At 62.9% G+C, this 47,933-nt stretch carries 49 protein-coding genes and 8 pseudogenes; 24 read left to right on the top strand and 33 right to left on the bottom strand.

The features are described 5' to 3' along the window. Positions 1-347: pseudogene (locus tag J7I89_RS20330) on the bottom strand (MFS transporter); the annotation flags it as partial. Positions 348-490: 143 nt separating this feature from the next. Next, positions 491-2,792, bottom strand: a pseudogene (locus J7I89_RS20325) (SulP family inorganic anion transporter). A gap of 1,210 nt (positions 2,793-4,002) precedes the next feature. On the opposite strand from J7I89_RS20325, the pseudogene J7I89_RS20320 reads away from it, so the two are divergent. Beyond that, positions 4,003-4,625 (top strand): annotated as a pseudogene (locus tag J7I89_RS20320) (transposase); the annotation flags it as partial. 7 nt (positions 4,626-4,632) lie between these two features. On the opposite strand, the gene J7I89_RS20315 reads toward J7I89_RS20320, so the two are convergent. From J7I89_RS20315 to J7I89_RS20285, 8 genes are all read right to left on the bottom strand, one after another. After that, positions 4,633-5,157, bottom strand: coding sequence for a cyclophilin-like fold protein (locus J7I89_RS20315; RefSeq protein WP_214973988.1), 525 nt, complete (start codon positions 5,155-5,157; stop codon positions 4,633-4,635). A 2-nt stretch (positions 5,158-5,159) separates the two neighbouring features. After that, positions 5,160-6,425, bottom strand: coding sequence for an MFS transporter (locus J7I89_RS20310; RefSeq protein WP_214973985.1), 1,266 nt, complete (start codon positions 6,423-6,425; stop codon positions 5,160-5,162). Between the two features lie 216 nt (positions 6,426-6,641). Beyond that, a complete protein-coding gene (locus J7I89_RS20305) occupies positions 6,642-7,013 on the bottom strand; it encodes a DUF2255 family protein (RefSeq protein ID WP_214973982.1) in 372 nt (123 codons plus the stop codon). Positions 7,014-7,055: 42 nt separating this feature from the next. Beyond that, positions 7,056-7,499: an aldo/keto reductase gene (locus tag J7I89_RS25845; protein WP_308159984.1), complete on the bottom strand. Its 444-nt coding sequence runs from the start codon at positions 7,497-7,499 to the stop codon at positions 7,056-7,058. Next, positions 7,400-8,110 carry an aldo/keto reductase gene (locus tag J7I89_RS20300; protein WP_308159982.1) on the bottom strand — a complete coding sequence of 237 codons (711 nt, stop codon included), beginning with the start codon at positions 8,108-8,110 and terminating at the stop codon, positions 7,400-7,402. Before J7I89_RS20300 ends, J7I89_RS25845 begins: the two co-directional genes overlap by 100 nt. Before the next feature lie 68 nt (positions 8,111-8,178). Further along, entirely contained in the window at positions 8,179-9,159 is a 981-nt protein-coding gene (locus J7I89_RS20295; protein ID WP_214973979.1) for an aldo/keto reductase, read from the bottom strand. 158 nt (positions 9,160-9,317) lie between these two features. After that, entirely contained in the window at positions 9,318-10,400 is a 1,083-nt protein-coding gene (locus J7I89_RS20290) for an NADH:flavin oxidoreductase (RefSeq protein ID WP_214973976.1), read from the bottom strand. Between the two features lie 80 nt (positions 10,401-10,480). Continuing rightward, positions 10,481-11,323, bottom strand: a complete 843-nt coding sequence (locus tag J7I89_RS20285; RefSeq protein ID WP_214973973.1) for an SDR family oxidoreductase — start codon at positions 11,321-11,323, stop codon at positions 10,481-10,483. A 154-nt stretch (positions 11,324-11,477) separates the two neighbouring features. Here J7I89_RS20285 and J7I89_RS20280 point away from each other — a divergent pair, with 154 nt between their 5' ends. Further along, complete coding sequence (locus J7I89_RS20280) at positions 11,478-12,353, top strand: helix-turn-helix domain-containing protein (RefSeq protein ID WP_214973970.1); 876 nt, start codon at positions 11,478-11,480, stop codon at positions 12,351-12,353. Between the two features lie 25 nt (positions 12,354-12,378). Here the strand turns inward: J7I89_RS20280 and J7I89_RS20275 are convergent, their stop codons facing one another. The 7 genes from J7I89_RS20275 to J7I89_RS20245 all read right to left on the bottom strand — a co-directional run bounded on the left by J7I89_RS20275 (position 12,379) and on the right by J7I89_RS20245 (position 19,300). Continuing rightward, on the bottom strand, positions 12,379-12,714 hold the full coding sequence (locus tag J7I89_RS20275; protein WP_214973967.1) for a hypothetical protein: 336 nt from the start codon (positions 12,712-12,714) through the stop codon (positions 12,379-12,381). A 258-nt stretch (positions 12,715-12,972) separates the two neighbouring features. Next, positions 12,973-14,133, bottom strand: a complete 1,161-nt coding sequence (locus tag J7I89_RS20270; RefSeq protein ID WP_214973964.1) for a Gfo/Idh/MocA family protein — start codon at positions 14,131-14,133, stop codon at positions 12,973-12,975. Positions 14,134-14,425: 292 nt separating this feature from the next. After that, positions 14,426-15,373 (bottom strand): hypothetical protein, encoded by a 948-nt coding sequence (locus tag J7I89_RS20265; protein WP_214973960.1) that lies wholly within the window; start codon positions 15,371-15,373, stop codon positions 14,426-14,428. A 2-nt stretch (positions 15,374-15,375) separates the two neighbouring features. Next, positions 15,376-16,401, bottom strand: a complete 1,026-nt coding sequence (locus J7I89_RS20260; protein WP_214973957.1) for an NAD(P)-dependent oxidoreductase — start codon at positions 16,399-16,401, stop codon at positions 15,376-15,378. Positions 16,402-16,410: 9 nt separating this feature from the next. Next, positions 16,411-17,082, bottom strand: a complete 672-nt coding sequence (locus J7I89_RS20255; protein WP_251045634.1) for an ATP-binding cassette domain-containing protein — start codon at positions 17,080-17,082, stop codon at positions 16,411-16,413. 116 nt (positions 17,083-17,198) lie between these two features. Then, positions 17,199-18,206 carry an ABC transporter permease gene (locus tag J7I89_RS20250; protein WP_214973951.1) on the bottom strand — a complete coding sequence of 336 codons (1,008 nt, stop codon included), beginning with the start codon at positions 18,204-18,206 and terminating at the stop codon, positions 17,199-17,201. 59 nt (positions 18,207-18,265) lie between these two features. Continuing rightward, complete coding sequence (locus J7I89_RS20245) at positions 18,266-19,300, bottom strand: substrate-binding domain-containing protein (RefSeq protein WP_214973948.1); 1,035 nt, start codon at positions 19,298-19,300, stop codon at positions 18,266-18,268. Positions 19,301-19,412: 112 nt separating this feature from the next. Between J7I89_RS20245 and J7I89_RS20240 the strand changes: the two genes are divergently transcribed. Further along, positions 19,413-20,639 (top strand): ROK family transcriptional regulator, encoded by a 1,227-nt coding sequence (locus J7I89_RS20240; RefSeq protein WP_251045633.1) that lies wholly within the window; start codon positions 19,413-19,415, stop codon positions 20,637-20,639. 10 nt (positions 20,640-20,649) lie between these two features. Here the strand turns inward: J7I89_RS20240 and J7I89_RS20235 are convergent, their stop codons facing one another. The 7 genes from J7I89_RS20235 to J7I89_RS20205 form a co-directional block, all read right to left on the bottom strand. After that, on the bottom strand, positions 20,650-21,363 hold the full coding sequence (locus J7I89_RS20235; protein WP_214973946.1) for a hypothetical protein: 714 nt from the start codon (positions 21,361-21,363) through the stop codon (positions 20,650-20,652). 213 nt (positions 21,364-21,576) lie between these two features. Then, entirely contained in the window at positions 21,577-21,948 is a 372-nt protein-coding gene (locus J7I89_RS20230; protein WP_214973943.1) for a DUF2255 family protein, read from the bottom strand. A gap of 40 nt (positions 21,949-21,988) precedes the next feature. After that, positions 21,989-22,126, bottom strand: a complete 138-nt coding sequence (locus J7I89_RS20225; protein ID WP_214973940.1) for a hypothetical protein — start codon at positions 22,124-22,126, stop codon at positions 21,989-21,991. A 98-nt stretch (positions 22,127-22,224) separates the two neighbouring features. Further along, positions 22,225-23,205, bottom strand: a complete 981-nt coding sequence (locus J7I89_RS20220; protein WP_214973937.1) for an aldo/keto reductase — start codon at positions 23,203-23,205, stop codon at positions 22,225-22,227. Between the two features lie 24 nt (positions 23,206-23,229). Beyond that, positions 23,230-23,991: an SDR family NAD(P)-dependent oxidoreductase gene (locus J7I89_RS20215; RefSeq protein WP_214973934.1), complete on the bottom strand. Its 762-nt coding sequence runs from the start codon at positions 23,989-23,991 to the stop codon at positions 23,230-23,232. Between the two features lie 145 nt (positions 23,992-24,136). Beyond that, positions 24,137-25,000, bottom strand: a complete 864-nt coding sequence (locus J7I89_RS20210) for an SDR family oxidoreductase (RefSeq protein ID WP_214973932.1) — start codon at positions 24,998-25,000, stop codon at positions 24,137-24,139. Next, positions 24,993-25,967 carry a helix-turn-helix transcriptional regulator gene (locus J7I89_RS20205; RefSeq protein WP_214973929.1) on the bottom strand — a complete coding sequence of 325 codons (975 nt, stop codon included), beginning with the start codon at positions 25,965-25,967 and terminating at the stop codon, positions 24,993-24,995. Before J7I89_RS20205 ends, J7I89_RS20210 begins: the two co-directional genes overlap by 8 nt. Before the next feature lie 242 nt (positions 25,968-26,209). Between J7I89_RS20205 and J7I89_RS20200 the strand changes: the two genes are divergently transcribed. Next, positions 26,210-26,707, top strand: coding sequence for a hypothetical protein (locus tag J7I89_RS20200; protein ID WP_214973926.1), 498 nt, complete (start codon positions 26,210-26,212; stop codon positions 26,705-26,707). A 1,473-nt stretch (positions 26,708-28,180) separates the two neighbouring features. Here the strand turns inward: J7I89_RS20200 and J7I89_RS20190 are convergent. After that, positions 28,181-28,573 (bottom strand): aldehyde dehydrogenase family protein, encoded by a 393-nt coding sequence (locus J7I89_RS20190; protein ID WP_251045631.1) that lies wholly within the window; start codon positions 28,571-28,573, stop codon positions 28,181-28,183. Between the two features lie 29 nt (positions 28,574-28,602). Between J7I89_RS20190 and J7I89_RS20185 the strand changes: the two genes are divergently transcribed. Both J7I89_RS20185 and J7I89_RS20180 read left to right on the top strand, forming a co-directional pair. Then, positions 28,603-28,884, top strand: a complete 282-nt coding sequence (locus J7I89_RS20185) for a hypothetical protein (RefSeq protein ID WP_214973921.1) — start codon at positions 28,603-28,605, stop codon at positions 28,882-28,884. A gap of 242 nt (positions 28,885-29,126) precedes the next feature. Continuing rightward, positions 29,127-29,621, top strand: a complete 495-nt coding sequence (locus J7I89_RS20180) for a hypothetical protein (RefSeq protein ID WP_308159980.1) — start codon at positions 29,127-29,129, stop codon at positions 29,619-29,621. A 169-nt stretch (positions 29,622-29,790) separates the two neighbouring features. Here the strand turns inward: J7I89_RS20180 and J7I89_RS20175 are convergent, their stop codons facing one another. The 3 genes from J7I89_RS20175 to J7I89_RS20165 form a co-directional block, all read right to left on the bottom strand. Then, a complete protein-coding gene (locus J7I89_RS20175) occupies positions 29,791-30,081 on the bottom strand; it encodes a hypothetical protein (RefSeq protein ID WP_214973918.1) in 291 nt (96 codons plus the stop codon). 24 nt (positions 30,082-30,105) lie between these two features. Beyond that, entirely contained in the window at positions 30,106-30,273 is a 168-nt protein-coding gene (locus tag J7I89_RS20170; protein WP_214974014.1) for a hypothetical protein, read from the bottom strand. Positions 30,274-31,129: 856 nt separating this feature from the next. Beyond that, on the bottom strand, positions 31,130-31,306 hold the full coding sequence (locus J7I89_RS20165) for a hypothetical protein (protein ID WP_214973915.1): 177 nt from the start codon (positions 31,304-31,306) through the stop codon (positions 31,130-31,132). Between the two features lie 168 nt (positions 31,307-31,474). On the opposite strand from J7I89_RS20165, the gene J7I89_RS20160 reads away from it, so the two are divergent. From J7I89_RS20160 to J7I89_RS20130, 7 genes are all read left to right on the top strand, one after another. Further along, positions 31,475-32,269, top strand: coding sequence for an alpha/beta fold hydrolase (locus tag J7I89_RS20160; RefSeq protein WP_214973905.1), 795 nt, complete (start codon positions 31,475-31,477; stop codon positions 32,267-32,269). 749 nt (positions 32,270-33,018) lie between these two features. Next, entirely contained in the window at positions 33,019-33,345 is a 327-nt protein-coding gene (locus J7I89_RS20155; protein WP_214973903.1) for a DUF1508 domain-containing protein, read from the top strand. Positions 33,346-33,449: 104 nt separating this feature from the next. Beyond that, positions 33,450-33,722, top strand: a complete 273-nt coding sequence (locus J7I89_RS25665) for a CrcB family protein (RefSeq protein WP_214973901.1) — start codon at positions 33,450-33,452, stop codon at positions 33,720-33,722. Between the two features lie 451 nt (positions 33,723-34,173). Beyond that, positions 34,174-34,569, top strand: coding sequence for a VOC family protein (locus tag J7I89_RS20145; protein WP_308159979.1), 396 nt, complete (start codon positions 34,174-34,176; stop codon positions 34,567-34,569). Between the two features lie 107 nt (positions 34,570-34,676). After that, positions 34,677-35,120 carry a DUF309 domain-containing protein gene (locus tag J7I89_RS20140; protein ID WP_251045629.1) on the top strand — a complete coding sequence of 148 codons (444 nt, stop codon included), beginning with the start codon at positions 34,677-34,679 and terminating at the stop codon, positions 35,118-35,120. A gap of 382 nt (positions 35,121-35,502) precedes the next feature. Next, positions 35,503-35,811, top strand: coding sequence for a hypothetical protein (locus tag J7I89_RS20135; RefSeq protein ID WP_214973896.1), 309 nt, complete (start codon positions 35,503-35,505; stop codon positions 35,809-35,811). An 80-nt stretch (positions 35,812-35,891) separates the two neighbouring features. Beyond that, positions 35,892-36,116 (top strand): hypothetical protein, encoded by a 225-nt coding sequence (locus J7I89_RS20130; RefSeq protein ID WP_214973894.1) that lies wholly within the window; start codon positions 35,892-35,894, stop codon positions 36,114-36,116. Positions 36,117-36,387: 271 nt separating this feature from the next. Here J7I89_RS20130 and J7I89_RS20125 read toward each other — a convergent pair. Next, positions 36,388-37,680: pseudogene (locus J7I89_RS20125) on the bottom strand (IS3 family transposase). 93 nt (positions 37,681-37,773) lie between these two features. Between J7I89_RS20125 and J7I89_RS20120 the strand changes: the two are divergent. From J7I89_RS20120 to J7I89_RS20105, 4 genes are all read left to right on the top strand, one after another. Beyond that, positions 37,774-37,944 carry a matrixin family metalloprotease gene (locus tag J7I89_RS20120; RefSeq protein WP_251045628.1) on the top strand — a complete coding sequence of 57 codons (171 nt, stop codon included), beginning with the start codon at positions 37,774-37,776 and terminating at the stop codon, positions 37,942-37,944. Between the two features lie 139 nt (positions 37,945-38,083). Continuing rightward, a complete protein-coding gene (locus J7I89_RS20115; protein WP_214973892.1) occupies positions 38,084-39,211 on the top strand; it encodes a glycine betaine/L-proline ABC transporter ATP-binding protein in 1,128 nt (375 codons plus the stop codon). Beyond that, complete coding sequence (locus J7I89_RS20110; RefSeq protein WP_214973890.1) at positions 39,208-41,292, top strand: proline/glycine betaine ABC transporter permease; 2,085 nt, start codon at positions 39,208-39,210, stop codon at positions 41,290-41,292. The genes J7I89_RS20115 and J7I89_RS20110 overlap by 4 nt, the downstream gene beginning before the upstream one ends. Positions 41,293-41,354: 62 nt before the next feature. After that, positions 41,355-42,263 carry an ABC transporter substrate-binding protein gene (locus tag J7I89_RS20105; RefSeq protein WP_214973887.1) on the top strand — a complete coding sequence of 303 codons (909 nt, stop codon included), beginning with the start codon at positions 41,355-41,357 and terminating at the stop codon, positions 42,261-42,263. Positions 42,264-42,373: 110 nt separating this feature from the next. On the opposite strand, the gene J7I89_RS25380 is transcribed toward J7I89_RS20105, so the two are convergent. Next, positions 42,374-42,559 (bottom strand): SOS response-associated peptidase, encoded by a 186-nt coding sequence (locus tag J7I89_RS25380; RefSeq protein ID WP_251045627.1) that lies wholly within the window; start codon positions 42,557-42,559, stop codon positions 42,374-42,376. A 36-nt stretch (positions 42,560-42,595) separates the two neighbouring features. Next, positions 42,596-42,797, bottom strand: a pseudogene (locus J7I89_RS25375) (ATP-binding protein); the annotation flags it as partial. Between the two features lie 48 nt (positions 42,798-42,845). Between J7I89_RS25375 and J7I89_RS20090 the strand changes: the two are divergent. From J7I89_RS20090 to J7I89_RS20080, 3 genes and pseudogenes are all read left to right on the top strand, one after another. After that, complete coding sequence (locus J7I89_RS20090) at positions 42,846-43,307, top strand: transposase (RefSeq protein ID WP_214973883.1); 462 nt, start codon at positions 42,846-42,848, stop codon at positions 43,305-43,307. A gap of 458 nt (positions 43,308-43,765) precedes the next feature. Further along, the gene (locus tag J7I89_RS20085; protein WP_214973874.1) at positions 43,766-43,960 is read left to right on the top strand and encodes a hypothetical protein; all 195 of its coding nucleotides are present in this window, start codon (positions 43,766-43,768) and stop codon (positions 43,958-43,960) included. Between the two features lie 245 nt (positions 43,961-44,205). After that, positions 44,206-44,718, top strand: a pseudogene (locus J7I89_RS20080) (STAS domain-containing protein); the annotation flags it as partial. Positions 44,719-44,798: 80 nt separating this feature from the next. On the opposite strand, the pseudogene J7I89_RS20075 reads toward J7I89_RS20080, so the two are convergent. Continuing rightward, a pseudogene (locus J7I89_RS20075) lies at positions 44,799-45,165 on the bottom strand (Na+/H+ antiporter NhaA); the annotation flags it as partial. 134 nt (positions 45,166-45,299) lie between these two features. On the opposite strand from J7I89_RS20075, the gene J7I89_RS20070 reads away from it, so the two are divergent. From J7I89_RS20070 to J7I89_RS20055, 4 genes and pseudogenes are all read left to right on the top strand, one after another. Beyond that, the gene (locus tag J7I89_RS20070; RefSeq protein WP_251045626.1) at positions 45,300-45,755 is read left to right on the top strand and encodes a hypothetical protein; all 456 of its coding nucleotides are present in this window, start codon (positions 45,300-45,302) and stop codon (positions 45,753-45,755) included. Then, positions 45,752-46,537, top strand: a complete 786-nt coding sequence (locus tag J7I89_RS20065; protein ID WP_308159977.1) for a Crp/Fnr family transcriptional regulator — start codon at positions 45,752-45,754, stop codon at positions 46,535-46,537. Before J7I89_RS20070 ends, J7I89_RS20065 begins: the two co-directional genes overlap by 4 nt. Then, positions 46,534-46,860, top strand: a complete 327-nt coding sequence (gene trxA, locus J7I89_RS20060) for a thioredoxin (protein WP_214973867.1) — start codon at positions 46,534-46,536, stop codon at positions 46,858-46,860. Before J7I89_RS20065 ends, trxA begins: the two co-directional genes overlap by 4 nt. Further along, a pseudogene (locus J7I89_RS20055) lies at positions 46,856-47,089 on the top strand (sodium-independent anion transporter); the annotation flags it as partial. The gene trxA and the pseudogene J7I89_RS20055, both read left to right, overlap by 5 nt. Before the next feature lie 77 nt (positions 47,090-47,166). On the opposite strand, the gene J7I89_RS20050 reads toward J7I89_RS20055, so the two are convergent. Beyond that, positions 47,167-47,933 (bottom strand): Na+/H+ antiporter NhaA (locus tag J7I89_RS20050; RefSeq protein ID WP_214973865.1); only part of this gene is annotated, 767 nt, incomplete at its 5' end.

Raw genomic sequence — 47,933 nt, 5'->3', positions numbered from 1 at the left:
CAGGGGGTACTTAAGAGATACAGGCCCTCAAAGAGCTCCGGAAGGAGTGCCCCGGTGGGGCCATAGGCGATAGCGAAGATCACCACGGTGACCGTCAGCCCGAGACCGAAAGCCAAAACGGTGTTGGCACTGAGGATCGGGAACAACATAAGGGACCAGGGCACTGCGAGGATGCAGGAGGTGGCGATGACCCTCTTGCGGCCGAAGCGGTCCGAGAGAACGCCGGACGCCAGGGTGGCGGCGGCGACGAACAGCGAGGCAACGATGCCGGTGCTCAGTACTTCCACGCGGCTCAGCTGCATACCCGTGGGGCTGGTGGCATAGCTGGTGAGGTAGGCGGTGCCAATGTAGAAGAAGGCGAAAAGGAGCGTCAGGGAGCCGCCGACGAGGAGAATTTCGCGCGGAAAATGTTCCGCATGGTCTTGTGGATTCGCTAGCCTAGACCGTCCTGCAGACCGCTGCGTCAGAGTGGGTCGCGGAGCACCGCCGGTTAGTGAACGGCCATGCTCGGGTCCAGCCGCTCGATGCCGTCCGGAGTCACCAGGACAACGCGGGCCGTGCGGATGTCGTAGAACAGCCCGATGGCTTGTACCTGTCCGGAAGCCAAGGCGGGACCGGTGACCGGGTGCTCTTCGAGCTTTCTGAGTTGGACGGCGACGTTGACCATGCTGAGTTGGTCGAGGTGGCTGTACCCTTCCGCTTCAGCGGCCAAAGCCACGGGGTGACCGGCCACGAGTTCGCAGTAGCTCGGCCGGGCGTGTTCCAACCAAGCATCGAGCCCGCTCCCAGTGCGGCATTCGAAGCACCTTCGGCATCAGCCAGCACGGCCTTCATGGCGCCGCAGTTGGAGTGGCCGCAGACCACGATAGAGTCCACGGACAATCCCTTGACCGCGAAAGACAGCGTCGAATCAATCGAGGCATCGTGGCCGTCGCTGCACACGACGTTGCCGATGTTCCGGAGCGTCAGCAGGTCACCGGGGCCGCTGCTGGTGATGAGGTTCGGGTTAACCCGGGAGTCGACGCAGGCGACGAACAGTGTGTCCGGATTCTGTCCCTCGGTGAGATCCTGTACCAGCGGCCGAACCTTGTGCGCGTAGCGCCGGTGGTATTTGTCGATGCCCAGGAGGATTGACCGCAGCGGCAGCCGCCCGCCGTCGTCGTCCTCTGCCTGGTTGGCGCTGTCCAGAGGTGACGGCTGCCAGGATGTGCGGGGCGGCAGCGGGAATTCGCGGGGGTCCTGGCGCTGGGGTGTGTTGTCCGCGGCATCGCGGAAGGCCGTGGTGCCGTGCTCCTCGAGAGTCACGGTCGCGCCTGTGTTCCGGTGCTGCTGCTGCCAGGCGAGCAGAGCCTCGCGGAAAGCGTGATCGAGGTAGTCGGCGTTGAGGTCGACTACGACGTCCTGGCCCTCGGGCACGGAATGGAGGATACGGTTGAGCCGTGGCAGGGCGAAAAAGCTGCAGGAACCGGCGATGGTGACGCGCCAGGGCAGCGAATCAGCAGACGGCGTCTGTGCATGGATCTGCGCCCGCAGCACGCGCCACAAAACGCACATGGCAGCCAGTGCGAGGCCGATGATCACGCCTTCGAGCAGGTTAAGGAACACAAGGCAGGCCAGGGTGACAACGTAGACAAGGAGATCGCCGGTGCGCAGGCTCGTCCTGATGTCGGCGACGTTGATGAGCCTTGCCCCGATAACCAACAGCAGCCCCGCCAGCACGGCCAGCGGAATCAGCTGGATGAGGCCGGCGAACAGGGCGGAGAACACCAAGACCCAGACGCCGTGCAGGATGGCGGACACCCGGCTGACGGCGCCGGCTTCAACGTTGGTGGCGCTGCGCACGATCACGCCAGTCACCGGGAGGCCGCCGAGCATGCCAGAGACCATGTTGGCCGATCCTTGCCCGACGAGCTCGCGGTTGAGGTCGGTGCGGGCACCGGCATGCATCTTGTCCACGGCAACAGCGGACAGCAGGACTCGATACTCGCGATCAGGGCCACCGTGATGACTGCCATTGCCGCGGCACGCCAGTTGCCGTCGGGCAGGCTGGGGAGGGCAACGGCATCGAACAGTGAACCGCTGAAGCTGATGCGCTCTACGCCAGGGGCTACCGCCACGGACAGTGCGGTGACCGCGACGACGGCAGCAAGCGGGCCCGGAATCTTCCGCACCGTACTCGGGACGTACCTCCAGCCAAGAAGAATGGCCACGACAGCCAGGCCTAGCAGGGCGGAATGCAGCTCCACGTTGGTGATGGCCGCTGGAAGGGCAGCTAGATTCTCAACCGCGGACCCGGCTGCGTGGCTGCCCAGCAGAACGTGCAACTGCTGCAGGATGATCGTGATGCCAATGCCGGCCAGCATGGCCTTGACCACCACGGGCGACACGGCCAGCGCGGCGCGCCCTACGCGGCTGACCCCCAGTAGCAGTTGCATGACGCCGGCAGCAGCGGTGATCGCACACGTCACCTGCCAGCCGAACTCGTCCACCAGACCGGCAACGACGACGGTCAGGCCGGCCGCTGGGCCGCTCACCTGCAATGGGGAGCCGCCCAAGCTGCCCGCGACAATGCCTCCGGCGGCCGCCGCGATAAGGCCAGCCATGACTTGTGCTCCCGACGCTGCGGCGATGCCCAGTGAGAGCGGGAGGGCGACGAGGAAGACCACGAGTGATGCGGGAAGGTCGGCGCCGAGGGAGCTGAGGAAACTTGGTTTCTTCATTCTCTGGGGTCTTCGGCCCGGCGGGCTGTGGGCGTCGTTGGGGACGGTGGCGGAACCTGATGAATGAGGCATGGAGTTTTTCCTTGGCTCGGGAACGCTGAACCCCTTAAGCCTAGGAAAGGTGTCATGTACGGTGACAAGCAAATGTGACACGCGTGACAAATGTGTCGAGTATGGACCGTCTCTGGGGACCAAAGGGAACTTTTGCAGGGGCAGTGCGCGTTGGGGAGACTTTCGTACTCCGACTCCACACGCAGGGCAGTTCGTAGCATTGTCCGGTGACCGTTCGTCGGGCCATCGGGCTATGGAACCCCGCAGTATCCGACAGCCGCGCATTTGATTTTGCAGCTTGAGCCATTGGCCGCACTAGGGTTATCTACGTCTTCTCTCCGTGGCGTGGGCGTCGGAGGAACGTCTATAGAAAAGTACGACCGCCTATAAAAGATTTTTTATTAACGGATACTTCTGTGGAGCTCCCAATCCGGCCTCGCCAGCGACTACGGCATCAGCCGGGAAGCGGTGTAGCAGCACTCCGATCAATGCGATGCCACCACCGACGGCCGTGATCGCGTCCGGCTGCTCGCCAGCAACAGCGCAAAGAGATAACCGAGGGCGGGGATTGCGGTTGTCATCACCCCGTGCCCCCTGGGGGGAGCCGTTCGGCGCCAGTTGAAGAATATCGTCCTTGGCGGGTCGGGGTGGTCCGCACGGACGCGTTCCCGAGGCTGCGGGAGGCCACGTTCTCTACGTCCCGGCGCTTATCGAAGGCCGCGAGCACCAATATTTCGGCTGGTTCTTCCTCAACTACGGCCACCGCCGGACAGCATCACCCCCGACGCAGTCGAGGAATACTTGTGGACGAACACAACGCCCGATGCATTGCGGGCAGGCGTCGCCTACTACCGCATGGTTGGCCAGGACGTAAGGGACAACGAGGCACGCATTGCCAAGTTCAGCGTTCCCTCCCTCGCTGTCGGCGGAGCCAACGGTTTACTCTGGGGGCCACTCCCCTGTCCGCCATCTCGTTGACGGAATTCCATTATGTGGTTAAGAACAGGCAGGGGACTGCTCCTAGAAGACGTTTTACTCTTAGCCTGCAGTTGCAGCCGGGTCGTTAGCTCTCTTCTGGTCAGTTCCTTCCCAGCTATTGACCGGTGTAGGTGCCGCGACCGGTATTGGCCTGATTACTCCGTCGGCAACCTGAGCGGGTTCACCGGACCCATGATCATCGGTGCTATCAAGGAAATTGTCGGATCATATACGCCTGCCTTCCTGGGTCATCGCCAAGTATTGGCTGTGGGTGCTGACCGAGATCAAGAACCGCGGCGTGGCCGGCTGCTGCATCGTGGTCTGCGACGGGCTGAAGGGGCTGCCGGACGCGGTCGCGGCGGTGTGGCCGCAGACCGTCGTGCAGACCTGCATCGTGCACCTCCTACGCAACAGCTTCCGCTATGCCTCGAAGAACGACTGGTCGCAGATCTCCAAGGACCTCAAGCCCGTCTACACCGCACCGAGCGAGGCGGGCGCGCTGGACCGGTTCGCGGAGTTCTCCGGCAAGTGGGAGAAGCGTTACCCGGCCATCATCGGGCTTTGGCCCAACGCGTGGGCCGAGTTCGTGCCCTTCTTGCAGTTCGACAACGAGATCCGCACCGTGATCTGCACGACGATCGAGAGCATCACCGCCCGGCTCCGCCGAGCGGTGAACGCCCGCGGTCACTTCCCCACTGAGCAGGCAGCGCTGAAGTGCGTCTACTTGGCGATCATGAGCCTCGATCCCACGGGCAAGGGCCGTAAACGCTGGAGCAACCGCTGGAAGGCCGCACTCACGCCTTCGGTGTCACCTTCGACGGACGCTTACCGCCGGCAGGAGCTAGAAAAGACAACCCCAGCTACACCGAAAATTGACAGACGCTCAGCCGAGCTCGATGCGCATGTCTACATCGTTGGGGAGGTCAGCGAATACGCTCAGGTCCGAGGTGATCTCTCCCATTTTTGTGAGGGTAGGAACTGAACTGGTTTCCTCGTAGATGATGGTGATGCTGTCGAGGGGGTTGTAGTAGACGATGTCTCCGGGCTGTACGTCCGTGTAGAACGGTCCGGTTTCTGTCATGGGGGCGGAGAGTTCGGTGATGTACTCGATGCCGGCGTTGCGGAACCAGGGCAGTGTGACCGGAAGCGTGTCGGCGAAGTCTTGGGCGACTTGGCTGTCGTTGAGGGTCGCGGTCATGACCACATCTCCGGCGGTGACGGTGATCGGCGTGCCGCCCGTTGGCGCTTGGGCTGGGGCCGATGACTCGGCGGCGTTCGACGGGATAGTTGTGGTGGATGGGGATGCGGACTTGGGCGATGCGGTCGGCGTCGATGATGATGCGGGGGAACAAGCGGCTAGGGCGAGAACCGTGGCCGTTGCGATCATCAGTGTTATTGCTTTTTTCATGGTCAGTCCTTTTTCGGGGGTGTCTGAGGTAGTGCGGTTTCTGCGCCAGGGGCTTGTGGGGTCGCGTTGCGGATGGTATTTCGAAGTGTCGTGGCGATGATGATCGATCCGACGACGAAGGCGAGGGCGGCCAGGGGGATGGTGGCGACGCCGAAGGAGTCGAGGGTGACGCCTCCGACGGTCGCGCCGGCGGCGAAGCCGGCCTGGGCGAGGAGCACGCCGATGCTGGTTGCCGTTTCGGGTGCCCGGCGTCCGGTAAGCAGGATGGCTTGTTGGTAGACGACGACTGCGGCCGCGATGCCGACCCCCCAGACAGCGACGGCGATGAGAACGACGAGCAGGTTCCCGCCGCTGAGGAACAGCACGGCGAACCCGGCGGCGACGGTGAGGGGTGCGGCCAGGAGGGCGGCGAACACTGAGCGGGAGGAGAGCCGGCCGATCAGGATCGTGCCGACGAGTCCGCTGGCGCCGATCAGGAACAGGATGACGCTGGTGATGTACGTCGGAGCGCCGAAGTCCTCGAGGTAGGCCTCGATATAGGTGAGGACGACAAAGTGGGCGAGCATGACCAGCGCCCACCCGGTCGCGACACGCAGCACTCCGGGCAGACGGGCTGTCTGTATCAACGACAGGCCTTTGTCCTGGCGTTCCCGCACGGCGGGAACGATGAAGGACATCAGTACGCCGGCGATCAGGGCAAGCGCGGCTGCAGCGGCGAACGTGACACGCCAACCGAATGCGTTTCCTGCCAACGACGCCAGGGGCGCACCGAGTGCAATGCCCAGGCTGGTGGCGGCGAAGACGACGGTGATCGCCTTCCCGGCGTGCCGCGGCCCGGCGATGCGAACGGCGACTGCCGGGAAGAGAGTGCAGATCAACGCGTAGCAGGCGCCGCCCATGAACCGGCCCGCGTCGGCGAGGACCAGGGTCGGTGCCACGGCGACGATCACGTTGCTCGCGACGAAAGCGGCCATGACGGCGTTAAGTGCACTCCGCCGCGAGAAGCGCAGGGCCAGCGCCGTCAGCGGGAGTACCAGGATCGCGTTCCCGAGTGCATAGGCCGTAGTGAGCGTCCCGGCGGCCGCAGTGCTGATGTTCAAGTCGGCCGCGATGCCACCGAGCAGCCCGGCAGGACTGAGTTCGATGGCGACGGCGAGGAACCAGGCGAACCCGAGAACGAGGATCGGCACCCACGGAAAGCCTGTGGGCGCAGCCGGTTCCATCGGCGGAGCGGCCCGTGCGGTGAGGGGCGGGGCAATATTGGTCATGGTCTTCCTGTTTCCTTGGGAGAAGAATGGGCGGCGGGCAGTCCGGAAGGGGACGCAGAAGGGGCGCGGATAGGGCATCCGCGCCCCTTCTATTTGTGCTGGCTATCGTTGTTGGTTAGCTGTCAGCCCGCGTTTGGTGCCTGTGTGGATGGTTGCGCCGGCGTGCTGGAAATTCCCAGGCGATGCGCCCTCCAACGGGTGCGGCCGCAGTGGCTCTCACCGTGGCGAGATACGAACGGAGGCGGTTTTCGGGCCCTCGCCCTGCATAATCGGCACCGCCGTGCTGCCCGGGTATTTGGCTTCATAGGCGGCGTCGATAGCTGCTTCGTCATCCGTTCCGGCCGGTTCGAAAGTCACCTCCCAGTAGGCTCCTCCGACACGGACGCGGCCGGCCCTCTGAGTGACTGCCGCCTGGTACCAGCGGGAGGATTCCCCGCTAGCTGCCCGTACGTAGACTCGGCCGTCAATGACAAGGGCCCAGGTCTGGGTCGGGGTGCCGTAGGTAGTGCCGTCCTCCCGGTACGGGGAGACGAACAGGTCGGCGTTGCCTTCGATGGCCGCGAGCTGCTCAGTGGACCAGTCAGTCATTTCGTTGTGTCCTTTCAGGTATGGCAGGGGCGCCGACGGGGGTTAGAAGAGTTCGCTGATGGCCTGGTCGCTGGAGTGGACATAGCGTCCGCGTTGCTTCTCACCGAAGGGCCCGTAGGGGTAGTCATTCGTTGTGGGGGCGCCGACCTCATCGAGGCGTGTGGTGGCTTCGGCATCCAATACAAGATCCCCTGCCGTGAGGTTCTGCTCGAGCTGGTCCAGGGTCCTCGCTCCCATGATGGGGGCTACAACGCCGGGACGGTTCGCGACCCAGCTCAGTGCTACCTGGGCAGGGGTCGCTCCCGTGGACTCGGCAATGTCCCGGACGACGTCAAGGGTGTCCCAGTTCTGGTCCTTCGCGGCGAGATCCCCGAAGATGTAGTCGTTCATCGGGTTACCGGACCCGGCCCGGGTGTCGCTTCCAGCCTTCTCGTCCTTGATGTACTTACCGCTGAGGAATCCGCCAGCGAGCGGGGACCACGGCAGCAGACCGATGTTGTTGTGAAGGGCCGAGGGACGATCTCGAACTCGATCTCGCGTGAGACGAGGCTGTACTGCGGTTGCAGGGTGACTGGCACCTGCAGGCCCATGGCCTTGGCGGTGTCGAGCGTGAGTTGCATCTGCCAGCCGGTGAAGTTGGACAGACCGATGTAATGGATCTTGCCGGCACTCACGGCTTCGTTGAGGAAGCCCAGAGTTTCCTCGATAGGTGTCAGGGGGTCCCATCCGTGCAGTTGGTACAGGTCGACGTTCTCGCGGCCGAGCCTGCGTAGTGAGGCGTCCAGTGCCCGGCTCAGGTTCCGGCGGGATGAGCCGGCTTCGTTGGTGTCCGGCCCTGTTCCGAAGCGGGCCTTCGTCGCCAGGACAACCCGGTCGGTGACCTCCGCAGGGCGGCTTGCGAACCAGCGCCCCAGGACTTCCTCGGCGGCGCCTACTCCGTAGACGTTGGCGGTGTCGACCAGGTTGCCGCCGGCTTCAATGAACCGGTCCAGAATCACGAACGCGTCGCTTTCGGCTGTCTCGCTGCCGAAGCCCATGGTGCCCAAGGAAAGGTTCGAGACGCTGATGCCGGTGCCGGCAAGGGTGCGGTACTTCATGTCGGAATACTCCAATCGGGAGCGAAAATCAGTGGAGGGTCAGTGGAGGGTCGCCGGTGGGTTGAGGATCAGCGATCGATGGAAACCATGTTGGCGTCGTCGTGCCGTGCCCCTGCCGCGGGCTGGAGCGAGTTGAGGCGTTCGAGCTGGTCGGTGGTGAGTTCGATGGAATCGGCTGCTGTGTTTTCCTCCACCCGTGACACACGGCGTGTGCCGGGAATCGGGGCGATGTCGTTACCGCGGGTCAGCAACCAGGCCAGCGCGGTCTGGGCTGGGGTGGCACCAATCTCCGCGCCGATGCTCTGGACTTCGTCGACGATGTGCAGGTTCCGGACGAAGTTTTCACCCGTGAAGCGCGGGTTGGTTTTCCGCCAGTCATCATCGGCGAAGTCCTCCACCGTGCGGATCTGCCCGGTGAGCAAGCCATGTCCGAGCGGGGAGTAGGGGACGAAGCCGATGCCAAGTTCACGCAGCAGCGGCAGGATCTCGTCTTCGACGTCGCGGGTCCAGAGGGAGTACTCGGTCTGCAGCGCGGTCACGGGCTGCACGGCGTGTGCGCGGCGGATCGTGGCCGGGGAGGCCTCGGACAGGCCGAAGTGCAGCACCTTACCCTCGGCGATCAGGTCCGCAACGGCTCCGGCGGTTTCCTCGATGGGGGTGTTCCGGTCAACCCGGTGCTGGTAGTACAGGTCGATGTGGTCGGTGCCCAGGCGCTGCAGGGATCCCTCCACGGCAGCCTTCACGTTCGCCGCACTGCTGTCGATCACGCCGGGACCGCCGCCCTTGTGGGAGACGAGCCCGAATTTCGTTGCGATCTTGACCTGGTCGCGGCGTCCCCTGATTGCCTGGCCGACGATTTCCTCGCTGAGGAACGGCCCGTAAATCTCAGCAGTGTCGATGTGAGTGACGCCGAGCTCGAGGGCGCGGTGGATGGTGCGGATCGATTCGGTGTTATCCAGGGCACCTTCGCTGGTGTAAGTGCCGGCCATGGTCATGGCACCAAGTCCGATGCGGGAGACTTCCAGGCCTCCAAGGCGTGAGTTCTTCATGTTGTGTTTCCTTTCGGTAAGGTTCTCAGGTTTGGGACGTGGGAATGGCCCACAGCGCGGGCCTTGGAGGATCGGCGAAGGCGGGTCACCGCCAGGGACCGGTTTCTTGGCACAGGGCCGGATCTGACGCTCCCCGCGTCGGCCTGCTCCGGCGCCGGCTAACGCGTCGCGACGAAGCCCAGGGATCCTTCGAGGTATTCGATGAAGGCGGGGCTTCGTCCCTGGTCGCGGAAGAACGAAGCCGGGAGCGGTGGGCGGGGGGTTTCATAGGCCTGGTCCGCCAGGGCCCGCTGTGGGAAGTCGTGGTGTACGACAGCTCCGCTGGCCACAAAGACGAAATCGCTTCCTTGATCGAGGGCGCGTTGGGCGCCCACGGCGCTCATGACGTCGCCAGAGACTCCCACCCGGGTTGTTCCTCTGGGGAGATCTGTGAAGAGATCGACGAGCACTTCGCCGGTGTGGAGGCCGACCTCAACCCGGGTGTCGAGGCTGCGAACGACCAGATCGAGGTAGTCGACCAGGCCGCGTTCCAGGAAGACGGCGACCATGTCCCGAAGTTCGGGCAGGTGAGGGTCCTGGCCGCTGAGTGCGAGCCGCAGTCCGATGTGGAAGTCAGGGCCGCAGGTCGCCCTGATTCCCTGGATGATCTCCTCGAGCAGGCGTGAGCGTCCGCTGGGGTTTCCGCCGTAGTGATCGGTGCGGCGATTAGTCTCCGGGGACAGGAACGCCGACAGGATGAAGCCGAAGGCTCCGTGAAGTTCGATGCCGTCGAAGCCGGCCCGTTGGGCTCGCGCGGCTGCTGCGATGAAATCGTCGTGGAGCTGTTCGACTTCGAGAAGGGTCAGCGCCCGGGCACCAGAGCTCTCGTCATCGGAGGGCCCAACGAGCGGCTCGGATCCGATCAGGTCCTGACGCGCAAACGCGCCCCCGTGGTGCAGCTGGACCGATGCGAGTGCTCCGTGGCGGTGCGCGATTTCTGCCATGGCTGAGAGGCCGGGGATGTGGCGGTCGTCGTGGATACCAAGCTGGCCGGTGAACGACTTGCCGTTGGACTGCACGTTGGCAGCGGCGGTGGTGAGCATCGAGTACCCGCCAGAGGCGAGTTGCTCAAACCAGTGCAGATCGTGCTCGGACGCTGTGCCGTCTTCGTTGCTCTGCTGGTTTGTGAGTGGGGCGAGAGCGAAGCGGTTCTCGAGCACGGAACCGGTGGCGAGAGTCAACGGATCGGTCAGATGTGGCAAGGGATTTTCCTTAATTGGAGAAAGATAGAAATTACTGGTGCATGCGCCCCGTCAATGAGCGCGGAAGGTTATGTGCCCGGTTAGGCGTCGAAGGTCAGTGACGCGGAGAGCTCGCGGTTCGCTTCGATTTGTTGCTGGACTGCGGCTTGCTTCTGCTCGATGGCGTCCATGGCGTCGGCACCCGCGACGAAACGTGCGGGCAGACTGCCGCCGTCGGAGAGAGTGACGAGTGCCGCGGCCAGTTTCGCCGGGTCACCGCCCTGCTGGCCGTTCATGCTCTTCCAGAACGCGATGGTGGAAGCTGTTTCCTCGGCGTAGTCCTCGATCTTCAATTCCGGCCAGATCGTCGACGAGCCCTCGACCAGCAGCTCGGTACGGAAGAAACCGGGCTCGACGGCCATCGCTTCAATGCCGAACGGCGCAACCTCCACGCTCAGCGACTCCATCCAGCCTTCGAGGGCGAACTTCGACGCTGCGTAGGCCGAGGAGAACGAACCGCCGACAAAGCCCGCGGTCGAAGTCACCGTGAGGATCTGGCCTGAGCGCTGGCCGCGCATGACCGGCAGGACGGCGCGGGTCACGTTCAAGGGCCCGAAGAAGTTCGTCTCCATCTGCGCCCGGAACTGTTCGGGGCTGACCGTCTCAAAGAAGCCGGCGTAGAAGTTGCCCGCATTGTTGACGAGAACGTCAATGCGGCCGAAGCGCTCGACCGCGGTCGTGACGGCGGCTTCTGCCGCGGCTGCGTCGGTGACGTCGAGCCCGACACTGAGCAGGTTCTTATGCTCTCCGATTGCTCTCGCGACCCGTGACGCGTCGCGGCCGGTGGCGACGACGGAGTGCCCGGCGGCGAGGGCGGCCTGGGCGATGTCGATGCCCATCCCGCGGCTTGCTCCGGTGATGAACCAAACGTTCTTTTCTGCCATGACTGTGTGTCCTCCTGTTGTGCGGATCGGCTTGTGCCTGTCCGTTGACGTGTCATTTCCAGTAAAGGAGAACCCGCGGGCCGGAGGCAGACCCGCTCTATAGGGTTAATAAGCGGGCCCCCCTCAGGGTTGGTTCCTGACGTAGATTTGAAGCATGACCACCGCCGCCAACATCCGCGAGTTCCTTATTACGCGCCGGTCGCGGCTGACCCCCGCCGACGCCGGACTGCCCGACTTCGGAGGCCGCCGCCGCGTCCCGGGGCTCCGCCGCGAAGAAGTCGCGCTGCTCGCCGGAATGAGTGTCGAGTACTACGTGCGCCTTGAACGGGGCAACGCATCCGGTATCTCGGACGCCATCCTCGATGGCATCAGCCGCGCGCTCAAGCTCGACGATGCCGAGCACGCCCACTTGTACGACCTCGTCCGAGCCGCAAACCAGGGATCGAGGACGCCACAACGAAAGCCCGCTTCCCGCACCCTGCAGATCCGGCCCGGTACCCGGCAGCTCCTGGACGCCATGACGTTTCCCGCGATCGTACAGAACGGGCGGATGGACGTCGTTGCTACCAACACGCTCGGGCGTGCGCTCTTCTCTGAGATGTTTGTGCAGCCTCATGAGCCCGTGAACTTCGCCCGTTTCCTCTTCCTGGACCCCCGCGGCAAGACCGCCTACCGCCACTGGAACGACTCGGCCGAACAAATCGTCGCCCTGCTCCGCGCTGAATCAGGGCGCGTGCCCGCAGATCGCTCCCTCCGCAGCCTCATCGAGGAACTCTCAAACGGCAGCAGCGAGTTCGCAGCGCTCTGGGAGGCCCACGATGTGCGGATTCACCTCGCCGGCAACAAGCTCTTCCACCACCCCGACGTGGGCGACCTCGACCTTGGCTACGAGGCCATGCAGCTCATGACCGACCCGGGCCTCCAATTCGTTGGATTCACAGCCGAACCAGGATCCGCCTCTGACCATGCTCTGCGCCTGCTCGGGAGCCTGGCGGCGGGCGTCCCGGATCAGATCAGGCTCGAAAGGTAGCAAGCGCACAACGAGCCACCGCACTTCAACCAGCCAGCAGCAGGTACAACCAACCCACTGACTGAGTACAGCTAAGAGTTAGGCCGAGGTGGACGTGGAAGGCGAGCCCGGCGCGTGCGAGCGTCTTGCGGGCGTGCCGGAGGACGGGTTCGTCCTCCATTGCTCCTTCAAAGGTGAACACCCCGCGGTCGGACTGTTGGGCTGCGGTGAGCATCCGTTGGGCCCGCTCCACCTCGGCCGGACCGGGGGTGAAGGACTCGCGGATGACCGGCATTTGCGCCGGGTGGATGGAGACTTTCGCGGCGTAACCTGTGGCGACGGCGTCGTCAGACTCGGCACGAACCCGGGGGATCGGTGACAAACCAGGGAAGCATCGAAGCAACAACCGACCGCATTCTGGAACGACTGCTACGGCACGAACACACCCTCAGTCCGCACCACAGAAGCCCTCCAGACGAATTCTTCCGCTCAGTGCAGACCGGGCGTCCGCTACCATGCAAACCCGTGGAGTCCCGGGTCTCAGGGCCAGGCGGTGGGAACTCCAAAGGTCGGGCGGCACTCGGCTAAGAGACGGGCAGGCAGGTTTGGCGCACTGCTGAACATTGCGTGGCTGCTGGATTCATCCGGACTGAACGGTAGTGATGGTGCTCCTGTTTTTTGCGGATTCCTCCACTGCGGCCAGTACGCACTGAATTTGCAGGCCTTCTTCGAAGGATGGTGACGGGGCGGTGCCCGCGCTGATTGCGGTGAGGAAGTCGCGGATCTGGTGGGTGAACGTATGTTCCCAGCCAATAACGTGCCCCTGCGGCCACCAGGCGCTCAGGTAGGGATGTTCGGGCTCAGTGACGAGGATCCTCCGGAATCCCTGCTCACGAACCAGGGACGTGGCATCGAGAAAGCGAAGCTCGTTGATGCATTCCAGATCAAAGGTCAGGGCTCCGAGAGTGCCGTAAATTTCGATTTGGAGGCTGTTCTTCCTGCCCGTCGCGACGCGCGACGCCTCCACCGATGCCCCAACGCCACCGGTAAGGCCCAAAGTCGCCCAGACCGCGTCATCGACCGTGACCTCTTCGGGGCCGTCCGGGCCCGGCCGCTGCGTAACGAACGTCCGAAGTACTCCGGTAGCCTCTGTAACGCTTTGTCCGGTGAGGCTTTGGATCTGGTCGATGGCGTGGGATGCGATGTCCCCCAGCGAGCCGGTGCCCGCCGTTTCGGCGCGCAGACGCCAGCTCATTGGTGCTGCCTCATCAGCAAGCCAGTCCTGCAGATAGCACGCCCTGACATGCCGGAGAGTACCGAGTCTGCCATCCGCGATGAGCTCCCGGGCGAGGGCGAGGGCGGGGACGCGACGGTAGTTGAAGCCGATCATCGACTGCACCCCCTGTTCCCGCGCCGCCTGTGCTGCTTCGGTCATGGCTTCGGCTTCGGCCAGGGTGTTAGCCAGGGGCTTTTCCACGAGGACGTGCTTACCCGCCGCCAGGGCAGCGATGGCGATCTCGGCATGGAGCCAGCCGGGGGCGCAGATGTCGACGATGTCGATGTCGTCCCGGACGATCACCGTGCGCCAGTCCGTCGCGGACTCCCCCCACCCGTATGCGGCCGCGGCAGCTGCGACCTCGCCCGCGTCCCTCCCCACCAGGACTTTCTGCTCAAAGGGCGTGACGTCGAAAAAGCTGGCGACGTTCCGCCACGCATTCGAGTGGGCCTTGCCCATAAACGCGTAGCCGATCATTGCCACACCGAGAGGGCGGGTACCCCCATTAATTTCTTCGGAGTTCATTTTGTCGTTCCTAAGGTGTTGAGCAACCCGGCTCCTCAAAGAGGGGGTTACGGGGATCGTCTGTCGACGTCGATGTCGGTGCCTGGATCAGGCGGATAAGAGTTTAAGGTGAGATAGCCGGGCCCGGAATACGTACGCGGAAGGATCCCGGCTGGCCAAACGGCCATTCTTTCCCGCTCCCGCGGAATCTGACTTCAGCGGAAGGCCGCTTGCCCTTAGCCGGCGCAACTGTAGGCCAGGCGTACGGGCGCGCTTCCAGCTCAACGCGAGCGGGACCTGCGCACACACAGGATCAGTCTGGATCGCGGAGAATTTCAAGGCAGCATTCAAACGCGGCAGACTGGCCGGGGCGGACCGTATTGGTGGTCTCTTGGGCCTTGGATTCTTCCCATGTTCTCGCAGGTGTCGATGTCGGTTCTATGGCCAGCACGTCTCCATTCCATGGGCTTCCTTGCGGTTGGTAGTGCTGCCAAAGGAGTACGTATTCCATCTGAGCGGTATTCCATGAGACCTTCACCCGTGGACCGGATGGGGAGGTAAGGACCACCTGTCCATCAGTCGGGGCAAGAACGGCGTGGTTGTGACGGCCGTCAGGTTCCTCCGGAATTTCTGCCAGGTCCAGCTGTCCACCGCTTTTGGAATGTGCAGCTGGCCAGAGGAACGTCTCCCCCGGGGCGAGCTGTGAGTGTTCCGGGTCACCCTGGGAACCGCTGATCCCCGGGCTGTTCATGGGCGCATCGATCCTTCCGCCGGCAAAAAGACCCCGTCGGAAACAAGGATGCTCTCCAAAGGTGACCGCGATGGGGTGCGCCGACACATTGAGTGCAGTGGTGTGCGCTGTGATCTTGCCGTTGTTGAGGCTCACCGTTCGAGTGACGAGGAATCCTGAAGAAGGCGTCTTCACGTTGCAAACGAGTTCCGTACCGGCAACGGACACTACATTCCACGGGATGCGGGCGATTTCGCCGTGCATCCATCGGCTGGTGTCAGAGCTTACGGGCCCGCTGTTGGGAAACATAGCGAACCAGCCGCCGGCCAGGACGTGTCGGTCAAAGAACTCGTTTGATGCCGGGCCGGCGGGTCCAAGGTTGGTGGTCAGTGGCTCGAAGACCGAACCCGAGGGTGTCCATAGCAACTCGACGTTGTGGCCCTTGTCGGTCACCGAGCCGATAGTAAATCCGTGCTCGGGGTAGCAGACCGCGCGGAGGAAGTCATCCTCGAGCACCAGCTCCCGTGCCATGGTTAGCTGACGGGCTTGTTGCGGTAGCGAGTGACGAGTTCAGGTGCCGCTGACTGCAGGCGTACCGGAGCAAGGCCCGCTGCCATCAATTCCAGATCGTCATTCACCATGTCGCCAATGGAGTGGAAGGCTTCGGGGATTCCTCCCGCACGGTGCGGGGAAAGCAGGACGTTTTCAAGACTCCGGAATGGGCTGTCGGAGGGAAGCGGTTCCACTGGCCACACGTCTATTCCCGCGTAGAACCTGCCCGCCGCGAGCCGTTCAAGGAGAGCGTCGTAGTCCACTACGTTTGCCCGGCTGACCAGGATTATGCGGGCGTCATCGCGGATAAGATCAAGGGCAGCAGCATTGAGCAGATGCTCGCTCGCCGCCGTTGCTGTTGCGAAGACAAAGATGAACTGGCTCTCTCGGAGAGTCCTTTCCAGTGACGCAGGGATGGTTCCTGCATCTTGGAGCACCGCATCAGGAAGCCACGGGTCGTAGACCAGCACTTCGTTGTGAAAAGGTCCGATCAATGAGTGAAAGGTCCTGCCGAGGTTGCCGTAGCCGAGGATTCCGACGGTTGCCCGGCGCAGCAGTATGGCGTCTGTGTTGCTTTCACTCACGTACCGTTCCGCGTTCCGCCTGGCGGCCCGGTCTTCGCGGGATATGCCTCGCGCGAGGTCCAGTGCCATGCCGAGCGAGAACTCCGCAACGGCCTGCGAGTAGGCGGTTCCGCAGCCCAAAACACGGACGCCGTTGGAGAAAGCGGCCGCGTAGTCGACGTTGGGAAAGAAGTTTCCTTCGACGTTCACGATGGCCTTGAGGTTTTTTGCCTGGTCCAGGGTTGCGGCATCCAGGTCCGGCTGACCGACAACGGCGAAGGCCTCCGGGAGGTGTTTGTCGAACAACTGGGCGTCGGGGTTGGCCTCAAGGTCAATGACTTCGAACGCGTCGTTGAGGCGCTTCAATGCAGCGGTCGAGAAGATCCTGTCGCGCAGCTGGGGCGCGGGCTTCAGGATGACGACGGGTTTGGTTACATTTTCCACAAGAGTCCTCTAAGTTGTCTGAGCGCCGGTGACGAGCGCAACGAGTTCTTCGCCCGAGGTTTCGGAAATGCGGCGGTGAGCTACTGCTCGACCCTGTCGCATGACCCACACGGCGTCCGCTACCCGCATGACCTGGTCAAAGCTGTGACTGATCAACATGAATGAGCGTCCTTCATTGCGCAGGCCGATGACCGTGTCCTCGACTTCAGTTCTTTCCCGTACTCCGAGTGCAGCGGTTGGCTCGTCCATGATGACAAGTTCGGATCCCCAGGCGACTGCCCGGGCGATCGCCACTGCCTGGCGCTGTCCGCCGGACATGCTGCGCACTGTTCGTTTGGCATCAGGAACATTGACGGTGAGCCCGCGGACAAGTTCGTCCGACCGGGAGATCATTGCTCGTTTGTCCAAAATGCTGAACGGGCCGATCCCCTTCTTTAGCTCCCGGTTGATGAACATGTTCTGCCACAGGGTCAGGTCATCGAAGAGTGCAAGATCCTGGAAAACGGCCTCGATGCCGAGCTCTTTGGCGTCGTGGGGTGTCTTGACCTCTGCTGGTTTTCCGTTGAAGTAAATCGAGCCTGAGGTTGCCTCGTATACTCCGAGGATGCACTTGGTTAGGCTGGATTTGCCCGCGCCATTGTCACCGATGATCGCAGTAATTTCCCCGGGCAGGGCATGCATTGTGACCCCGCCCAGTGCGGTTACTGGACCGAATCTCAGCTGGAGGTCTTCGATGCGAAGAAGCGCGTTCTCAGGTGCTGGGACGGCTGCGAAGGGGACGCTCTCTGTTTGTTTCATCACTTCTCATATCTGCGCAGGAAGGCAGCCAGGATAACGACGGCTCCCACTGCGACGGGCTGGTAATAGACAGGAACTCCCGTGATGTTCAGGAGGTTCACCACGCCGGTGAGCACCACGGCGCCAACAAGCGGCCCAATAATGTTGCTCTTTCCGCCGAAGAGGCTCACGCCGCCGAGGACTACAGAAGCTATGGAGGTCAGCTGATACGCCGAGCCGGCTGTTGGTTCGGCGGCGCCAAGCCGTGCTGCGAGGAGAATGCCCCCAACAGCCGCCAGAAACCCGCTGACCATGTAGACCCCGATTTTGACCTTGGTGAAACTGATGCCCATGGCGTCGGCTGCCTTTTTGTTGCCTCCCACGGCCAGAACGTGCGTGCCAAAGGCGGTATTGAATAACAGCACCCGGCCTAGGATCGCGACGATGATTGCAATCAGAATCATGAAACTGAGGATGCCGATACCGCCTGTGCTGATGCGTGTCAGGAGCGGAGAATTCACAGTCTGGGGTTTGGCGTTGGAGATGAGAAGCGTGAGTCCGGAAAGGATGCTGAAGCTTCCCAGGGTGACGATGAAGTCCGTGATCCGCCCCTTGGCCACAATGAAACCATTCAGGACGCCAGCAGCTGTACCCGCCGCCAATGCGGCCAGGATGCTGACGCCGATCGGGGCGCCGGCGGCGAAGGTGAGGCCCATTACGATGCCTGAGAATTGCGCGACCGCAGCTATGGACAGGTCAATGCCACCGGTTGAAATGACGAATGTCTGGCCTACAGCGAGAATCATCAAAATCGTGGACGAGAGCAGGAGCGTGCGTACGTTGCCCTGGCTGAGGAAGGTAGGCGAGGCGAGCAGACCTGCAATGACGAGGACGATCAGGGCAAGGACGGGCGCCCATTTGGCTATCGCTCCCATTCCAAGTTGTTCCTTGGTCAGGCCGTGCCGGCTGGCAATGCCGGCCTGTCGCCCTATTGGCTTGGCCTGCGGAGGGGAAATGTCAGAGGACATGATGGATTCCTAAAGCGAAGGGAGGCACGGCTAGGTCACTGCCTCGGGATTGAAGGTGATCAGCGGATAAGCGCGCTGAACGGGTTTGCGTACTCTTTGAAGGGCTCTGGAAACTTGGCCAGGGCATCCTTGACGTTGGCCGCTTCAACGAGTGCGATCGGGGCGTCGACCTTCTTGGGGAGGGCGGCTCCGGTAGCAGCGGCCCGGCAGGCGTCCACTCCCAGCCGCCCTACCGCTGACGGGTACTGGGACACGGTGGCCGTTAGCTTCCCCTGGGAAATTGATGTCAGGGCATCTTCGTTGCCGTCGGTTCCGATGACGAACGCTTTCGTGCCGTTGTTCTGGTTGGCTTGGACGGCACCGAGGGCCATGGTGTCGTTGGCGGTGTAGAAACCGCCGAGGTCAGGATGTGACCGCAGAATGTTGTCGGCAGCGTCAAGGGCCAATTGCCTGTCCCAGTTAGCGGCGACTTCCTGGACGATCGTCAGGCCGCCCGCCTTGGCCGCGTCGGTGAAGCCCCCCGTGCGGGCGGCGCTGTTGGCATCGCCGGCGATGCCCCCTACAACAGCGACGGACCCCTTCCCGCCGAGCAGTTTCGCCATCTTCTCCCCTGCCATGCGGCCGGCATCGTGGTTGTTGGACGCGATAAAGGAGGCGATGTTGACCCCCGCAGCTTCAGCGGCCGCGGTATCGATCGGGGAATCAAGGTTGATGATCGTGTGGCCGGCCTGCTGGATCGCGGACAGCGGCTGGATCAGGTTGGTGCCGCTGATCGGGGCCACGGCGTAGCAGGAATAGTCGCCCCCTGCCAGGTTCTGAAGGAGGGCCGTCTGCTCTTCGATTGCACCTTCCGCGGTTGCGGATTGGGCAGTCAGGGATGTCTTTGACTCCCCTGCGGCAGCTTTGGCGCCCTTTTCCATGGTGGCCCAGAACTGGTTGCTGGTCGTTTTGAGGACCATGGCGACCTTTGCCTGCTGGGCGGGGGCCCCCGAGCCGGGGGCGGAGCCCCCTGTGCTGTTTCCGGACGAACAGGCAGAGAGCGAAAGAGCGAGGAGTCCTACAGCGGACACGACTGCCGGGTGCCGATACTTCATCGTATGTGCCTTTCAATGAATGGTGTGACCTGCCACACAAGTGGCGGTTCAACCACTCTAGGTCGAACTTACGTCGACTGTAAACAAAACTATGACTTTACGAATCAAACTTTTGACGATAGAACTGAAGGTGGCCGTTTCACGAACGAAAGAAGGCACCATGCCGAGGCATACTCGCACCAGTCCTAACAAGGGCTTCTTGGGCGTTTCCGCGGGTGCATTGGCCGTGCTGGAAACTCTGCTGGACGGACGTCCCCGCACGCGGGTGCGCATAGCGGACATGATTGGTGTGGCCCGTTCCACGGTTGCGCTCAGGGTCGATGAGCTGGTGTCAGCCGGCCTCGCGAGGTTTGAAGAAGATCCTGTATATTCCGGCGGAAGGCCGTCAATGCGGATCCAGCTTGTCCCCGACAGCCGCATCGTGCTTGCCGTCGACATCGGAGCAAATCACGCCGTGACAGGGCTCGTTGATCTTAATAGCCGACTGATCGTCCAGCGGCGGCGCGAAGTAGACGTAGCGACGCGGCCCGAAGAGATTCTTTCGTGGGTAATGGACGCGGCGGCATCCTTGCTCGCGGGAAAGGCGTGGGATGTTTCCCGGCTGGCCGCCGTTGGGGTGGGGTTGGCCGCACCCATCGAACACGCGACCCTACGGCCGATCAATCCGCCCATCATGCCTTTGTGGGATGGATTTGATGCGGTTTCTTGGTTCCAAGGTCGTCTTGACGTGCCCGTCCTGGTTGAAAAGGACGTCAACCTCATGGCTCTGGGTGAACGGCGCCTCAAGTGGCCGAAAACGCAGAATCTCCTATTTGCCAAGCTCTCCACCGGTATTGGTGCCGGCCTGATCCTTGATGGCAAGTTGTACCGGGGCGAGCAGGGAACCGCTGGCGACATCGGTCACGTGCGCCTTAGCCGAGACATGGACACACCTTGCCACTGCGGGAACCATGGCTGCTTGGAAGCGCTTGCGAGCGTGCCCTCTCTCATCGCCAAGCTCCAGGGCGAGGGGCAGGGGCTGGAATCAGGATCGGACATCATTGAGCTGCTCAAAGCCGGGAATATCGACGCTGTTCAGGCAGTACGGCAGGCGGGCCGTGATCTCGGAGAAGTCCTGGCTTCCACAGTCAGCCTTATCAACCCGTCTGTGATCGTGATCGGAGGTTCTCTGGCGTCCGTGGGCGAGCATCTCATAACAGGAGTCCGTGAGATAGTTTTCGCCCGTGCCATGCCCCTGTCCACCAAGGGCTTATCGATCGTCCAGGCAGCACCTGGTTCGAACGCCGCGCTTATAGGAGCTGGTGTGCTGGCGGTAAACCATGTGCTCCACGCAACCTGAGAGCAGTAATCTACAAGGCCACCAGTACGTCAGCAGGGAGCGTTGCCCTGCGGTTGTGTGAATGCCGCACGCCGACGGTGAAGGCCCCCAATTCGCGTGCCAATGACAGGAAGGTGTCACTGTCTTCCAGGACGAGGGCCGGAGGCTTACACGTCGAGCGGAACAGTGCCTCCTTGTCTGTCGAGGGATCCCTCCGGCCGACCGTTACATGTGCGGACAAGTTCCACTGTTCAAGCATGGATGCGATCAGTTCGGGATCTCCGTTAGAGACGACCGTCTGGGAACGGGCGACGTTCGCGAACGCAGGGATCAGCGCGGAGGCGAGCCATGAGGGATCCAGGCTTTCGTGCGCAAGGCTGGCAATAACACTGGACCGCTCCGTAGAGAGTGCTTCGATTTCACTGGGGTCCGCGGGAAACCCGTCTTCGATGAGCCGGTCCCAGATCCATTTCTCCGTGTGGCCAACAAGCGGCTCAAAATAGGCGTCAGCAAGTTTGTACGAGCGTCTGTTGGCAAGAATAACGTAGCTACGCTCGTGAATCGGCTCGGAATGGGTGACGACGCCGTCAAAGTCCCAAATGATGTTTGCTGCAGCCGCCCGGGGCGACAACGTTTCAACCAGCTTCGACACGTCTTGGCTCGTGTACATCGACTGCTCCTTCCACGCTGCCGGTTCCGTAGGCGGAGCGGCCCGTGCTGTGAGGGGCGCGGCAGTATTGGTCATGGTCTTCCTGTTTCCTGAGAGAGTGGGCGGGCGGGCAATCGGGAAGGGGAGGCAGAAGGGGCACGGATTGGGCCTCCGCGCCCCTTTGTTTTGGCTGGCTATTGGTGTTGCTTAGCTGTCAGCAGGGGTTTGGTGCCTGCGTGGAATGGTTACGCCGCGGTGCTGGAAATTCCCAGGCGATGCGCCCTCCAACGGGTGCGGCCGCAGCGGCTCTCAGCGTGGAGAGATACGGACGGAGGCCGTTTTCGGGCCGTCGCCCTGCATGATCGGCACGGCCGGGCTGCCTGGGTACTTGGTTTCGTAGGCGGCGTCGATTGCTGCTTCGTCATCTGTTCGGGCCGGTTCGAAAGTCACGTTCCGGTAGGCTCCATCCACGCGGACGCGGCCGGCCTTCTGAGTGACTGCCGCCTGGTACCAGCGGGAGGATGGTCCGTTGGCCGCCCGCACATAGACCTTGCCGTCCACGACAAGGGCCCAGGTCTGGGTCGGCGTGCCGTAGGTGGTGCCGTCCTCCCGGTACGGGGAGACGAACAAGTCGGCGTTCTTTTCGATTGCCGCGAGCAGATCAGTGGACCAGTCAGTCATTTGTGTGTCCTTTCAGGTAAGGCAGAGACGCCGATGGGGGTTAGAAGAGTTCGCTGATGGCCTGGTCACTGGAGTGGACATAGCGTCCGCGTTGCTTCTCACCGAAGGGCCCGTAGGGGTAGTCATTCGGTGTGGGGGCGCTGACCTCATCGAGGCGTGTGGTGGCTTCGGCATCCAATACAAGATCCCCTGCCGTGAGGTTCTGCTCGAGCTGGTCGAGGGTCTTTGTGCCGATAATGGGCGCTACGACCAGTGGAGGCGTCGGTGGGTTGAGGCTCAGCGATCGATGGAAATCATGTTGGCCTCGTCGTGCCGCGCCCCCGCTGCGGGTTGGAGCGAGTTGAGGCGTTCGAGCTGGCCGGCGGTGAGTTCGACGGAATCGGCTGCGGTGTTCTCTTCGATGCGGGAAACGCGGCGGGTGCCGGGGATCGGGGCGATGTCATTGCCGCGGGTCAGCAGCCACGCGAGGGCGGTTTGCGCGGCGGTGGCACCGATCTCGGCGCCGATGCTCTGGATTTCGTCAACGATGCGGAGGTTCCGGACGAAGTTCTCGCCCGTGAAGCGGGGGTTGGTTTTACGCCAGTCGTCGTCGGCGAAGTCATCGACGGTCCGGATCTGCCCGGTGAGCAAGCCATGTCCGAGCGGTGAGTAGGGGACGAAGCCGATGCCGAGTTCGCGCAGCAGCGGCAGGATCTCCGCCTCCACGTCGCGGGTCCACAAGGAGTACTCGGTCTGTAGTGCCGTGACGGGCTGGACGGCGTGTGCCCGGCGGATGGTCTCCGGGGAGGCTTCGGACAGCCCGAAGTGCAGCACCTTGCCCTCAGCGATCAGGTCCGCAACGGCGCCTGCAGTTTCTTCGATCGGCGTTTCCTTGTCGACCCTGTGCTGGTAGTACAGGTCGATGTGGTCGGTGCCCAGGCGCTTCAGGGATCCCTCGACAGCGGTGCGGATGTTCGCTGCGCTGCTGTCGATCACGCCGGGGCCGCCGTCGAAGTGGGAGACCAGGCCGAACTTCGTGGCGATTTTGACCTGGTCCCGGCGTCCCTTGATCGCCTGGCCCACGATCTCTTCGCTCAGGAACGGGCCGTAGATCTCGGCGGTGTCGATGTGGGTGACGCCGAGGTCGAGGGCGCGGTGGATGGTGCGGATGGACTCCGCGTTGTCCAGAGTGCCCTCGCTCGTGTAGGTGCCGGCCATAGTCATGGCACCAAGTCCGATGCGGGAGACTTCCAGGCCTCCAAGGCGTACATTCTTCATCTCTTATTCCTTTCGGTGTTGTTCTCAGGCCTGGGACGTGGGCATGGCCCACAGCTCGGCAATGGAGGACCGGCGCGGGCGGGTCACCATGAGGGCGATGCTGTCGGCGATGTCCCCGGGCTGCAGCGGCTCGGGGATCGCGTCCGAGGCGGCTAGTTCGTTCTTGATGGTGTCGTTGTTGTGCGAGACGAGTTCGGTGTCGACCGCCCCCGGCTCGAGCACACCTACGCGGACGTGCTTCTTCGTGACCTCCTGGCGCAGGGCCTCGGTGAAGCCGTTCACGCCGAACTTGGTCATGTTGTAAACGCCGAAGTTCGCCCATGCCTGCCGCCCGGCGTGGGAGGAGATGTTCACGATGTCGGCCACTTTCCGCGGCCCGTCCTTGGCCGCCGCGAGCAGGTGCGGAAGTGCCGCGTTGGTCATGTAGAGCAGGCCGTTCTGGTTAACGGAGATCATCCGCTCCCATTCCTGAACATCGGCACCAACGATGCGGCCGAGGAGCATGAGCCCGGCGTTGTTGATCAGGATGTCCAGGCGGCCGAAGCGATCGATGACCTCCGCTACGGCCTGATCGGCCTGGCTGCGGTCGGTGATGTCAGCCGGAACGGCATAAGCGGTGCCGCCGGCGGCCTCGATCTCGGCCACGAGTTTGTCGAGGCGGTCCTTGCGCCGGGCGACGACAGCGACGGACGCCCCCTGCTCGGCGAGGCGGCGGGCGGTGGCGTCACCGATGCCGCTGCTCGCCCCGGTAACTAGGGCGACGGTTCCGCTCAGTTTTGCTGTCATTGGTTGTTCTCCTTCAAGTGGTGGGGACGGTTTTTGGGCAGGTGCCAGCCACGTGCGTCCACCGGGATTGTTGTGTGAGTTGCTTAGATTTGTTGGCCGGCCGGCGCGCTGGGCTCAGGGAATCGGCCGGCGGCGACGCGTGGGTTTAGGCGTCGTCGTGAGCCAGGTTGCTGGAGAGCTCGCGGTGGGCGTCGGCCTGTTCCTGGAGTGCCTTGGCCCGGGTCTCGAAGGCGGCCACGGCGTCGGCGCCGGCGGCGAAGCGCAGCGGCGGCGCCTCCAGTTCGGCGAGCTGGATCAGCGCCTCAGCGAGCTTGGCCGGGTCCCCGCCCTGAAGCCCGTTCATGCCCTTCCACGCAGTCACGGTTTGCTCGGTCCGCTCGGTGTAGTCCTCGATGGTGGAGTCCGCGTAGCTCGTGGATTCCGGGGTGAGGAGCTCAGTGCGGAAGAATCCTGGTTCCACGATCATGCTGCGGATGCCGAACGGGGCGACTTCTGGGGCCAGTGACTCCGCCCAGCCCTCCACGCCGAACTTGGACGCGGCGTACGCGGTGAGGAACTCCCCGCCTACGATGCCGGCGGTTGAGGAGATGGTGACCAGCAGGCCGGAGCGCTGGGCGCGCAGCACCGGAAGGGCGGCGCGGGTGACATTCATGGGCCCGAACATGGTGGTTTCGATCTGGGTCCGGAAGTCCTGCGGGGTGATTTCCTCGAAGAACCCGGCATAGAAGTTGCCGGCGTTGTTTACCAGAACGTCGATCCGGCCGAACCGGTCCACGGCTGCCTTGATCGCGGCGGCCGCGTCGGCGGGGTCGGTGACGTCGAGCTTGACGGCCAGGAGATCATCGTTTTCGCCGACGGCCTGGGTGACTTTTTCGGGGTTCCGGCCGGTGGCGACCACGGCGTGGCCGGCCGCGAGAGCGGCCTTGGCGATGTCGGTCCCGAGGCCGCGGCCCGCGCCGGTGATGAACCAGACCTTTTTCTCGGTCCTGGTGCTGTTTCGTTCAGTCATGTTCTGTCTCCCTAGGTGGAGTGTTTTGGGCCGCGTGTGGGAGCGGACGGGACAGCTGCGGATCCGCCGGCGGGTCGCCGGTGATGGCTGTTTCGGACGGTGATGCCGCCCAGCTGGCCAGGAATGCCAGCGCGTTTTGGGACGTGGAGCCTGGCTCCGCGGTGAAGGTGAACAGGGTCTGTCCCTGATCGCCGGGTAGGTTCAACGTCTCGAACTGCAGGGACAGGTCCCCGGCGACAGGGTGATGAAAGCGCTTGGTCCCGGTGGTGTGGATCCGTACGTCGTGTCCGGCCCACAGCGCGGCGAACAGCCCGCTGCGGGTGGTCAGTTCCCCGATCAGCTCGTTCAGTGCCCGGTCGTGTGGGTTCCGGCCAGCTTCGGAGCGGAGCATCGCGACCGTAGTGGCCGCGACCGCAGGCCAATCGGGGTAGAAGTCCCCGGCTCCCGGATCGAGGAAGAGATAGCGTGCCTGGTTCGGCCGCCTGTCTTGAGTGTCTGGACCAGCAGCTGTTAAGGAATCCAATACCGGCCCGTACAGCGCGCGGCCCAAAAGGTTTGCGGTCAGCACGTCCGAGCGGCCGTTCTGCACCACAGCGACCACTCCGGTCATCCCTTCCAGAAGACGCAGCACCCCGGAACGGACCCGCTGCTGAGTCGGACGACGCGCTGCCCGCCGCACTGGGGTGTTAGCCGCCCGCGCAAGGTCCAACAAGTAGCTTCGCTCCGCCTCATCCAACTCAAGGGCCGAGGCAACAGCCTCGAGCACAGCATCCGAAACGCCGCGCAGGCTACCGCGTTCCAGCCGCGTGTAGTAGTCCGTGCTTACCCCGGCGAGCTGGGCCACTTCCTCACGGCGCAGGCCCGGCACACGGCGCAGCTCACCATAGTTGGGGATGCCGGCCTGCTCCGGAGTGATCTTCGCGCGCCGCGAGATCAGGAAGTCACGGATTTCATCTTTTCTTGCCACAACCACCACGCTACGCAGGCTAGGCCGGCGGTGGCAGTGTCTATCAGACACCCCCAATTGGTAGTGAGGACCCGATGGACAGTATCGGTATCATCATCATCTACGAGGAGACAGTTCCGTTCCCCCGCTCACGCTCATGGGCGAGATCACCTCGGACCCGGCCGTCCTCCGAGACCTCCCGGACGACCTCGAACTGGAAGTCGCTCGGGTACAGGAGTGAGCCCGCCGGTCGAGGCCGCTTCGTGAAAGAGGTCGTACATGCGATCCGGGAACGAACCGGCCCGGACTTTCACGTCGGGCTCCGACTGTCCGTCGAACGCTATGGCTTGGTCTTGGCGGACATGGTCCAGCTCGTCGGCGAGCTCCTCGCCAGCGGAGACATCGACATCCTCGACCTGTCGTTGTGGGACGTTGCGAAGCCTCCCGCCAACGCCCCCGAAGGCAGTCGAACCCTCGTCGAGCACTTCCTGGACATGCCACGCCACGGAACAGTCATCGGTGTCGCTGGGCACCTCGCCAGCGCCGCGGCAGTGCAGCGGGTACTCGATCAGGGGGCTGACCTCGCCTACATCGGCAAGGCCGCTATCGCCGACCACGCCTTCTCCCGTCGGGCAATTGCCGACCCCGGCTATCGCGCGCCGTCCTTCCCCGTGAGACGGGACCACCTCCGCTCAGAGAAACTAGAGGAGTCGTTCGTGACGTACTTCGCGACCAACTGGCCTCAGCTGGTGAAAGGCTGACGTCACTCGACTCCTCCCTTGCACGGCGGGAGGCGGCGGCGCCCATCATTGCGGTGATCGCACGAACGCTCCTCCATGAGACCGACGCTATCGTCAGCTATCGATGGATCGCCATATAACACATGGTTGCATCTGATGAAATACGCAGCGTTCAGGCTCACCGCGCCCTATGGTTTCAGTCAGACTTAACTACACCCCAACCTGACGTCAACCACCGTGCTCATCCCTGTCGGAATAGTGTCTGATTTCGAGTTCGACGACAACGACTTAAGAAGTTCAAAAATCCTAGCTTGACAGTTTCCCCCACAGAGTTGAACTCCCCCCGCGACCAGCAGTCGTTCCCTTGCCGGCGACTCCCCCGCCATAAGCCCCTGAAAGGCCTATTCATGCCAGCGCCCGCGCGACGTTAGCTGGCAGACTTCGCCAGCTTGTGCCGCGACCTGTCATAGCGCCTCGTGGTCCGCGGATCCGCCTACCCGAGCCTGTCCTGCAAGTCATGCAGAGCCACGCCGTTGTCCAGGGCGTCGTGGCAAAAGTATGCCGCAGGCTGTGTGGACTGATCTGTCCTTCTACACCGGCTTTGCGGCCAGCCGCTGAACGGTGAGGAACGCCTGAGCGGTTCCATGCTCTGCCTGTCCTGGTGGTGAACAAGGGCCGGCTGCGGACAGGTCCCAGAATGGGAACCACATCAGCACCGCCGGTGCCCAGGTAGAAGTTCAGCACTTCGACAGCAGGAGCCGGCACGGCGTCCCGACCTTCCGCACGGCTTTCACACGGACGCCGGGATCGCTGTACAGGCAGGGGCCGACCGCAGTCGCGACGTCGTAGACGGACACCTGGTATAGCCGCGACCTGGTGACCCGCTGGGCCTGGAGTCACCCTCTCACCCGTGATGCATAGGCACAGCCTGAAGATCGTCACAGTCCGCACCAACTTCTAACTCAGGGGTTGGTGGCGAAAGTTCCCTCTGAACGGCCGCTTGCTTAGGCATGTGGGGCGGCAGGGCTGCGACACACACCCCCGAACTTTCGTCAGGCACCGCAGGTGAGGTGGCTGGGCAGACGGGCCTTCGCCGCAGCGTCGTAGTCCGCCCTCAACGCTCGCAGATCACCCTCGGACGACTGGCGAAAGTCGTCTCCCACCCGCACGACACCACAACAACGTTTTAGGACATGTCCCCGGTGGTGCGAGCATGGTGGGAAGAGAATGCGTACGAGCCTTCAAATCTGCTCATAAACAAGCGCCTCCGAGGCCGCATCGTCGTCAATTTGACCACTGCTCGTGCGCGGGCGACCTCCGGGTCTGCGGTCGAAGCAGTGGCTCCGAATTCGCGGGCAACATGTCGACGTACGTCGAGCCTGCCATCGCAGCGTGGCGCGCATGGCGGCGTTCCGGATCAGCGCCATTGTTGTCAACCTTGAAGACCCGGGTTCGACTGAGTTTGTCGCTATTTTCGACCGGCCTCGCCCTCACTCATCGAGAGCTTCTTGCCAGTGGCCGGCCAGCCGAGCAAGGGCCCGAGGCGCACCACTCCCAGAAGCCACCCTTGTCCCAGCCATTAGCCCGGTCTTCGGCATAAGCCATGAGTGCGCGCAGTCCACGCCAGGCGTTGTTGCCCCACGTAAAGGCTGTTGGAACGGTGTCGAAGGCGGATTCGGCGAACCAGCGGAAGAACCCGGCGCCGTAGTCGACTTTGGTTTGGGCTTCGGCCCAGGGCTTGCCCATCTCATCCACGATCAGGCGGGTGAAGTCGTCGCGGCGGTCGATGATGCCCTGGTAGGTGCGGGCAAGGATGTCGGCGCGGTCCCGTGGCGGAGTTGCTGCCCAGGCATTCTGCGCTGCGCACGCGGCGTCCAGTGCTGCCATTCCATCTTTGACGGCAGCCCGGCGACAGTATGAACTTCACGTACAGCCAACAGGTCAACACCGCCACCGTCAGCCCGGGCTGGACCGGGGCACCCCTCACGGACACCCTGCGACGACAGGACGGCAATCTCCTTAGCCTGGGCAACAACGGAGACACCGTCGACATCCAGCGCACCGGCAACCCCGTGAACCTGGGATCGGTGAACCCGAAACAGAACTATGCCAAGAGCCGGGAAACGATCACCTTCAACGCCACCATGACCGCGGCCACCGTCACGGTCAGCGGTATCCGCGCACAATCGTCACCGTGACCCTGGGCAGCATCGCAAGCGGCTCAACCGCGCTGCGTACGGTCAGCACCGCCTCTACGATGAACGAGGGCGGAATCGGCGGTTGGGCAGGAGGGCCCCAGCATAGACTTCAAGCGAGATAACTGGACGCCACAAGACCAAAGGACCATCATGCCGGCTCTCGATCCGACGACCTGATCTTTCGGTACAGCTGCGAATATCGGGGTGTTCCCGGCCCTGAGCGTCATCCGTCCGACTATCCGGTGGACTGGAACGTCTCGGTGGGCCGGACGGTGTGGGGCGACGAGGATGGCGGAGATGAGGAGGACGTGCCTGTCGGTAAGGCGAGCTTCAGGATCGTCCCTGACGCCGGGACCATCGACTTGCTCGACACCATGGAAGCTGTCGATCAGGAGATGATGCGCGTCGCAGAGATGCTCTTCCATGAAAGGCCAGACCTGATGCGCTCCGCCGGGATGGATCTGGGAAGTGATCTGCTCCTGCTGTCCTCCATGACGGTTGAGCCCAGGTTCCGGGGCAATCGCATGGGGCACGCCATCCTCAAGGCGATCCTGGGAACCGTGGCGCGCAACATTGCGCTGGTCATCCTGGAGGCAGCGCCGCTGCTGACCGATGATGGGCCGGAAGAAGGAACACCGGAACATGCGGCGGCCAGGGAAGCGCTGCGGCGCTACTGGATGAACTTTGGCTTCCGGCAGGCCGCCGGCGACTACCTCTTCTTTCTGGAGGCTGCCTGATGCCGTCGGGATCGATGGAACCGTCCGGGTCACAGGTCCGCGCGTTTACGGCCGCGGCCGCCGCAAACGGGGAGAGGCTGGTGCAACTCATTCCCCTTACGGGACTCCGCGACGCGGGAGTAGCACCGCTTGTTACATGTCCGGTTGATATACCCATCCCCCTTTGGGTTCAAACATCAGGGTCGTCATCGAGACCTTCCAGAGCCTCGATTTCCATCAGGTCCAGCAGCTTCGCTGTGTCGGTCCCTGTGGCGCGGGCGAGATCATCGAGGGCGGCGAACCGGGCGCGGGCCGGGACGATGGCCAGCTCCGCCAGGTAGCCGGCCCCGTTGCGCTGCACCAGGTCATCCAGGATTGCGTGCATCCGCCCCGTCATAGCGCCGGGGCCTTCGGATTCCTCGGCTGCAAGGCGCGTCAGCGTCAGCGCGGCCAGCTGCGGGTCGTCGTAGATGAGTCCCATGGCCCCACGCTACGCACGGCTGCCTCAGTTGTCAGTGATGGACTCCAGCAGCCACTGGTCCGACAGGGGATCGCGGCGCAACTCAAAGGTCCGGAGCGCCGAGGCTGAGGATCCGAGGCGGATTATCTGCCCCTGGTGAATGTATGCGCTGGTCAGCGACGGGTGGCGTGGAGAGCCAAGTTGGGCACGCATGGAAGAACGTGGTGGCGACAGCATCCCCGCCACAGTTCCCAGGACAATAAGACGGCACCGAATGCTCGCCATTTCGACCTGACGACATCAGGGGTCCGTCGGCTTACTATTTGAGCTCATAAAAAATGCCCCGCTGGACGGGAAACTCATCGTTGCTAGTCTCCGCTGTCTTAGGCAGGCTGGCACTCGCAGCTCTTCGAAATCTTCGCGCTCCGCAGCAAGGTCGATAAGTTCCCCGACTGCATCGAGGTCACCGCGGGCGGCTCGTCCCCGCAATGCAGACAGATCAGAATCGGACATCGTGAGGACCTTCCTCCGACTAGTGAAAGGGAGCTATTTTGTTGGCTGACGAAGCCCGCGCCGCCTCCGACACGGGAAGCTCTTGACGGGAGTCGATGATGAAGCTTACGTTACGATCGAATCGGCTGAATACTAACCCCTGCCGGGCCCGAATCTGACGAGGTCCAAGACCACGTTCGTGAAGGAGCCAGTCCCTCAACTTCTTGGGAATTCCGAACCCACAGCAAGTTCTTCTGCCAGTGGGTTCAAGAGGACCCCTTTATGGGAAAGGACCTGCGCCACTCTCTGCCCGGGTCAGTAGACAAAAACCGTTTCTGGGAGGGAGCGTGTAGGGATTCGACAACGTGTACTGGGGAACGCAACCGAGAGGCTGGATGGAAAGGTCGCCCCAACCAGAGCTCGCCGCCGTCGTCCAGCTCGGGATGACATCAGGGCAAGGCTATTACCTGCACCGCCCCACGATCCACCCCGCCGACTGGGCAGCCTGGGAAAGCTCCGCATGGGACTCCCGGCCGCCTCAGGTCCGGCGGTATGCGCTCCCCGGACAGCATTGCGATCAGATGCCTTCCAGCTGCTGAAGCTCCAGCTCGTCCACCAGGTGCTCCAAAGCCGTGCCTGTCCGTCTGGCCAGAGAGTCCAAGGCCGCGACGTGTAATCCTGCCAATGCGATCACCAGATCGGCCGCGCTGTCGGGGCCGTTACGCTCTGTCAGGTCATTTACCAGGGCCCGCATACGGACCGCCAACGGGCCGGGCCCTGGGATTCCTCCACGGCAACCCGTGTGAGGGTCACAGCAGCCAGGCCGGCATGACCATAAAGAAGAACCATGACCAAACGCTACGCCAGCGTAGGTCGGTCGAGTGGTTGTTTATGAACTCGAACATAGGCGTACCCTGAGCCTATGGACTCCGAGGTCCGGAATCTCAGGCTCCGCACAGGCATCACCGTGCCGTGCCTGGTCCAAGGTGACGCCGCGGCGAAACCGTTGCTCCTGCTCCATGCGTGGGCCGAATCACGCCGTAGCTTTGATCGCCTCATACCGCTCCTCGCCGGCTTCCGGGTTTACGCGCCCGACCTCCGCGGCCAGGGCGATGCGGACAAACCGGAGGACGGCTATTCGCTGGCCGAACAGGCCGAGGACGCGACCGCTATTCTCGAGGCCCTCGATGTCCCGAAGGCGTTCGTCCTGGGCTCCTCCAGCGGAGGCTACGTGGCTCAGCAGTTGGCGGTCATATATCCCGAGCGGGTCGCGGCCCTTGTCCTGGTTGGTTGTCCTTTGAGCCTCCAGGACCGTCTAACCTTCTCCGATGAAGTCGACGCGCTCACGGACCCGGTCGATGAGGACTGGGTACGGGACTTGCTGTCGTGGTTCCCGCTACTGCACGCAGTTCCTGCGTGGTACACCGAGGACCGAGTGCGCGACGGCGTGAGGATGCCCGCGCGCGCGTGGAAGGGCATGCTGGACGGCCTGCGTGCAGACACGCCGCCCACGGAGGCCGGCAACATCCATGCCCCCACGCTGATCCTCTGGGGCGCCGACGATGGCCTTCTGCCCCGGAGCGATCAGGAAGTCCTGGCGTCTCGCATAGCAGGTTCCATATTGAAGGTGTATCCGGGCGTCGCTCACGTTGTCCTGTGGGAATGCCCAGACCAGGTGGCAGAGGACACGGCGGCGTTTCTCAGTTCTGTCGCCTGATGCTCAGCACGGCCAACACGCCTACTAGAGTTCCGAGGGTGTTGGTCACTGGGGTGTGTTCCATCTGCAGCGGGTCGGATCTACCTGGTCGCCATCAATCGGCATAGGCGTCCAGATCCAATGGGCCGCCCATCCCGCCCGTTGCAGCTACCGGAAGCAACCGGGATAGAACTCGTTGAATGCGACGCCTGCGTTTTTACAGGGACGCTTGCGTTTTTATAGTCAGGGCCCGGTTTCCCGCTTGGGTTGCCCGGCACGGTCGACGCACACCAACCCCGGCGTCGACCCATCGCCGATTGCCGTGCAGGAATGCTCAGATCGCCGGGCTGAGATCGCCCGGCAAGATCTGAGCGGCGGGTTTCGGCGCGTGGACATATTCCACCGCCCGGCTGGCGAAGCCAAGGTGTGCGGTGGTGGGCCGGCTTGTGGTGGGTCCGCAGGGCAGACGGGGCCTTGTCACGTGGTCGACTCGCGAGCCGGAAGCCTGGCGAGGGCGGGCAAGGGCCTCGCTGCGCCGATTAGCGTGCGTACCCCGACTCGGGGTAGCCGCCCCTGCGGGTGCCGGCGCCGCCGCGTTTACGTAAAGTCTTACTGCCAGGGCTCTTGCGGGACGTTAGACGCCTGGGGAAGACTCTTGTGAATTGATTGACTGCGACCGTACGAATGATCCAGCGGGCAGCGACAGCGGTGTCGCGTTTCCCTCCGAGGCAATGACGCCACTGAGGGACGCCCCTACGGAAAGGACTGTCATGGCAGGGATGTTTGAACTTTTTGTTGATGCCGACGCGGCTTTCAGGTTCCGGCTCACAGCCCCGGATGGAACGGTGATGGCCGTTTCCAAGGCCTTTGATGACAAGCCCGCGGCTGTCGCGGGCATTGCTGCCGTGCGCGAGTACGCCGGCATGGGACTGATCACCGACCTGTGCCCCGCGGCAAGGCCACATCCATCGCCTGCGCCCACGATGTCCGTCCACCAGTCCAGCGATTCCCGCCGCGTCACGGCACGGGATCTTCATGCCAGCGCCGCTGCACCGCGCCGGGCAGCCCACAGCACCCGGCTGAACGGCGCGGCCTGACACCGGCGCCAGACATAGCCAGGCCTGGTCCTTATCCCTTCCGAGCAACGGCCCGTGGGCGGCGGCAGCGACCCCACGGCGGCCCCGAGGCCGGGCGGCTGCGGATGATCCGGCTTCTCGCCGGCACAGGCTTCATGGGAGCCTTCACCACCTACAGCACGCTGGCCCTGGAGACGAACACACTGACCGGGTGCAGGACGAACCCCGATGCCCTGCTCTACGTCGGTGCCAACCTGATCGGGTGTGTTGCGGACTTCACCGCGGCGCGCCGCACCTCGGCCGCAACCAGAAGGCCCTTCTGGGATAACCAGCGATTTGTCGGCACGGTCGGCCCAGAGGCCATTAGTGCAAGGACGCTTTGCACTAATCGCCTCTGACAAGTCCCGAGTCTCCTCTCGTCGGATTCCCACAACGATTCAGGGCGTGTCTCCATCCTTGGAAAGGATAACGCCTGGTCGGCGTGCTCGAACTGTCGCTTTTCGAAGCGACTGCTCGAGATGTCCGAAGTCGTCTGCACAACTCCCGTCACTTGCTGATGAAAGATGAGCCGGGCGTTCCAGAACCTTGAAACTTGGACACCCTGAGGGGACACTTTCCTGCGGATCCGGATCGGCGGAATGCTGTGACTGTTGGCGGAAAATGGCGGTTAAATCACAGCGTAAAGTGGCGGTTCCGCGGTGCCCGTTTGGGGAACGGTCGGTGCAGCAGATTCGGTGTCGACGGTGGTGCCCCGATCGATGTGACAGCTCGCCGCCCAACGGGATCCTTGAACGCAACACCAAGAATTCACAAGCACGCGGCGAGCGAAGTGCATGGCTCGAGGGCAGGATGGAGAACATGGAAGTCCTTGGGAGCCGTATCCTGCTTCATCCGTCCGAACCCGCGCGGAGCCACCGGTTTTATCGGGACACGTTGGGCTTGGCGATCTACCGAGAGTTCGGGAGTCGTGATGCGCCGGGTCTGGTCTTCTTCCTGGGAAACGGTTTTCTCGAGGTCAGTGGACGATCGACTGATCCGCACGGGAGTGCCCTGGCGATCTGGATTCAGGTCCGCGACGTCCAACTCGAGCACGAGCGGCTCCTGGCAGCCGGGGTGCCGGTAATCCGCAAGCCGCAGCAGGAGCCATGGGGGCTGGTGGAGATGTGGATCGCGGACCCCGACGGAGTGCGCATCGTGCTGGTTGAGGTTCCGAAGGATCACCCCCTGCGACGGGACCAACGGTAATCATGTCTGCTCCGGGGCCGACGGCCTCCTCCGCGCCGCACGTGTTCGAAGGCGCCGGGTCTTAGCATTGGGCGTATGACTGTCGGTAAGATCCAGGAACGCTCAGGATGGAAACTACTATGACCGGTGACAGGGATCGGGATGCTCTAAGGCGCCCGCGGCAGGCCCGGCCACGTGACGCTCTTGGGCGGCCCCTGCCGTACGGAAGCGCGGGCGTCGAGCCAGTCTCGGAGGAGCCGCTGCCGCCGGCGCAGACGTTGGTCTCAGCCCGGAGTCTGGTGGAAGCCGGCCGGCCCTTCGCAGCCCATGAGGTACTCGAGGCCCGCTGGAAAGCCGGGCCGGCCGAAGAACGCAACCTCTGGCAAGGACTCGCCCAGATCTGCGTCGGGCTCACCCACGCCGCCCGGGGGAACAGCGTTGGCGCCCTCCGTCTCTTAGAGCGCGGTGCGGCCCGGCTCGAGGAATACGGTTCCGGCGAAGGGCCGACCTATGGGCTGGACTTGTCCGCCGTGGTGAATTGCGCACGTGATCGAATGCGCACCGGCCATTGAGCCGGCGGCCAGCATCCCCGCGGCAGGCGGCGGAGGCACTATTTCCGGGGGACTACTGAGAGTTTGCTTGACCAATAACTTGTCCCGTTAGCGGAACCCTAAGTGGGACGTTTATGGGCAGGAACAGTTATTACTCCAGTGGCGGCTCGTGATTGCCCGGCAGGTGGGGCTTTCTCAGCGAGACCGAGGTTCGCGCACACCTTGGAATCTCCTGCGATGACCGTTGCCATGCCAGGGGTGTCCACGCGTTTCAAGATGCCGACCATGCGCATATTCTGAATTCATGGGAGCCTATACATCGTCGACTAAGATTCATGTAATCACGCAAACCAACGCATAAGCACGAGCTTCGAAACGGGACTTTCGTTAGGGAAGGAACGCAGTGGGGGAGGATGCATATCTCCAGGAACGCTGGGTGAAGGCCGAGCGGATAGCTAACGGCGAGGAAGAGCCGGCGATTGACCAGCGACGACGCTGGTGGCTCGTTGCGGCATTGGTGTTGGTCGCAGGCGTCCTCATGGGAATTCTGGCGGCTCTTTTCTTGCCGCGCGCCGCGAATGGCGAAGAAATAGAAGCGTGGCGCAGGGTACTGTCAGTCGCCTTGGCCGGTATGGGGCTGATCCTGATTGTCGGGGCGTTCTATTCGCCTGGAGGACAAAGCTTTACGTGCCTCGCAGTCGATCCGTGTTGACCGCGCTAGAGGGGACTCAAAGGCGTCGAGCCAGGCAGCAAGTCAAGGGGAAGATTCCTTCAAGCGGCCATGAAGTGCCCGTGTTGCGGGCCATTGCCGCTCAGAATCGGCGGCAGTGGAAGTCCTTTGCGCTGCCGGGAATTGGCTTCTTTTGCACGACAGCTGCTCAGGCGATCGGTAGTTCCGAGTTCTTTTTTCAGGTTATTTTCGCGGCCCTTTCGGTCGGCCTCGTCGTAGTCGCAATCGTCGCTGCTGATAAGTTTCGCCTGGCCGGCAACTTTCTGGAGTCGACGAGTTCCAAGTAGAGCCGCGGACCGGGATCTTGAGGTTTTCACAGCGGACCTAAAAGGGGTCTCCTGTCGCTGAAAATCGATGGTGAAGCGTCGCGTTCCAGGAACCCTGAGTGGGACGTTTTACCGGGCCGACTAGTGGGAGATTTCCAAAATGAATGCGGGAGCTCGCGGTTGACGCCGGTCACGAGTGCCCTACGACCTCACTCAACTTGTCCAGTGACTCCGGGCGGGCGGCGATCTCCACCTTGCCGTCGTCTGTCAACAGGGTGAACCGTCCCGGGAATCATGCCGCCTGTTTGTTGGCGGCGTCGTCGGGTAACGAGCCGATTTCTCGAGCATAGTATGCCTGCTCGAATTCCTCGGGCGTCTGGTGTCCGAGGGAGGAATGTAAGCGTTGGTTGTTGTACCAGTGGACCCACTCGAAGACGATCTCCATCACGTCGCTTGCGGTTTTCAACGCCCCGGTGCGGAACGGTGAATTCTTCGCGACGGCATCGTTCTTGAACAGCCCCATCACGGTCTCGGCGGCGGCATTGTCATAGGCATCACCCACGCTGCCAATAGACGGCTGCAAGCCCTCCAAGGCCAGTGTGTCGGTGTACCGGATCGAGGTGTACTGGCTGCCCGCATCTGAGTGATGGATCAGTCCCGCCGATACCGGCCGTCCGGTGTGTTGGCGCCGCCACAGGGCCGTACGCAGGCAGTGTTCGACGAACGCGGTGTCCTTGATGGTTGAGGTTTCCCAGCCGACGATCGCCCGGGAGTACAGGACGATGACGCAGTGGCTGCGACGTAGACGAATCCGGAGTAGACCGGAACGTAGGTGAAATCGGTCACCCAGACCTGGTTCGGAGCCGGGGCAGTGAAGTTCCTGTCCAGCAGGTCGCCGGCACGGCGGCCGTCCGTGCCGGGGATGGTTGTGCGGGTCTTGCGGCCCCGGACGAGGCCGTTCATGGCCTCTTGACGCATGAGCCGGTCCACGGTGTGCTTCGAGGCTTCCGGGAAGCCGTTACGGCGCAGCCACTGCGTCATCTTCCGCCTCCCGTAGATGATCTCGGGCCAGGGGCGTCCCCTCGCATCGGGGATTTGCAAGCTGCGGAGCGCGTTGGTGATGCGTGCGTCTTCGATGGTGCGCAGGGCTGGCAGGCGTTTCTTCCACGCCCGGTAGGTTCGTGCGGCGACCTGCACGCCCTGCTCGCGCAGGACGGCGCAGATCGACTCGACCGCATGACCTTCAGCCCGCATGTCGTCGATGAATCGACGGATCAGCGGCGGCGAGGGTCGAGCTCCCTCGCGAAGAAAATCGAGGCCTGTTTGAGGATCTCGTTGGACTCCTTCAAGTCCCGCACCTCAGCCCGAAGCCGCTTGATTTCCTCCAGCTCGTCACTGCTCGGTCCGGTCTTCTCACCGGCGTCGACCTGGCCTGGACAACCCAGCGGCGCAGCGATTCAGGACCGACTCCGAGCTTTGGCGCCAGCGCCTTGCAGGCAGCATAAACAAACGGGTACTCGGACAACCGATCCACCGTCATGCGCGCTGCACGGTCACGGACTTCGGGAGGGAACTGCTTGGGCATAATCACTATCTTTCTCACAGAAGATAGCGGCATCAAACCCGGGACGGTTCACCGCAGTTTGGGGACGTTCTGGCCGAGCGTGGTGGAAGGCAGGTGGCCGCGGCGGTCATCATGCACGAACTGGGCCACCTGCTGGGACTCGACCACGTCAAAGACCCGCACCAACTGATGTACGACGAAGCCTCCAATGTTCGGGACTTCGAAGACGGTGACCTGGCTGGCCTTGCCATCCTCGGCACCGGCCCGTGCAGCAAGCTGTACTAATCAAGGACAGTAGCTGGATCGTAACAAAACCTTCTGAGTGCGCAACACGCAACTCGCGTCACTAAGTGAAACAAGGGACTTAGCCACTAAAGCCTGTCAATAGCTTCGCGTGGGAAATATTAAGTCTTGACAAGCAACAGTGACTTACCTCACCGTGTTGCGTAATGCGATCACGGTTGATCATAAGACAACTACCCGATGCATCCTCCGCGTCGGAGATGAGGTTTACCAGATGCACAGCCCCGAGATATCAGTACGCAATTTATGGAAAGTGTTCGGGCAAGGCGGCGAAAAGGTCCCCAAGGATCAGCAGCTTGCTGGATTGGCCCCTGGCGAGCTACTGGAGCGGACAGGGTGCGTGGCGGCTGTGCGCGACATGAGCTTCGACGTGGCAAAGGGCGAAGTGTTCGTGATCATGGGACTCTCCGGATCCGGAAAATCCACCTTGATCCGCTGCCTTACGCGCCTGATCGAACCGACATCGGGTCGCATTCTGGTGGACGGCCAGGACGTGCTGGAGGCAGGAACAACCGAGCTGCGCGAATTGCGCCGACGGAAGATGTCGATGGTCTTCCAGCACTTTGGCCTCCTGCCGCATCGCACCGTTCTTGACAACGTCTCCTATGGACTGCAAATCCGCGGCACCGCGAAGAATGACCGCTACGCCAAGTCGCGCGAAATCATCGAGCTCGTCGGCCTGAAGGGTTACGAACAACATTTTCCGGACCAGCTGTCCGGCGGTATGCAACAGCGAGTCGGCCTGGGCAGGGCACTGGCGGGAGACCCGGATACCATCCTGTTCGACGAGCCATTCTCCGCACTGGACCCGCTAATTCGGCGCGATATGCAGGCGGAAGTCATCAGGCTGCATAGGGACATGGGCAAGACAATGGTCTTCGTCACCCACGATCTTTCCGAGGCGCTCAAACTTGGCGACCGCATCCTGATCATGCGCAATGGCCAGGCGGTCCAATGTGGCACCGGCGATGAGCTTGTAGGATCGCCCGCCAACGAGTACATAGCGGACTTCGTTTCTGAAGTGCCCCGCGCTGAAGTCCTGACGCTCAAATGGATCATTCGTCCCGTGGGGATCGACACTCCTCCCGATGCACCCGTCCTCAGCTCCGGCACGGTCATCCGGGACGCAATTTCGGCTGTGATCCAGTCCTCCTGCCCCGTGCTCGTCGAAGACGGGGGCAAAATCATCGGACAGGTCGATCGTGACAGCATCCTGTCCGTGCTCCATAGGGAGGCAGCTGCGGTATGACCTCCACACTCCTTCGTGAAAGAGCGGCGGTCCAGACCGGCGGCGACCCCCTTCGCGCCGCCCGCCGCAGGCCGAGCCGGCGCACGATAATGCTGGGGGGTGCAGCGGCCGTCTGGCTCTTGGGCTTCGTCTTCCTCCATGGATTCGGTACCTTGGCGCTGCCCTCATCGGAATTGACTGACCTGCACCGATCACTCAACCAATTCAACGCGTGGGTTGCTTCAAACCGCAGCGACAACCCAATCTTCCTGTACGTGCTCTCGCCCCTGCGGGCCGCCGTCGATGCTGTTGCCAGCCTGTTCATCACGGTATTCGCGGCGAGTTCAACAGGCCTTCGGCTGCCCGAGATCGGCTGGTTGGGAACTGTCGCCCTACTGAGCTGGACCGCTTATGCCGTGGGAAATGCGAGGGTGGCCCTGCTCACGGCCGCAGTATTCACGTTCTTTGGCCTGCAGGGACTCTTCGTCGAGGCCTCCTACACTTTCGCCCTGGTGGCCACGGCGGTGTTGCTGACCCTGCTCATCGGCATCCCGATGGGAGTCCTGGCCGGGATCAACGCGCACGTGGCAAAGGCCGTCACTCCTGTCCTGGACTTTATGCAGACGCTCCCCACGTTCGTGTATCTGGCCCCCTTGGCGTTGATCTTCCTGATCGGCCCGGCCTCCGCCGTCATCGCCACCTTGATTTACGCGGCCCCGCCGGTCATCCGCTTGACGGCACATGGGATCAGGGGCATCCCCGAGAACACCCGGGAAGCATCTGATTCCATGGGAACCACCGGGCTGCAGCGGCTCTTCACGCTTCAACTGCCAATGGCACGGCGCACCATCGTGATGGGCATCAGCCAGACTACGATGGCCGCCCTGTCGATGGTCACCATAGCCGCGCTGATCGCCGCACCCGGCCTGGGCCAAACGGTGGTTCGGGCGCTGCAGTCCCTCGACGTCGGGACTGCGGTTAATGCCGGACTGTCAATAGTCCTCATGGCCATTGTGCTGGACAGAGTCACGACGGCCGCAAGCAGAAGGGCAGAACCGGGAGCCCATCGGCGAAGCAAGACCTCCCGCCGGACGCGACTGGTCCTGGTCTCCGCCACCCTGGTCCTGACGGTGGCCCTGATTCACGTTTCACGAACTATGCTCTGGGCGGCCGCATTCCCCAAGGAACTGAATATCGGGCCAGACATTGTCAGAGGCGTAACCGGGGCAAGCGAGTGGCTGCAGACCCACCTGTTCCTGGTCACGGTGTCATTCCGCGAAACAATGACCACCGGCTTCCTCAACCCGTTCCAGTTGCTCTTCACAGAAACGCCATTAGTTGTCCTGGCCGCCGTTATCGCGCTGGCCGCCTACGCGCTCGGCGGCTGGAAACTGGCTGCCCTAACTACCTTCTGCCTGGCGGTGATCGTCTACCTCGGGCTGTGGGGCGACGCCATGGTCACGCTGGCCAGCACGCTGGTTGCCACCGCAATCGTGATGGTCCTCGGCGTCGTCTTCGGGGTGGCCATGGGACGTTCCAGCAGGATGGACCAGTTCATGCGGCCGTTGCTGGATGCCGGCCAAACCATGCCGGCCTTCGTTTACCTGGTCCCGTTCCTGGGACTCTTCGGCGCCACCCGTTTCACCGCTATCGTCGCCGGCATCATTTACGCGGCACCAGTGGCCATCAAAATCATCGCTGATGGCATAGCCGGCATATCTCCGACAGTCGTCGAAGCCGCCGTAGCCAGCGGCTCAACCCCTTGGCAGGTGATCACCAAGGTTCAGCTCCCTATGGCCAGGAAGTCTTTGGCGCTGGCTGCCAACCAGGGCTTGATCTACGTCCTGGCCATGGTGGTGGTGGGTGCCTTGGTAGGAGCCGGTGGCCTGGGATACGACGTCGTAGCCGGCTTTGTGCAGAGCTCACTCTTTGGCAAAGGCCTTGCTGCCGGCCTGGCCATCGTCTTTCTGGGAATCCTGCTCGACCGCATGACACAGGCTGCCGCCGCCACCCCTGCCAGGAAATCCCCCACAGCAAAAACGACCCGTACAAGCCGCCCCGACTCCGCGACATCCCCCAACAACAAGGAGCTCCAACCATGACAAAAGCCGGACTCATCCTAAAACGAACTATTCCGACACTCGCTGGAGCCGTTGCCGGCGCCTTGCTGCTGGCAGGTTGCGGCGGTGCCTCGGTCAATCAGGCGGCCGCCGCAGGCGCAAGCAATGCTTCATGTGGAACTGTCAACGTGGCCATGAATGCGTGGGTGGGATACACCGCCAATGCCGCTGTTTACAGCTACGTCGCCAAGGAGAAGCTCGGCTGCTCAGTGGTCCAAAAGGATCTCTCGGAGCAGATTTCCTGGCAGGGCTTCGGTTCCGGCGAGGTTGACGTCATCATCGAGAACTGGGGCCATGACGACCTGGTCAAGCAATACATCACTGATCAGGCGGTGGCAGTCGACGCCGGTCCAACCGGCAACGAAGGTCATATCGGATGGTACGTACCACCATGGATGGCAGAGAAGTACCCGGACATCACCGACAGCAAGAACCTGAACAAGTACGCCTCGCTACTGGCCACGTCGGAGTCCGGCGGAAAGGGGCAGGTGCTTGATGGCGACCCGGCCTTCGTCACCAATGACGAAGCCCTGGTCAAGAACCTAGGGCTCGACTACAAGGTGGTCTTTTCCGGGTCAGAAGCGGCCCTCATCCAATCATTCCGTTCGGCTGAAAAGAACAAGACGCCGCTGTTGGGCTATTTCTACGAGCCGCAGTGGTTCCTCTCCGAAGTTCCGCTGGTAAAAGTCAATCTGCCGAAGTGGACGCCCGGCTGTGACTCAGACCCGGAGAAAGTGGCCTGTGACTATCCCGACTACAAGCTGAACAAGATGATCTCCAAGAAGTTTGCCGACAGTGGTTCCCCGGCCGCCAAGCTGGCGAAGGCTTTCACCTGGACCAATGACGACCAGGATGCGGTTGCCACCGACATCCAGAACGGCATGAAACCCGAAGAAGCCGCCAAGAAGTGGGTGGACGCACACTCCCAGCAGGTGCAGGCCTGGCTCCAGTAGCCTTTTCCCGAATCGCTCTACTGCGGGCATATCCTTTGGAGGATATGCCCGCAGTGCTGTCCGGAGAGTGTCAGGGCCGGGGAACGGGCCTCCGGGTCACGCGGGATCGATCAGTTCGGGGCCATCGTTGCGGACGTTGTTGACTCTGTCGCTGACTTTTCGCGGGGCGAGGGCAGGGTCGGGCATGGCGTCCAGGAGCTGCTGAATATCGGAAGGGTTTTGGTTCCCGGGTCCAGCCAGTGATCCACCATGTCCCGCGGGATGATCACCGGGGATCTGTCATGGACGTGTCCCAATGAGTCCTGCGCGGTTGTTGTGAGGACGGTGCAGGTGATGCTGGCGGCTGCTTCGATGACGTCGTCGGTGATGGTTTCGAGCTGGTTTATTTTGAGGACGCGGGTGATCTGGGGGGAACAGTCGCTCGAGGAGCCGGAAGTTGCCGCGGGTTATCCGCTCGATTGCTGCAATGGCTTGGGCATCGGTGAAGTCCTCTGGGTCCAGCGTCCTTCCAAGGCGTTTCCAGTGGCGGTCTAGGGTGTGTTGCTAAACCCGTCAGGCGTTTGGATGCGGTTGGCTGGTGAGATGGGCGATCGCTTTTTAGTATCTGACGAGGTGTGGGCCGTGATCGGGCCGCTGTTTCCTGCTTGGAAGGGCAACGGGCGCCCGGTCGCGGACCGCCGCATGGTCGTTGAGGGGACGGCATGGAAGTTCCGGACGGGGGCGCCGTGGCGGGACCTTCCCGAGCGCTTCGGGAACTGGAACACCGTATTCAAGAACTTCGACCGCTGGGCCAAGGACGGCACCTGGACGAAGGTACTCGAACACGTCCAGACCCGCGCGGAGACCCTTGGCGATCTGGACTCCCGCGACACCCATCCCCTAACTTTCGCCAGGCACCGCAGTGAGGTGGCTGGGCAAACTTGCCTTCGCAGCAGCGTCGTAGTCCGCCCCTCAACGCTCGCAGATCACCAGCTGGCTCAGGCAGACACTGCTTCCGCGCCATGGACTCCGTGCGCATGGCTGACGAAAGTCGTCCACCGTTAGCACGACATCACAATTACGTTTAAGGACACGTCCCCGGTGGTGCTGCCATGTGTAAAGACTATTCTGCGGTCGGTTTTGCCCGGTCTGCTCGTAGCACTCGACGTGGACACAGCTCGCGCCTGCGGATCCCGACTCACGTCTGGAGCCAAGCGGGATACGGCACATGAACACTCCCATCAAGCCCGGCTCGAACAGAGCAACCAGGCCTTTACCGTGAGGGGTAACCACGGGCCAGATTGGTCGCCTCCACTGTCGCCCGGCTTGCTGGGCTGAACAGGGCCATGGCAGCAGTCTTCCGGGTTCGGAGGTCCCGGACGCGTTGAGGGGGCATTGATACTCTGGGTAGGGGGAAAAGGGGGAACACAGAAATGGGCCTTAGAAGTCTTTTTCAGCGAAAAGCCGCAACCGCGGCACCCGTGAGTCCAGTTGGGGCGGCAGTCCCTGTCCCGGACGCGCCCATGTCACCGGAGCTCCTGGAGGAACTGCGGGTAGCGTGGGCAGAACTCACTGAGGCCGCCAAGGCCACGAAAGTGACAAACTTCCACGCCTGCACGCGGACAGGCCGGCCCTGGACGGAAGACCCGGCCGCGGTCAGGGCCGTAGCGGCCACACTCCGTGAATTCCCGGATACGGACAGCGAGCAGACGACATAGCTCGCCTGCGTGCCTGGAGTGCATAGGCGGATGGCCCCATCCCATTGCCGATGGAGATTCTCTTCTTGGCCTCGCTCCTTAAGGCGACCCGCAACTCTTTCGTCCGCTCTCGGCGTGTCCGGGACTCTTTAGCTGGTCATTATGGTCGTACGATCGCACCATGAGCGAGCTGACCTCGGAAGAAATCCGCAACCTTCCGCTCCCGGACCTCGCCATGCGGGTTCTCGGTGAGTGGGGAGGATACCCTGGTCGCGGTGATGATCTTCGTTTCCTGGGCCACGTTCGACTGGCACAGCATCCATCCCCGGACCCTGAAGATGATGCCCAAGAGCGAAACCCTGGTCATGGTCGCCACCGTTGTCGGCACAGTCACCACCCACAACCTGGCAATCGGCGTCGGGGTTGGCGTGATTGTTGCCATGGTGCTGTTTGCCCTCCGGGTCGCGCACTTCGTCACCGTCGAACGCACCGTCAAAACCATCGATGGGCACCAGACAGCGACCTATGTCGTGGACGGCGAACTGTTCTTCGCGTCCTCCAACGGCCTCTACACCCAGTTCGAATACGCCCTGGACCCCGAGCACGTGATCATCGACATGCACGCCTCCCACCTCTGGGACGCCTCCACCATCGCCGCCCTGGACGCAATCACCGAGAAGTACCACCACCACGGCACGGACGTGAAGATCATCGGCCTCAACGACGCAAGCACCCTCATGCGCGAACGCCTCGCCGGGAAACTCGGCGCCGGCCACTAATCCCGCAGCCGCCGTAAACATGGAGGGTCCCCCACCGCACAGACGGTAGGGGACCCTCCCTGCGTATGGACCGGATCAGGTCACGGGCGGCGGTCCCCTTCGTAAACGTCCGGGATGCCGTCCAGGCCAGTGTCGATGGCCTCTTCCGCCTCCACCGCACGGTACCGGCGGTTCCGGACGCCCAGCACTACGGACGCCAGGAGCGCGGCCAGCAGGGACGCGGCGAGTATCCCGACCCTTGGCGTGGTCATCGTGGGCGCCGCCCTGCCCGAAGCTCAGCTCCGCCACGAGGAGCGAAACGGTGAAGCCGATCCCGGCCAGAAGGGACACCCCGAACACATCAATCCACTTCAAGGACCGGTCCAGGGACGCTTAGGTCGCCTTGGTGAGGAGCCAGACGGCGCCCAGGATCCCTGCCGGTTTACCCAGCACCAAAGCCCGGATGATGCAAGCCGGGGAATTGGGGTCAGGGCGATAACCGCCCACTCTCACGCTGTGTGTTCAAGATCACAGAACTGCCCCCTGCCCGGGGGCTACATTGCGAGGGTAAGCAGCATTCGTTCCGCGAAAGGAGTCAAGCAATGTCCGCGACATCTCCGGTGGCACGCCACCCCCACATTTCCGCAATGCATCTGGGCCGACGCGCAACAGCCGGCGTCACCGGCGGGATCGCCGGGGGCCTGGTTTTCGGTCTGCTCATGGCCATGATGGGCATGTTGCCCATGGTTGCATCGCTGGTCGGCTTGAATTCCGCCGGGGCCGGCTTCGGCATCCACATGGTCATCTCGATCCTGATCGGGCTCGGCCTGACCGTACCCTTCGCCGGGCTCCTCAGCTCCTACGGCAAGGGCACGCTGGTGGGCCTGGGCTACGGTGCCCTCTGGTGGGTCCTGGGGGCCCTGACCATCATGCCCGCCGTCCTGGGAATGCCATTGTTCGTGATCGACACGATGGCCGGAATGTCCCTGATGGGTCATCTGGTCTATGGGGCCATCCTGGCCCTCGTGGCCGTACGTGTGCTGAAAGGCCGGACGTGAGCGATGACGTCGGACGGGATCTGGAGGCCGCCGCCGGCGGCCTCCAGCCTTGGGCGCCGCAGCAACGGGAGCCCGACCCCTTCGCGGCCGGTCCGGAGGACCCGTTCACCTGCCTGGACGAGGTGGACCTGTTCGCCGACCTGTCCCCCGAGGAGATGCGGGCCATGGACCTGATGGCCCCGGTCCGCATGTTCCGCCGCGGAGAACTGGTCTTCAGCCAATCCCAACCCGTCACGGCCCTGTTCATCCTCAAGACCGGCAGAGTGCGTGTCTTCAGGGTCGCCGAGGACGGCAAGGCCCTGACCATGGCCATTCTCGAACCCGGAGCCGTCTTCGGCGAGATGCTTCTGGTCGGCCAGCGCATGTATGACAACTACGCTGAAGCCATCGAGGACTCGGCGATCTGTCGCCTCAGCGCCGAGGAGGTGGAACGGTTTCTGATTTCGGACCCGAGGATCGCTATCCGCATTTCCCGGCTCCTCGGCGAACAAGTCGCCCGGCTGGAAGAACGTCTCACTGATCTGGCCCTGCGTCCCCTGACGGCCCGCGTTGCCTCAACCCTGCTCAGCCTCGCAGGTACCGCCCCGGCCGGCCGATTCGGGCAGAACCGCCCTATCCGGCTCACGCACGAACAAATTGCCGGGCTCCTGGGCGCCACCCGCGAAGCCACCAGCAAGACCCTGGCCGATTTTGCGGCCCAAGGCATCATCCGGCAAGGCCGCGGCCGGATCACCGTCCAAAACACCGCCGCCCTAAGATCGAAGGCCCGCAATACATCATGACCAGTCTCAGAAACGTCACCGACGCATCATTCGTAGAGGATGTCCTCAAATCATCCAAGCCTGTCATTGTTGACTTCTGGGCGGACTGGTGCGGCCCCTGCCGACTGGTCTCCCCTGTGCTGGACCAGATCGCTGACGAGCACTCCGGCAAGGTCGAGGTTGTCAAAGTCAACGTCGACGAAAATCCGGGCGTCGCAGAGACGCTGGGCATCACCTCCATCCCGGCCATCTTCTTGTTCGAGGGCGGCAGGCTGCGGGCTGCCGCCCTCGGGGCCAGGCCCAAGCAGTTCCTGGAGAAGGAGTTTGCCGACTTCCTCGTTTAGCCAATGCTCCAACGGCCTCTATACCCAGTTCGACTACGCCCTGGACCCCGAGCACGTCGTCATCGACACGCACGCCTCCCACCTCTGGGACGCCTCCACCATCGCAGCGCTCGATGCCATCACCGCGAAGTACCACCGCCACGGCACGGACGTGAAGATCATCGGCCTCAACGACGCAAGCACCCTCATGCGCGAACGCCTTGGCGGGAAACTCGGTGCCGGCCACTGACCCCGCCGCCTCTTGACGGGGAGGTCCCCTACCGCATAGCCGGTAGGGGACCCTCCACGCGTGTGGACCGGGTCAGGTCACGGGCGGCGGTCTTCTTCGTAAACGTCCGGGATGCCGTCCCGGTCAGTGTCGATGGCCTCTTCCGCCTCCACGGCACGGTACTGACGGTTCCGGACGCCCAGCACTGCCGATGCCAGGAGCGCGGCCAGCAGGGACGCGGCGAGGATTCCCACCTTGGCGTGGTCATCGTGGGCGCTGCCCTGCCCGAAGCTCAGCTCCGCCACGAGGAGCGAAACGGTGAAGCCGATCCCGGCCAAAAGGGACATCCCGAACACATCGATCCACTTCAGGGACCGGTCCAGGGACGCTCTTGTGGCCTTCGTCAGGAGCCAGGTGGTGCCCAGGATCCCCACCGGTTTACCCAGCACCAACGCCACGATGATGCCGATGGCCACAGGGTCAGTCACGGCCGAGACCAGGCCGTCCCAGCCACCCACGGCGACACCGGCGGAGAAGAACGCAAAGACCGGGACCGCAATCCCGGCGGAAATCGGCCGGAACCGGTGCTCGAAAATCTCAGAGAGGCCAGGACCCGCAGAGGGGCCGCCGCTGGCCTGCGACCGGACCACAGGGATGGCGAACCCCAGCAGCACACCGGCGACGGTGGCATGGATGCCGGATGCATGCACCAACCCCCAGGTGATCACGCCCAAGGGAAGAAGGATCACCCACGCCGCGACGGGTCTGGTGCCAAAAAACCGGCGGTACTTCTGGGCCAGGAACGTGTAAGCAGCCAGCGGAATGAGGGCCAGCAACAACGGCCCGGCCTGGATGTCGCTGGAGT

The sequence above is a fragment of the Arthrobacter sp. ISL-5 genome (genome assembly GCF_018613835.1).
GTDB lineage: Bacteria > Actinomycetota > Actinomycetes > Actinomycetales > Micrococcaceae > Arthrobacter.
Note: the sequence above shows the minus strand (reverse complement) of the source record. Positions and strands in the feature narration are given on the sequence as shown.

Excerpts from the sequence above, each read along its gene's own strand:
- J7I89_RS20305 (WP_214973982.1), bottom strand. The coding sequence starts at position 7,013 with ATGACTGACTGGTCCACTGAGCAGCTCGCGGCCATCGAAGGCAACGCC.
- J7I89_RS20295 (WP_214973979.1), bottom strand. The coding sequence starts at position 9,159 with ATGAAGAACTCACGCCTTGGAGGCCTGGAAGTCTCCCGCATCGGACTT.
- J7I89_RS20310 (WP_214973985.1), bottom strand. The coding sequence starts at position 6,425 with ATGACCAATATTGCCCCGCCCCTCACCGCACGGGCCGCTCCGCCGATG.
- J7I89_RS20185 (WP_214973921.1), top strand. The coding sequence starts at position 28,603 with ATGAACTTCACGTACAGCCAACAGGTCAACACCGCCACCGTCAGCCCG.
- J7I89_RS20085 (WP_214973874.1), top strand. The coding sequence starts at position 43,766 with ATGTCACCGGAGCTCCTGGAGGAACTGCGGGTAGCGTGGGCAGAACTC.
- J7I89_RS20220 (WP_214973937.1), bottom strand. The coding sequence starts at position 23,205 with ATGAAGAATGTACGCCTTGGAGGCCTGGAAGTCTCCCGCATCGGACTT.
- J7I89_RS20140 (WP_251045629.1), top strand. The coding sequence starts at position 34,677 with ATGGAAACTACTATGACCGGTGACAGGGATCGGGATGCTCTAAGGCGC.
- J7I89_RS20255 (WP_251045634.1), bottom strand. The coding sequence starts at position 17,082 with ATGCATGCCCTGCCCGGGGAAATTACTGCGATCATCGGTGACAATGGC.
- J7I89_RS20245 (WP_214973948.1), bottom strand. The coding sequence starts at position 19,300 with ATGAAGTATCGGCACCCGGCAGTCGTGTCCGCTGTAGGACTCCTCGCT.
- J7I89_RS20265 (WP_214973960.1), bottom strand. The coding sequence starts at position 15,373 with ATGGCACGGGAGCTGGTGCTCGAGGATGACTTCCTCCGCGCGGTCTGC.
- J7I89_RS20250 (WP_214973951.1), bottom strand. The coding sequence starts at position 18,206 with ATGTCCTCTGACATTTCCCCTCCGCAGGCCAAGCCAATAGGGCGACAG.
- J7I89_RS20175 (WP_214973918.1), bottom strand. The coding sequence starts at position 30,081 with ATGGGACTCATCTACGACGACCCGCAGCTGGCCGCGCTGACGCTGACG.
- J7I89_RS20285 (WP_214973973.1), bottom strand. The coding sequence starts at position 11,323 with ATGGCAGAAAAGAACGTTTGGTTCATCACCGGAGCAAGCCGCGGGATG.
- J7I89_RS20165 (WP_214973915.1), bottom strand. The coding sequence starts at position 31,306 with ATGCGGGCCCTGGTAAATGACCTGACAGAGCGTAACGGCCCCGACAGC.
- J7I89_RS20190 (WP_251045631.1), bottom strand. The coding sequence starts at position 28,573 with ATGGCAGCACTGGACGCCGCGTGCGCAGCGCAGAATGCCTGGGCAGCA.
- J7I89_RS20070 (WP_251045626.1), top strand. The coding sequence starts at position 45,300 with ATGTCCGCGACATCTCCGGTGGCACGCCACCCCCACATTTCCGCAATG.
- J7I89_RS20155 (WP_214973903.1), top strand. The coding sequence starts at position 33,019 with ATGGCAGGGATGTTTGAACTTTTTGTTGATGCCGACGCGGCTTTCAGG.
- trxA (WP_214973867.1), top strand. The coding sequence starts at position 46,534 with ATGACCAGTCTCAGAAACGTCACCGACGCATCATTCGTAGAGGATGTC.
- J7I89_RS20280 (WP_214973970.1), top strand. The coding sequence starts at position 11,478 with ATGACCACCGCCGCCAACATCCGCGAGTTCCTTATTACGCGCCGGTCG.
- J7I89_RS20230 (WP_214973943.1), bottom strand. The coding sequence starts at position 21,948 with ATGACTGACTGGTCCACTGATCTGCTCGCGGCAATCGAAAAGAACGCC.
- J7I89_RS20315 (WP_214973988.1), bottom strand. The coding sequence starts at position 5,157 with ATGAAAAAAGCAATAACACTGATGATCGCAACGGCCACGGTTCTCGCC.
- J7I89_RS20210 (WP_214973932.1), bottom strand. The coding sequence starts at position 25,000 with ATGACTGAACGAAACAGCACCAGGACCGAGAAAAAGGTCTGGTTCATC.
- J7I89_RS20235 (WP_214973946.1), bottom strand. The coding sequence starts at position 21,363 with ATGACCAATACTGCCGCGCCCCTCACAGCACGGGCCGCTCCGCCTACG.
- J7I89_RS25665 (WP_214973901.1), top strand. The coding sequence starts at position 33,450 with ATGATCCGGCTTCTCGCCGGCACAGGCTTCATGGGAGCCTTCACCACC.
- J7I89_RS20215 (WP_214973934.1), bottom strand. The coding sequence starts at position 23,991 with ATGACAGCAAAACTGAGCGGAACCGTCGCCCTAGTTACCGGGGCGAGC.
- J7I89_RS20090 (WP_214973883.1), top strand. The coding sequence starts at position 42,846 with ATGGGCGATCGCTTTTTAGTATCTGACGAGGTGTGGGCCGTGATCGGG.
- J7I89_RS20170 (WP_214974014.1), bottom strand. The coding sequence starts at position 30,273 with ATGCGTGCCCAACTTGGCTCTCCACGCCACCCGTCGCTGACCAGCGCA.
- J7I89_RS20270 (WP_214973964.1), bottom strand. The coding sequence starts at position 14,133 with ATGAACTCCGAAGAAATTAATGGGGGTACCCGCCCTCTCGGTGTGGCA.
- J7I89_RS20160 (WP_214973905.1), top strand. The coding sequence starts at position 31,475 with ATGGACTCCGAGGTCCGGAATCTCAGGCTCCGCACAGGCATCACCGTG.
- J7I89_RS20110 (WP_214973890.1), top strand. The coding sequence starts at position 39,208 with ATGACCTCCACACTCCTTCGTGAAAGAGCGGCGGTCCAGACCGGCGGC.
- J7I89_RS20145 (WP_308159979.1), top strand. The coding sequence starts at position 34,174 with ATGGAGAACATGGAAGTCCTTGGGAGCCGTATCCTGCTTCATCCGTCC.
- J7I89_RS20300 (WP_308159982.1), bottom strand. The coding sequence starts at position 8,110 with ATGAAGTACCGCACCCTTGCCGGCACCGGCATCAGCGTCTCGAACCTT.